Source organism: Streptomyces sp. NPDC002896 (genome assembly GCF_040295225.1).
Taxonomy (GTDB): Bacteria; Actinomycetota; Actinomycetes; order Streptomycetales; family Streptomycetaceae; genus Streptomyces.
Genome location: NZ_JBEOVA010000025.1, coordinates 1 through 55968, shown reverse-complemented (window position 1 = coordinate 55968; position 55968 = coordinate 1). Strand labels below are relative to the sequence as shown.

The following is a 55968-nucleotide window of genomic DNA, read 5'->3' as shown; positions in this document are numbered from 1 at the left end:
CCTGACCAGCACGCACTGCCTGCTCACATGAAACGGCTGGGGTTCGTCGGGGCAGGGCGCATGGGACTGCCCATGGTGCGCCGGCTCGTCGCGGGCGGGCACGAGGTGCGGGTGCTGGGCCGGTCGCCCGAGCGGCGGCGGGCGCTGTCGGACGAGGGTGCCTTGGTGAGCCGCGGCATCGAGGAGGTTGCCGACGGGGCCGATGCGGTGCTGGTGTGCGTGTACACCGACGAGCAGGTGCGCGAGGTATGCCTGGGCAGTCCCCTGCTCGAGGTACTGCCGAACGGCGCCGTCGTCGTCGTGCACACCACCGGCAGCCCGCGCACCGTAGAGGCGGTCGCTGCCCGCGCCGCGGCAGGCGGCATCCAGGTGGTCGACGCGCCGGTCAGCGGCGGACCGCACGACATCGCGGCCGGACGGCTCAGCGTCTTCGTGGGCGGTGACGAGGACACCGTGGCGCGCCTGCGGCCCGTCCTCGGCCGGTACGCCGACCCGGTGCTGCACGTCGGCCCGCTGGGTGCCGGCCAGCGGGTGAAGCTCGTCAACAACGCGTTGTTCGCAGCCCACCTCGGCCTGCTCTCCGACGCGGCACGGCTCGGGCGGCAGCTGGGTGTTGACGAGGCGATCCTGCTGGACGCGCTGCCGCACGGGAGCGCCGCGAGCCGCGCCCTGACGGGCGTCGCGGCGAGGGGCTCGGTGGCGCGGTTCGCCGAGGCGGTCCGCGAGTTCGTCGACAAGGACGTCGATGTCGTCCGGCAGGTGGCCGCCGAACTCGGCACCGGCCTGGGCGCCTTGGCCCCGGCGATCGGATCCCTCAACAGGGGCGACAGCGGTCCCGCGGACGGAGGCTGATCGCCGTCCGTATCCACTCGGCACTCGGACGGCACCCACCAGACCCCCGCCAGACGGGCACGACAGCGAGACAGCAAGAGAGCAAGACAGCAGAGCAACAAGCCGAAGACGACGAAGACTTCGAGGACAAGGGGACGCCAGCGATGGGACGTGTTGAGGGCAAGGTCGCGTTCGTCACGGGCGCGGCGCGCGGTCAGGGCCGCAGCCACGCCGTACGGCTTGCCGAGGAGGGCGCCGACATCATCGCGGTCGACCTGTGCCGCGACTACGAGACGGTGAACTACCCGATGGCGGGGCCGGACGATCTGAAGGAGACGGTCCGCCTGGTCGAGGAGCAGGGCCGGCGCATCGTCGCACTGCAGGGCGACGTCCGCCGCATCGACGACATGCGCGACGCGGTGGAGCGCGGCGTCGCCGAGCTGGGCGGTCTGGACATCGTGGTGGCGCAGGCCGGCATCGCCCCCACGCACGGTGCGCCCCCGCTGCAGGCGTGGTGTGACGGGATCGACGTCGACCTGATCGGCACGATCAACGCGATCCAGGCCTCCCTGCCCCACCTGCGCGAGGGCGCCTCCGTCATCGCGACCGGCTCCACGGCGGCGCTGATGGACCACGGGATCGTCGAGACGCCGGGGACGAACCCGGGTGGGGCCTCATACGCCTTCGCCAAGCGCGCCCTGTCGGAGTACGTCCACGAACTCGCCCGCAACCTCGCCCCCTTGAAGCAGCGCGCCAACGTCGTGCACCCGACGAACTGCAACACGCCGATGCTGCAGAGCCCGCCGATGTACCAGTCGTTCCGCCCCGACCTCGAGAACCCGACGCGGGAGGACGCCGAGCCCGCGTTCGGGGTGCAGCAGGCGATGCCCATCCCGTACGTCGAACCGATCGACATCAGCAACGCCATCCTGTTCCTCGCGTCGGACGAGGCCCGCTACATCACCGGCGTGCAGCTGCGCGTGGACGCGGGCGGCTATCTCAAGTGGTATGACTGGCGCCGCTGATCCGGACACCGACGCACACCCGACGGCCATCCGACCCCGGCAGGGAGGCAGTACAGCATGAAGGTCCGCGTCGACCCGGAGCGGTGCCAGGGGCACACCCTCTGCGCCATGATCGCCCCGAAGGTCTTCCAGCTCGACGACGTCGACGGGCACTCGAGCCCTGTCAGCGAGGACGTCCCCGCCGACCAGGAGGAACTGGTCGCCGAAGCGGTCCGCTCCTGTCCCGAGCGGGCCATCTCCCTCATCGACGAGCACTGATCGGCGAGCACTCAGGCGAGCACTGATCAGCGAGCACCGACCGGCGGGGCGTCAGCCCGCTCTCCGCCACCCCGACACAGGGAGGACCACACCGTGAGCGCACAGGGCGCCCCGCAAGGCGAGGAGCGCAAGAGGAACCGGTACGACTTCGATCGCCACGCCCCCGGTTACCGGGAGCGGTTCGTGGAGATCACCGAGGAGATGCAGAGCCGCTGTCCGGTGGCGTGGTCGGAGACGCACGACGGCCACTGGGTCGTCAGCGGCAACCGGGAGCTTTTCGAGGTCGCGCGGTCCGCGGAGTACCTCTCCAACGACCACGACGTGAAGGGCGAACGCCGCGGCTACCTGGGCATCAACATCCCCCACTCGAAACGCGGGAAGGGCATGCGCGGCGGGTTCCTCGAGATGGACCCGCCCGAGCAGCGCCACTACCGGCAGGCCCTCAACCCCTACCTCTCCCCCGCCGCCATCCAGCGCTGGATCCCGTTCCTCGACGAGGTGGCACGGGCCTGCATCGACGAGAAGATCGAGCAGGGCAGCATCGACTTCATCGACGACCTGGCGAACGTCGTGCCCGCCGTCTTCACCCTGGCCATGATGGGCATCCCGCTCAGGAAGTGGACGATCTACAACGAGCCCGCGCACGCGGGCGTCTACACCCGGCCCGACTCACCGGAGATGCCCCGGGTCATCGAGATGCACATGGCGATGATGCGCGACCTGGCCGGCCAGTTGGCGGACGTCCGCAAGAACCCCCGGCCCGGCCTGGTGGACGCCCTGGTGCACGCCGAGATCAACGGCCAGACACCACCGGACGACGAACTCCTCGGCGTCCTGGCCCTGCTCATCGGCGGCGGCTTCGACACCACGACGGCGCTCACCGCGCACGCCCTGGAGTGGCTGTCGGAGAACCCCGGCGAGCGGGACCGCCTCAGCCGCGAACGGGACACGATCCTCGACTCGGCGACGGAGGAGTTCCTGCGCTTCTACACCCCGGCCCCCGGGGACGGCCGCACCATCTCCGCCGACTGTGAGCTCGCGGGTACGGAGTTCAAGGAGGGCGACCGGGTGTGGCTGTCGTGGGCGATGGCCAACCGGGACCCCTCGGTGTTCCCCGAACCGCACACGGTCGATCTGGACCGCAAGGGCAACCGGCACAACAGCTTCGGCCTAGGCATCCACCGCTGCATCGGCTCGAACGTGGCCCGTACGGCGTTCAAGCGGATGCTGCTCCAGGTCCTCGACCGCATGCCGGACTACCGGTGCGACCCCGAGGGCACCGTCCACTACGAGACGATCGGCGTCATCCAGGGCATGCGCCAGCTGCCGGCGACGTTCACGCCCGGCAAGCGGCTCGGACCCGGCCTCGACGAGACGTTGGAGAACCTCCAGAAGGTCTGTGACGAGCAGGGGCTCGCCGAGCCCGTCACGGTGCGCACGACGCGGGCCGATATCCCGCGTTGACGGCGATCGCGACTGAGCGCGCCGTCGTTCGCGCGTCGCACGTGGCCGTCCCGGGCGCGGACAGCCACGTGCGCGGCATCCACCACCCGTTGATCCGCGAGAACCGTCTGTGAGGAGATCCTGTGGCCCAGCCCTCGGGGCGTCCCCTGCCTCTGCTGACCGAGGAGAGCGAGTTCTTCTGGACGTCTGGGTCGGATGGCCGTCTGCGCTTCCAGGAGTGCGAGTCCTGCACGTCCCTGATCCATCCGCCGCAACCGGTGTGCCGCCGCTGCCGGGGGCACGACATCCGGGTGCGAGAGGTCTCCGGGTACGGGACGCTCGTCGGCTTCACGGTCAACGAGCGGTTCAGCCTGCCGGGGCTTCCCGCCCCCTATGTGGTGGCGCAGGTCGCGATCGACGAGGACCCGCAGGTCCGGCTGACGACCAACATTGTCGAGTGCGAGCCCGGGCAACTGAGCCTCGGCATGCGGATGGAGGTCGTCTTCGAGCAGGCCGAGGACGTGTGGCTGCCCCTGTTCCGCCCCGCGGCCGACCAGCCGGAGGCCGCCGAACTGCCGCCGGACGAGGTGGAACCGGACGAGTTTCCGCGTCTGGTGCGGCCGCCGGTGCGTACCGGGAAGTTCGAGGAGAAGGCCGCGCTCACCGGCATCGGCGCCTCCGAGCTCGGGCGCCGGCTCATGCGCTCGCCGCTGTCGCTGACGATCGAGGCGTGCGAACGGGCCGTCGCGGACGCCGGCCTGACGCTGGACGACATCGACGGCCTGTCGACCTACCCGGGGGCCGGTGCGTTCGGCGGCTTCGCCGAGGGGGGCGTCACCGCGCTCGAGTCGGCCCTGGGCATCCGGCCGACCTGGTACAACGGCGGCGGTGAGACCTTCGGTCCGGGCGGTTCGCTGATCGCGGCGATGCTGGCGGTGGCGGGCGGTCTGGCCCGGCATGTGCTGTGTTTCCGCACACTGTGGGAGGCCACACACGCTGATCTGTCCCGCCGCGGAAAGCTGCCCCAGGCCATGCCGGGCCGGGTGGACGGGACCCACGCCTGGCGGATGCCCTTCGGCGCCACGTCCGCCGCGCACCTGCTCGCGCAGGGCGCACAGCGCCACTTCCACCGGTACGGCACCACCCGCGAGACCCTCGGCTGGATCGCCCTCAACCAGCGGGCCAACGCGGCCCTGAACCCGGCGGCGATCTACCGCGACCCGCTGAGCATGGACGACTACCTGTCGGCGCGGACGATCACGACACCGTTCGGGCTGTACGACTGCGACGTGCCGTGCGACGGTGCCATCGCCGTCATCGTGTCGGCCGTCGACGCCGCACGGGACCTGGCCAAGCCTCCGGTGCTCGTGGAGGCCGTCGGGACGCAGATCATCGAGCGTCTGGAGTGGGACCAGAGCACCTCGACGCACGAGCCGCAGGTGCTGGGGCAGGCAGCCCACCTGTGGACGCGGACATCGCTGCGGCCCTCCGACGTCGATGTGGCCCTGCTGTACGACGGCTTCACCTTCAACTGCCTCTCGTGGATCGAGGCGCTCGGCTTCTGCGGCATCGGCGAGGCCGGGGACTTCCTCGACGGGGGCAAGAACATCGCCCGCGACGGCGTGCTACCGCTCAACACCCACGGCGGCCAGCTGTCCCACGGGCGCACCCACGGCATGGGCCTGATGCACGAGGCCGTCGTCCAGCTGCGCGGCGAGGGCGGGGCACGGCAGGTGGCCGACGCCCGGGTCGCCGTGGTCAGTTCGGGCGGCCTCACTCCCAGCGGCGTACTTCTCCTCAGGACGGACACGTGACCTACAGCGACACCGAACACGCGGCGGAGGCCGGGGCGGACGATCCGCCGTACGCGCACGGCAGTCCCGTCGTGCCGTGTGTCATCGACGTCGACGGCATTCCCCTGTCGGCGCTGGTGTGCGAGGCGCCGCGGCCCCGCGCCGTGGTGCTCGCTCTGCATGGCGGCGGCACCACGTCGGCGTACTTCGACTGCCCCGGCCGGCCGCGGCTGTCGCTGCTGCGGACGGGCGCGGCGCTCGGGTTCACCGTCGTCGCACTGGACCGCCCGGGGTACGGCGCCTCGGCCGACTACGCCGCGAAGGTCACCGACACCGCGCGCCGTGTGGACCTCGGCCATGCGGCGGTCGAGGGGCTGCTCGCGGGTCGGTCGCGCGGCGCCGGGGTGTTCTTGCTGGCCCACTCGGCGGGGTGTGAGCTGGCGGTGAGGATGGCGTCCGACGAGCGAGGGCGGGAGCTGCTCGGCCTGGCGATCGGCGGATTCGGACGGGAGCTCGACCCGCACGCGAAGAAGGTGCTGGACAGGACCGATGAGGAGGCGGGCAGGGATGCCAGGCCCGCCCGCGGCCGACGCGCCGTGCTCTGGGGGCCGAGCCGGCTCTACGCACCCGACGTGTACCGGGGCAGCGCGATCTCCTCGCCCTCTCCCCCGTACGAGACGGCGGACCGGCCCTGGAAGGACGAGTACCCCGAGCTGGCGGCGCAGGTGCGGATCCCCGTGCACATCAGCCTCGGCGATCACGAGACGGCGTGGCGGGCCGGGCCCGCGGCGCTGGCCGAGATCGCCTCGCTCTTCACCGCATCGCCACGCGTGAGCGTCAACGAGCAGGCGGAGAGCGGCCACAACCTGAGCCTCGGCCACGCGGCCCTGGCCTACCACCTGAAGGTGCTGTCGTTCGTCGAGGAGTGCGTGGTACGGCACGAGCAAGGGAGGACACGATGACGGGCGTTGACGCGGTCGCCGTGCTGCTGGTGCGGGCCGTCCTCGGCATCACCATGATCGTGCACGGTGTGAACCACTGGCGGGGCGGCGGCCGCATCGAGGGCACTGCCCGCTGGTTCTCCGGACTGGGCCTCAAGTTCGGGCGATTGCAGGCATGGATGAGCGTCTTCACCGAAGTAGGCGCCGGTGCGCTGCTCCTGCTCGGCCTGGGCACACCGCTGGCCTGCGCCGCCGTGATCTCGGTGATGCTGGTCGCAGGGCTCCTCGCGCACCGGCGCAACGGCTTCTTCGTCTTCAAGGACGGCTACGAGTACGTCCTCGTGCTCGCGGTTGCGTCCCTGGCACTGGCCATGCTCGGCCCCGGCAGCCTGTCGATCGACGCCGCGAGCGGCATCGAGGTGACCGGCTGGACCGGCGGCGGCATCGCACTGGGTGTCGCCGTGGCCGCGACGGCGGGACTCCTCGCCCTGTTCTGGCGCCCCGAGCTCCCCGCCTCCGCGGACGGAGACGCATGACGCCGACGGCCCGCGCAAGCACACCACGACACGCACCCTTGGACCAGGAGGCCCCATGACGCACGTCGGATTCATCGGCCTGGGCAGCCAGGGCGCCCCCATGGCCCGCCGGATCATCGAGGCGGGCCATCCGGTGACGCTGTGGGCCCGCCGCCCTGCCACCCTCGTACCGTTCGAAGGTACCCCGGCCAAGGTGGCCACCTCACCGGCCGAACTCGCCGCGGCCAGCGACCTCGTGTGCGTGTGCGTCGTCGACGACGCGGACGTGGAGGAGGTCGTCCTGGGCGAGCGGGGCGTCCTCGCCGGGTTGCGCCGCGGCGGTGTCATCGCCGTGCACAGCACCGTCCACCCCGACACCTGCCGGCGGCTCGAGGCACGCGCCGCGGCACAGGACGTCCAGGTGGTGGACGCGCCGGTGAGCGGAGGCGCGCCGGCCGCGGCGGAGGGGCGGCTGCTGGTGATGGTGGGCGGCGAGTCCGGCACCGTGCGGTACTGCCGCCCGGTCTTCGAGAGCTTCGGCGACCCCGTGGTGCACCTCGGCCCGCTGGGGTCCGGGCAGGTCGCCAAGCTCCTCAACAACGTGCTGATGACCGCCAATCTGGCGACCGCCGCCGACACCCTCGCCCTCGGCCGGGAGCTGGGCGTCGATCCGCGGGCTCTCGCCGAAGCCGTCGGGCACGGCAGCGGCGCCAGCTACGCGCTGGGCCGGATCGCCGGGCACGGCGGCTCGCTGCAGGCGATGGCCCCGTACGCCGGTCGGCTGCTGCGCAAGGACGTACGCCTCCTGGCACAGCTCACCGACGCCGCGCATGAAGGCGTTGAAGGCGGTGGCACCGTGCTCGCGGCCGCCGACGCCGCGCTTGAGGAGATGGACCACCCGCGGTGACGCACCCGCGGCGACCGCACCCACCACGCCGCGCGCACGAGGCGTAAGCAGGATTTCCACACTAAAGAAAATTACTTTCAGCGATGCAGGAGGCGGGATGCCTGTCAACGGGAAACTGCTGATCGACGGTCAGCTCCTCGACGCGCCACGGACCTACGAAAGCCTCAACCCGGCCACGGGCGAAGTCCTCGGCCAGGCGCCCGACGCGACACCCGCCGATGCCGAGGCCGCCGTCGCAGCCGCCCGCCGCGCCTTCGACACGACCACATGGGCGACGGACAAGGACTTCCGCATCCGGTGTCTCGACCAGCTGTACCAGGCGCTGATAGACCACCAGGAGGAGCTGCGCGAGCTGACGATCGCCGAGGTCGGCGCGACCCTCGCCCTCACCCACAGCGCGCAGCTCGACGACCCCATCAACATCGTCCGGTACAACGCCGATCTGCTGCGCACGCACCCGTTCACGGTGGACCTCGGCGAGATCGACTCGCGCGGGCAGCGCCACCACCGCTGGGTGGAGAAGGAGCCCGTCGGCGTCGTCGCGGCGATCCTGCCGTACAACTACCCCAACCAGCTGGCGCTGGCGAAGCTCGCCCCTGCGCTCGCCGCCGGCTGCACGGTCGTCCTCAAGGCCGCCCCCGACACCCCGCTGATCACCCTTGCGCTCGGCCAACTCATCGCCGAGCACACCGACATCCCGGCCGGCGTGGTCAACGTGCTGTCCTCGTCGGAGGCCGCGGTCGGCGAGGTGCTGACGACCCACCGCGACGTCGACATGGTCAGTTTCACCGGCTCGACCGCGACCGGCCGCCGCATCATGGCCGCCGCGAGCGAGACGGTGAAGAAGGTCTTCCTCGAACTGGGCGGCAAGTCCGCCATGATCCTCCTGGACGACGCCGACTTCGCCGCCGCCTCCATGCTCGCCGCGTACATGATCTGCACCCACGCGGGCCAGGGATGCGCGCTCACCTCCCGGCTCCTCGTGCCGCGCGAGCACCACGACGCCGTCGTGGAGCAGGTCGCGGGGCACTTCGCGCGCGTCCGCTACGGCGACCCGTCAAACCCAAAGACGTACATGGGCCCCCTGATCAGCGAAAAGCAGCGCGACAAGGTGGACGGCATGGTGCAGCGCGCCGTCGCCGCGGGCGCGAAGCTGGTGACCGGCGGCGAGCGCGTGAACCCCGGCTTCTTCTACACGCCGACCTTGCTGGCCGGGGTAGACCCGGACAGCGAGATCGCCCAGGAGGAGGTGTTCGGCCCGGTCCTCGCCGTCATCCCGTACGAGGACGACGACGACGCGGTACGCATCGCCAACAACTCCATCTACGGCCTGTCGGGCGGCGTACAGAGCCGCGACCAGGAGCGGGCCCTCGCGGTGGCGCGCCGCATCCGCAGCGGGACGTTCAGCATCAACGGCGGCAACTACTTCGCGCCCGACGCGCCGTTCGGCGGCTACCGGCAGTCGGGCATCGGCCGGGAGAGCGGGGTCGCGGGTCTGGAGGAGTTCCTGGAGTCGAAGACGTTCGCGACGGTGGTGGCGTAGGCCCGCATGAAGGGGCGGCCTGCCGAGACATGGTCTCGGCAGGCCGCCCCTTTTCAACGCCGTGATGCCGTCACATCACCAGGCCGCCGTCCACCGGCAGCACCTGTCCGGTGATGAACGAGGCGGCGTCCGACGCGAGGAACACGAACGCTCCGGCCACCTCCTCGGGCCCCGCCCAGCGTCCCAGCGGGATGCGCGCGAGCATGGGGGCGGCGAACTTCTCGTTGGTGCGGATGGTCTCCGTCATGGGGGTGGCGGCCAGCGGTGCGAGCGCGTTGACGAGGATCTGCTTGCGCGCCAGTTCGCGGGCGAGGGACTTCGTCAGGCCGACGATGGCGGCCTTGGCCGCGGAGTAGTTGACCTGGCCGAGTGTGCCGGTGATGCCGGCGGACGAGGTGACGTTGATGATGCGTCCCGTGCCGTCGGTCGGCAGATGGGGCAGGGCGGCCTGCGCACAGTGGAAGGCACCCATGACGTGGATGTCGATGAGGCGCCGGACGTCGTCCTCCTTGAGGTCGGGGAACATGGCCGGCGCCGTCACGCCCGCGTTGTTGACGAGGATGTGCAGGTTCCCGCCGCCCAGCGCCGCCGCCTGTGCCACCGCGTCGTCGGCCGCCGCCCGGTCGCGGACGTCGAGACCGGTGCTGTCCGCCTTGCCCCCGTCGGCGCGGACCTGCTGGGCCGTTGCCGCTGCGGCCGTGGCGTCGATGTCGGTGACCAGCACTGCGGCGCCCGCGCGGGCGAGTGCCTTCGCCACGGCAGCGCCGATCCCGCCGGCCGCTCCCGTGACCAGCGCCGAGCGCCCCGTGAGATCGAACGGGGCGGCGTGGTTCGCCATGACATACCTCCTGGTTGAACTCATCAAAGGCGGGCCCGAACGTGAAGTGCCGCCGCCCGGGACGGCGGCGGCACTGACTGCGCCTTGCTCGGTCATCTCCCGGAGCCGGGGGAGCCCCCCAAGGTCCCCAAGGCGCAGAGCTGTGCGTCTACTTGTTGGCAGCCGCCACGGCCGCCCGCGCACGCGACCGGAACGCCTCCAGCTTCTCGGACGGCTCGATCACACGCTTGCTGAGCGACTGGATGCTGACGTCGTGCCCGGCCGCGGCCCGCCGCAGCGCCCCCACGGTGGCCTGCTCGCGCGGCACGTGGCGGAACGGATCGAAGGAGTACCAGCGCATGGCGTTCTCGTGGGTCATCTTGTTGGTGTCCTCGTCCGGTACCTCGTACCGCTCCAGGACCTCGCCGAGTTCCTCGGGCGCGCCGGGCCACATCGAGTCGCTGTGCGGGTAGTCCGCCTCCCAGCAGATGTTGTCGATGCCGATCTCGTGACGGAGCCTCACGCCGAGCGGGTCGCTGATGAAGCACGTCAGGAAGTGGTCGCGGAACACCTCGCTGGGCAGCTTCCCACCGAAGTCCTGGAGGGTCCACGTCGAGTGCATCTCGAAGGTGCGGTCGACGCGCTCCAGGAAGTACGGGATCCAGCCGGTGCCGCCCTCCGACAGCGCGATCTTCAGGTCGGGGTAGTCCTTCACCGGACGCGACCACAGCAGATCGGCCGCCGCCGAGACGATGTTCATCGGCTGGAGGGTGATCATCACGTCGGGCGGCGAGTCGACGGCGGGGACCGCGATCCGCCCCGAGGATCCGATGTGCACCGAGAGGACGGTGTCCGTGTCGACCAGCGCCCGCCACAGCGGGTTCCAGTACGGGTCGTGGAAGCTCGGGTAGCCCATCGCGGCCGGGTTCTCGGTGAAGGTCAGCGAGTGGCAGCCCTTGGCGGCCACCCGGCGCACCTCCTGGGCGCACAGCTCGGCATCCCAAATGGCGGGCAGCGCCATCGGGATGAACCGGCCGGGATACGCCGCGCACCACTCGTCGATGTGCCAGTCGTTGTACGCCCGCACCAGCGCGAGCGAGAAGTCCCGGTCCTCGGTGGCGAACAGGCGGGCGGCGAAGCCGGGGAAGGACGGGAAGTTCATCGAGGCGAGGATGCCGCCCGCGTTCATGTCCTTGACGCGCTCGTGCACGTCGTAACAGCCAGGCCTGATCTCGTCCAGACCCTGCGGCTCGAGCCCGTACTCCTCCTTGGGCCGCCCGGCGACCGCGTTGAGCGCCGCGTTCGGGATCACCGTGTCCCGGAACCGCCACACGTCGGTGCCGTCGTCCCTGTGGACGAGCTGCGGCGCCTCGCCCTTGTACTTCTGCGGCAGATGGTTCACGAACATGTCGGGCGGCTCGATGATGTGGTCGTCGACGCTGATGAGGATCAGATCGTCCCGTTGCATGTCGGTCCCTTTCAGTCGGACGCGGGCAGCGCCTTGGCCGCCTTGAGGGTCATCGGGACGCCGTCGCAGCTGAGCGTTCCCGATCCGGAGGAGGTGCAGAGCAGCTCGAGCGTCTCGCCGGCGTCCACGTAGCGCTTTCCGATGAGCGTGGCCTCCTCGGGGCCCCCGGGTGGCGGCGCGGGCTTGGCGGAAGGCGCCGGAACCATCGGCCCGCCCCCGCAGGTGATGGCCGGCCGGCGGTCGGCCGGGGCACGGACGACGATCACCCGGGTACTGCACACGGTGCTGGCCAGTTGGAGACCGGGGCGCAGTTCCTGGGCCGGTGACGTCATGGCGTTTTCCTTTCGGACGGGCGCCCACGGGCCCGGCACGGTCCATGGACACCAAGTCACCCTCTCAGTAAAGGGAAACTAGCTTCTCGCTACACGGCAATCAACCATTCGTACCGAACAATCGGCGAACCTTGCACAAGCCGCCGTCTGCAGCGGTTGACGCAGCCTCGCCCCCGTGAAACCCTGAAACGCACCTCTGAAAACATCGTTCTCAATATAGAGAATCCGCGAGCGCCCGCCTTGTCGGCGGGACGTCCGGTGCGTCGTAGGGAAGGACGGAGTCACCCATGTCCACTGACGACCTGATGGAGATCCACCAGCTGCTCGCCCGCTACGCGGTGACCATCACCAAGGGCGACATCGACGGCCTGCTCAAGGTCTTCACCTCCGACGGGACGTACAGCGCGTTCGGCGACACGTATCCCCTCGACGAGTTCCCCGCACTGGTCGCGGCCGCCCCCAAGGGCCTGTTCCTCACCGGCACGGCGGCGATCGAGCTGGACGGCGACACGGCGACGGGCACCCAGCCTCTGTGCTTCGTCGACCACGCCACGCACGACATGCGCATCGGCTACTACAACGACACCTACGTCCGCACCCCGGACGGCTGGCGGCTGCGCACCCGCGCGATGACGTTCATCCGCCGCAGCGGAGCCCACGACTCCGGCCGTCCGCACGCCTTCGAGCGCAACGGCGCATGAAAGTCGGCGAGTTCCGGGCGGCCCTGACGGCCTGGCTCGACGAGAACGACCTGCGTCCCGGCCCCGACCGCTCCCTCGACGCGCAGGTCGAGCAGCTGGCGCGGGTACGCCGCGCGCTGTACGAGGCAGGGTGGATGCGGTACGGCTGGCCCGCCTCGGTCGGCGGCCTCGGCGGTCCTGCCGTCCTGCGTGCCGTACTCGGCGAGGAGGTCGCAACCCGCGGCTTGGCCGAGCCCGGCATCTACTCGATGATCGAGGTCCTGGCCCCGACGATGATCTCGTACGCCCGTCCGGAGCTGGCGGCCGAGATGGTGCCGCTGCTGCTCGGCGGGCGCGAGCAGTGGTGCCAGGGTTTCTCCGAGCCCGGCTCCGGAAGCGACCTGGCCTCGCTTTCGACGCGCGCCGAACAGCGCGGCGGCGACTGGGTGGTGACGGGCCAGAAGGTGTGGACGAGCCTCGCCCAGTACGCCTCGCGCTGCGTCCTGCTCACCCGCACCGCGCCCGGCCATGCCGGGATCACCGCGTTCTTCGTCGACATGGACTCCCCCGGCATCACCGTCCGCCCGCTGCGCACCATGCACGGTGTCGACGAGTTCGCCGAGGTGTTCTTCGACGAGGTGGCCGTGCCCGGTGAACGGATGCTGGGCCGCCCCGGCGACGGCTGGCAGCTGGCGATGGACCTGCTGCCACACGAGCGCTCCACGTGCTTCTGGCACCGTGTCGCTCATCTGTACACGCGACTCGACCGGCTGCTCGAGGAGACGAGCGTGCGGGACGAGGATGCTGTCGGTGCCGCCTACCTGGCGCTGCACACCGTCCGCTGCCGCTCCCACGCGACCCAGCGGCGCCTTGCCGAGGGGGCCAGGCTCGGCCCGGAGACCTCCGTGGACAAGGTGCTCCTGGCCACGGCCGAGCAGCGGCTCTTCGACACCGCACGAGACCTGCTGCCGGGGGTCGTGGAGCTGGCCGGCACACCCTGGCGTACCGAGTTCCTGTACTCGCGCGCGGCCACCATCTACGGCGGCACCGCCGAGATCCAGCGGAACATCATCGCCCGCCGCCTGCTCGACCTGGGGAAGGAGTGACCGCCACGTGACCGTGGACGCCGCCGAACTCGACCTGCTCGCCGAGACCCTCCGCAAGACCATGGCGACGCACACGGGCGGCGCCCTGGACACCGCACTGAGGGAACTGGGCTGGGCCGAGATGCTCACCGAGATGCCCGACGAGACGGTCCCCGTGGTGTTCCGGCTGCTCGGCGAGACAGGAGCCCATGCCCCGCTGCTCAATGACGTGATCCTGCACGCTGCCGGACTCCCCACAGGCACCACCCTCCCGCTGCCGTACGCGGGCGGAACCTGGGTCCTGTGGGATCGGACGGACGGCGCGGACACGTCCGCGGACAGCGAGTCCCTGGACGGCGAACTGCCACTCCGGCCAGTGGCCGACGGGAACTCCGTCCCTCTCGCCGATGGCCGCCGGGCGCTGGGCTGGTGGCTGGCCGGAACCAGCAGGGCCATGCTCTCGCTGGCCCGGTCGCACGCCCTGGACCGCGTCCAGTTCGGGCGTCCCCTCGCCTCCTTCCAGGCCGTACGGCACCGGCTCGCGGAGACCCTAGTCGCCGTGGAGGGCGCCGAGGCGACCCTGCGCGCGGCCGAGGACAACCTTGGCTGCCTGCTGGCGAAGGCGGCGGCCGGCCAGGCGGCCCTGACGGCGGCCCGCCACTGCCAGCAGGTGCTCGGCGGCATCGGCTTCACCGCCGAGCACGACCTGCACCGCCATGTGCGCCGCACCTACGTCCTGGACGGCCTGCTCGGCAGCGCCCGGGAACTGACCCGCGAGGCGGGGGCGCTGCTGCTGCGGGAGGGTTCGGCGCCGCGCCTGACCCAGCTCTGACGGGTGGTGGGTCCGGACGCCCCCTCACCGTCCGGACCCACCCGCTCTCTTCCGCGGCCTACCGCAGCTTCTGCTTCATCTCGTCCAGCTTCGCGAGGATCGGGTAGCCGGTGACGCTCAGGGCGTTGCCGTGGCCGGTCTGGTGGATGTCGAAGACGGACTGGATCGCGGCATGGAAGCCCTGCACGTCCAGGGTTTGGTTGACGGCTCGCTTGGCCTGGCGCAGCCCGAAGGACGGCATCGTCGCGATGCGTTCCGCGAGCGCCCGCGCCTCTTCGTCGAGTCGGTCGCGGGGCACGACCTTGTTGACCATGCCGACGCGTTCGGCCTCATCCGCGGTCAGCGGGCGACCGGTGAACAGGATCTCCTTGGCCTTGCGAGCACCCAACTCCCAGGTGTGGCCGTGGTATTCGACACCGCCGATGCCCATGATGGCCACCGGGTCGGAGAACAGCGCGTCCTCGGCGGCGACGATCAGGTCGCACGGCCAGCACAGCATCAGCCCACCCGAGATACACCGGCCCTGGACGGCGGCGATCGACGGCTTCGGCACGTTCCGCCAGTGCAGGCTGTAGTCCAGATAGCGACGGCTCTCCGCCGAGTAGATCCACTCCAGGGTGATCTCGTCGGGGCCCGGCCAGCGGTCGTTGAGGTCGTGTCCTGCGGAGAAGTGCTTCCCTTCGGCGCGCAGCACGATGACCTTCACCTCGTCGTCCTCGGCGGCCCGGGTCCAGGCAGCGTCGAGTTCGTCGAGGAGTGCGACGTTCTGGGCGTTGGCGACCTCGGGGCGGTTCAGGGTGATGGTCGCGATCCGGTCCTTCGTCTCGTACAGGATGGTCACGGCGGCTCCTCAGCGTCGGGGCAGGCCGAGCACGCGCTCGGCGATGATGGTGCGCTGGATCTCGGACGTGCCGCCGGCGATGGTCCCGGCGAAGCTGCGGGCGTAGCGCTGGAACCAGCTGCCGGAGAAGTCCTCCCAGTGCATGTGGGAGTACGGCGCGGTGGTGGACGGATGGGCGAGCCCGTCGGGCCCGGCGGCCTCCAGCGCCCGTTCCGCGGCCTTCTGCGCGGCCTCCGAGCCGAGCAGTTTCAGTACGGACAGCGCCGGGACGTCGGTGTCGCCGCGGGCGGCGCGGGCCAGGGCGGCGGAGCCCAGCAGGCCCAGCGCCTGCCGGTCCATCACCAGGTTGGCGTACCAGTCCCGGTCGAGCGGGGTCCCCGGGCGGTAGTCGCGGAGCAGTTCGTCCATGCGGTCGGCGAAGCTCAGCCACAGCAGGGTGCGTTCGTGCCCGAGCGAGCCGTTGGCCACCCGCCAGCCCTGATTGAGCGGGCCGACGAGGTTCTCGACGGGGACGCGGACGTCCTCGAAGAACACCTCATTGAAGTCCTTGTCCTCGGGTGCGGTGAGCGAGCCGAACGGACAGCGGGTCAGACCTGGTGTGTCGGTGGGGATGAGCAGGGCGCTGATGCCCTTGTGCTTGGGGGCTTCGGGGTCGGTACGGACGAAGGTGAGCAGCACGTCGGCGTCGTGGGCTCCGGAGGTCCACACCTTCTGCCCGTTGACGATGAAGTGGTCGCCGTCCAGGACCGCGCGGGTGCGCAGGGAGGCGAGGTCGGAGCCGGCACCCGGCTCGCTCATGCCGAGCGCTGCGGTGATCTCCGCGCGGAGGATGGGCACGGCCCAGCGGCGCTTCTGCTCCTCGGTGCCGAAGGACAGCAGCGAGGCGGCGATGATGCCCAGGCCCGCCGGGTTGAAGCTGTGGTAGATGCGGCGCCGGGACAGCTCCTCCAGGTGCACGTACTGCTGCAGGATGGTGGCGCTACGGCCGCCGAACTCGGGCGGATTGCCGGGCAGCAGCCAGCCCTCGTCGAACAGCAGCCGCTGCCAGCGCCGGGCCCAGTCCGGGATGTGCGCGGTGGACCGGGAGCGCTCGGTCGCCTCCGCCTCGGTGGGCAGGTGCTCGGCCAGGAACGCCGCGAACTCGGCCCGGAAGGCCTCGACGTCGTCGTCAAAGGTCAGCCGCATGACTCTCCTACTCCTTGGCGACGATGCTGATAATATCGTTCTCGATGAAAGAAATGATAGTCTCTCCATTCACTGCACCCGGCTACCGTGGATGAATACGTTTCTCTCGTCAACGCAGTACCATCACGACATGACGCAGAAGGCAGATCTCAACGCTGGTCCGCCCCTCGGCGAACCGACCTGGAAGCAGCGTGCCGTCGAGCGTTCCACGAGGACGATGCAGCTGCGTGCCGAGCAGCGGGTGCAGCGCTTCCTGGACTCGGCTCAGGCGATCATGGTGGACAAGGGCACCACGGACTTCACCGTGCAGGAGGTCGTGGACCGCTCCCGCCAGTCGCTGCGCAGCTTCTACCAGCACTTCGACGGCAAGCACGAACTGCTGCTCGCCCTCTTCGAGGACGCCCTGAGCCGGTCGGCCGTACAGATCAGGGCCGCAGTAGATGAAGCGGACACGCCGTTGGCGCGATTGGAGGCCGCCGTACGGCTGCTCTTCGACGGCTCCCGACCCGACCCGGCGATGACACACCCGCTGTTCACCGACTTCGCCCCGCGGTTGCTGCTGACACACCCCGAGGAGGTGAAGGTCGCGCACGCACCCGTCCTCACGGTCCTCACCGAGCTCATGACGGAGGTGGAGGCGGACGGCGGGCTGCGCCCCGGCCTCAAGCCCCGCCGCGCGGCCGCGATGGTGATGCAGACAGCGATGTTCCTGGCCCAGTCCAGCGGACCCCCGGAAAGCTCGGCCTCCCACCCGCTGACCTCCGACGAGGTCTGGGAGTTCTGCTCCGGAGGCGTCACCCGCGACTGAGGCGCATACCGCTCAGCGCCGCGAGCCGATCTCGAGCCGATCTCGAGCCGAGAATCCTATTCTCGGATCCGAAGAACTCTCTTACACTCAGTGCATGTCAGACCTCTGGAGCGATCTTCTCGACTGCCTCGGCCTGCGTGTGCTTCCGTCACCGCCCCCACACCCGGGCACGGGTGGCGCGGACGCGCAGCACCCGAGTCCTCAGTCCGCCGCCCGCTTGGTCTTCGAGGGCCGCAACCAGCAGCTGAGTTACCACCGGCTGTTCGGCGGGCAGTTGCTGGCGCAGTTCGTCCGCGCCGTGTCCCTCGCGTGTCCGGGCAAGGCCGTCAAGTCCCTCCATGTGCTGTTCGCACGGGCCGGCCGTACGGACGAGACCGTCCGGTACGAGGCGGAGTGCCTGCACGAGGGCAGCACGTTCGCCACCTGGTCGGTCGTCGCCCGGCAGCCGTCGGGCGTGGTGGCCACGGCGTCGGTGTCGATGCATGCCGCCGAGGACGGACCCGACCGCCAGACCGTGGCGCCCGTGCCCACCGTCCTGCCCCCGGAACATCAGGTGGAGCTGGATCTGCTGCCCTGGGAGACACGGGTGTCCGCCGACCTCGACGCCCCGGCGGCACAGCCGCCCGAACTGGACCTGTGGATGCGCACCCCGGGGGCCGACCCGCAACTGGCCCCCGCCCTGCTCGCCTACGCCACGGACCTGACCGTCATCGGTACTGCCCTGCGCCCGCTCGACGGGGTCAGCCAGAAGGACGCGGGAACGGCCTTCACCTCGGCCGTCACCTCGCACACCGTGTGGTTCCACCGGCAATTCCGTACCGACGAGTGGCTGCTGCTCCGCCAGCACTCTCCGCTCGTGGCGCACGGCCGCTGCCACGGCCGCGGTGACGTCCTCACCACCGACGGCTCCCTCGTCGCGTCGTACGCACAAGAGGCCCTGCTGCGTTTCCGTCCGGCAGACCAGCCTTCCTCTTAGCCGGGCCGACGAGGCGGGGGCACCCCCCGTGGGTGCCCCCGCAGTCCGGCAGGTCGTCAGGAGCGTTCGGTCAACCTCAGGGCGCGGCCACCTCGATCACCACGGCCGACCCCATCCCGCCGCCCGCGCACATCGACGCGACGCCGATCCCGCCGCCCCGGCGGCGCAGTTCGTGCACGAGCGTGACGAGCATGCGGCCTCCGGTGGCGGCCACCGGGTGGCCGAGGGAGCAGCCGCTGCCGTTGACGTTGACCGTGTCCGGGTCGAGGTCGAGGAGGCGCACGGTCGCGACGCACATGGAGGCGAAGGCTTCGTTGATCTCGTAGAGGTCGACGTCGTCGGTCGAAAGGCCGGCGCGGGCAAGGGCCTTGGGGATCGCCTGCACGGGGGCGAGGCCGGTGTCGGCGGGGTCGACGCCGACGGATGCCCAGCCGCGTACGGTGGCCAGGGCGGGCAGGCCCAGCCGGCTGCTGGCGACGACCAGGGCGGCCGCGCCGTCGTTGCCTCCGCAGGCGTTGCCCGCCGTGATGCTGAAGCCCTCGATCTCTGGGTGGAGGGGCTTGAGCGCGGCCAGCTTCTCCATCGACGTGTCGCGGCGCGGGTGTTCGTCGACCCGGAACAGGCCGTGCGGCGTGTCGACGGGGACGATCTCCGCGTCGAAGCGTCCCTCGTCGATGGCGCGTACGGCGTTGCGGTGCGAGCGCAGCGCCCACGCGTCCATGTCCTCGCGGCTCACGCCCGCCTTGACGGCCGCGTTCCAGCCGACCGTGATCGACATGTCGGCATTGGGGGCGTCCGGCCGGTCGGGGTGCGTGGGCGGCAACCACGGGTCCGTCCAGTCCTCTCCCTCCCGGAAACGCAACCTGGGCGAGGTGGATGCGGAGTTGACGCCGCCCGCGATGACGACCTCGTCCATCCCGGCGCGCACGGAGGCGGCGGCGGTCTGGACCGCGGCCAGCCCGGCGGCGCAGTGCCGGTTGTGGGCCAGCCCCGGTACGGAGGTCAGGCCGGCGGTGATCGCGGCGTGGCGGGCGATGACGCCTCCGCCGTACAGGCCCTCGCCGAGGACGACGTCGTCGACGCGGCTGGGCTCTATGCCCTGGTCGGCGAGGCGGTCGGCTGCGGACCGGACGACGAGATCGGCCAGGTCGTAGGCGGTGGTGTCGCGCAGCGTCCCCTTGACGGCGGTGCCGACGGGGGTGCGCAGGGCGGACACGATGACGGCTTCGGGCGCTTCAGGCATGGGTGGTCTCCAGGGAATCCAGGGTGTCCAGCTCGGCGAGGAGGGCGCGGCGCAGTAGCTTTCCGGTGTCGGTACGCGGCAGTTCGGGGCGGAACACGATGACGTCGGGGGTCTTGGAGGTGCGCAGCCGGGCCTTGGCCCACTGCCGGATCTCGTCCGGATCCCCGTCGCCGACGAGGACCGCGACGATCCGCTGCCCCCACTCCTCGTCCGGCACGCCGACCACCGCCGCCTCCGTGACGCCGGGGTGGGCGAGGAGGACGTCCTCGATCTCGGCGGGGGCGATGTTCTCACCGCCGCGGATGATGGTGTCGTCGGCGCGCCCCTCGATGAACAGGTAGCCCTCCGCGTCCAGGCGTCCCCGGTCGCGGGTGGGGAACCAGCCGTCGGCGTCCAGGGCGCTGCGCCCCCGGTACTCGCCGGATATCTGGTCCCCGCGTACGAACACCAGGCCGGTCTCGCCGGCTTCGCAGGGCGTGCCGTCCTCCGTGCGCACGGCGATCTCGACGCCGGGCAGGGCGCGCCCCACGGACGTGAGCCGGTCGCGTACGGCGGGGTCGTCGGAGGCGACGGCGGCGCGGTGGTCCTCGGGGCCGAGGACGGCGATCGACGAGGCGGTCTCGGTGAGTCCGTATGCGTTGGCGAAGTCGGTCGTCGGGAAGGCGCGCAGCGCCTTTTCGACGACGGTCCTCGGGGTGCGGGCGCCTCCGTAGGCGAGGCTGCGCAGGCTCGGCGTTCCGGCGTCGCCGCCGTCGGGCACTCGGTCGACGATGCGCGCCAGCATGGTCGGCACCAGCATCGCGTGGGTGACGCGCTCCGCGCGCACGGTGGCGAGCCACTCCTCTGCGTCGAACGCCGGCAGGTAGACGACGCGGCGGCCCGTGTAGAGGTTGGACAGCAGGTTCGTCAGCCCGGCGACGTGGTACGGCGGAACGGCCACCAGGGCCGCGTCGCCGTCCGCCGCCGAGCCGAACTCCAGGGTGTTCAGCACATAGGCGAGCAGGTGCTTGTGGCGCAGGAGGGCCGCCTTGGGGGCTGCGGTCGTCCCGCTGGTGTAGAGGATGACGGCGACGGCGTCCTGGTCCCATGGGGCCGCTTCCTGCTCCGCGCCGGGGTCCGACTCCGCCGGGCCGTCCACCAAGTCGTCGAGGTCGTCGGGTCCCAGGACCAGAGCCCCGGGATGCCGCCTCGCGATCTCCTCCAACTGGTCGCTTCCCAGGCGGTAGTTGAGCGGCACGAACGGGACGCCGGCCAGGGCCGCTCCGAACAGCGCCACGGGGTAGGCGAGGTGGTTCACCCCGCGGTAGAGGACGGCGGGCGCATCACGGAAGCGCCCGGCTGCGCGGCGGGCAAGACCCAGGAGTTCGGCGGCTGTCAGCGACCGGCCGTCCCGTGTCACCGCTGCTCGCTCGCCGCCCGAAGCAGCCATCTCGAGAATCATCGTGATATTCATGAGAGTGCTATTCTCATGCTCGAAGAGCGGGACTTTCAAGAGTGGGGAGCATAGATGCAGATCACCGGGAGCTCCGCGATCGTGGTGGGCGGTGCAGGCGGCCTCGGCGAGGCGACCGTGCGCCGGCTGCACGCGGCAGGGGCGAAGGTCGTGGCCGCCGACCTCGCCGACGACAAGGGCAAGGCGCTCGAGCAGGAGCTGGGCATCCGCTACGTACGGACGGATGCCACAAGCGAGGAGAGCGTGCAGGCGGCGATCGCGGAGGCCGAGTCCGCGGGGCCGCTGCGGATCGTGGTGGACGTGCACGGCGGTCCCGCCAGCGGCGGGCGTCTGGTCGGCAAGGACGGCAGCCCGCTCGACCTCGACGGCTTCCGCACGACCATCGAGGTCTATCTCACGGGCGTCTTCAACGTGATGCGCCTGGCCGCCGCCGCGATCGGCCGGCAGGAGCCCCTGGACAGCGGCTCCCGCGGCGTCATCGTCAACACCGCGTCCATCGCCGCGTTCGAGGGCCAGATCGGCCAGATCCCCTACGCCGCCGCCAAGGGAGGTGTGGCGAGCATGACGCTGGTCGCCGCGCGCGACCTGTCGCCGCTCGGCATCCGGGTCGTCGCCGTCGCGCCGGGCACGTTCCTCACCCCGGCCTACGGGCAGGCGGGCGACAAGCTGGAGGCGTACTGGGGGCCGCAGGTCCCGCACCCCCGGCGCATGGGCCGCCCGGCCGAGTACGCCGAACTCGTCCACCACCTCTGCGAGAACGACTACCTCAACGGAGAGGTCATCCGCCTGGACGGAGCCCTCCGCTTCCCGCCCAAGTAACCGCCCCTACATGGAAGTTGTGCGCCCGCAACCGGCAGCCGAGAGAGAGGCAGGGTCAGGGGATGCGATCACAGGGCGGAACGGCGGCCGGGCCTCCGTACCGCGTCGTCCAGTGGGCCACCGGAAACATCGGCAGCCGGACGCTGCGGGCCACGATCCAGCATCCGCAGCTGGAACTGGCCGGGGTGTACGTGCACACCCCGGCCAAAGCGGGCCGCGACGCCGGGGACCTGTGCGGGCTGCCTCCCGTCGGCGTCGCCGCCACCGACGATATCGAGGAGATCCTTGCGCTCGGTGCCGACTGCGTGCTCTACACACCCCGCGAGCTGGACGTCGACGTCCTGTGCCGGCTGCTCGCGTCGGGCACCGACGTGGTGACGACACGGACCGACTTCCACCACCGCGACAGGCTCGATCCGACACTGCGCGAACCGGTCGAATCCGCGTGCCGCAAGGGCGCATCCTCCCTGCACAGCACAGGGAGCAGCCCCGGGTTCATCACCGAAGCCATACCACTGGTGCTCAGCTCTATCCAACGGCGGCTGGACAGCCTGCTGATAGAGGAGTACGCCAACCTGTCCCGGCGCGACTCTCCGGCTCTCCTCTTCGAGGTGATGGGTTTCGGCAGGCCGCCGACGGAGTTCGACGCCGGGCGGGTGCAAGGTCTGGGCGCCAGCTTCGGCCCGTCGCTGCGACTGGTCGCCGACACCCTCGGTATCCGGCTCGACGGGATCGAGGCGAGCGGGGAAGTCGCCTGCGCACGCAGCCATATCCGGATAGCCGCCGGCACCATCGAACCCGGGACCGTCGCCGCGCAGCGGATCACGGTGGCGGGTGTGCGCGACGGCCACCCGGTGCTGCGCTTCCGTGCCAACTGGTACTGCGGCACTGACCTCGACCGCGACTGGGACCTCCGCAGCACCGGCTGGCATGTCACGTTGGACGGGGACGCACCCCTCGACATCGACATACGCTTCCCTGTCCCGCCGGAGAAGCTGGCAGCCGTCTCCCCGTCGTACACGGCCAACCGCGCCGTCAACGCCGTTCCCTACGTCTGCCAGGCCCCTCCGGGCATCCGGACCACGACCGACCTCCCACAGATCGTCGCCGCACTCGGCTGAAAGCCCCGCGGTGAACTCGCCTTCGGAGAGTGGATATGGATGTTGAACACGCGAAGGACATTTCTGCCCGGACGAGGTCCGTCGCGGTGGTGACCCTGTCATGAAGTCCGAGGACCAGTTCCATCTCGGCATCGTCGCGGAGGACTTCGAAGCGACCATGGCCGGCCTGTCGTCCCTGTTCGGGTACGAGTGGGGCGACGAAGTCGGCGGACCGGTCCCGGTCACGCTGCCCACCGGTGACGCCGTCCTCGAGCTCAGGTGCGCGTACTCGGTGACGGCGCCCAGGCTCGAGATCATCCGGAGCATCCCGGGGACCCTCTGGGAGCCGGCGACCGGAACAGGCATCCATCACATCGGCTACTGGTCCGATGACGTGGCCGCGGACTCCGCCGAGCTCGTACGCCACGGTTACGTGACCGAGGCGACGCGGACGGGGCCCGACGGTACCCCGTTCTTCACGTTCCACCGCAGCGCGAACGGGTTTCGCGTCGAGCTGGTGAGCCGGGCTGCGAAGCCGGGGCTGCAGCGGTGCTGGGCCGTCCCGAGAGGCGCCCTCCCGAAAGGCGCGGCGTGATGTCCACTCCGTGCCGGCTGCGATCTGACAGGAGGAATCGATGACGACTGTGGGCATCGCGACCGGCGGCGGTCGCGGCATGGGGCTTGCGTGCGCGCAACGCCTCACCGGCATGGTGGACACGGTGGTGCTCGTGGACCGGGACGAGGCGACCGTGACCGCGGCCGCCAAAGACCTGTCAGCTGCAGGCCGCGGAGCCGCTGTCGAACCCTTCGTCCTCGACATCACCGATGGTGACGGCCTCGCCCGGCTCGCCGCTCACGTCCGCGAGTCGGGCACGCTCCGGGCCGTCGCCCACGCCGCAGGCATCTCCCCGACCATGGCCGACTGGCGCCGGATCTTCACCGTCGACCTCGTCGGGACCGCGATGCTGGCTGAGGCGCTGCGCCCGCTCGCCACCGCCGGGACGGCGATGGTGTGCTTCGCCTCGATGGCGCCGCTGCTCGACCCCACCGAGCCGGACCCCGCTGCGGTCGCCGCCCTTGACGCCCCGCTCGACGAGCAGTTCCTGGACCGCATCCACGATGCCCTCGGTCCGGCCGTCGAGGACACCGGAGTGGCGTACGCGTGGGCCAAGCGCGGCGTACACCGCTTCGTACAGCAGGAGGCGGTACGGCTCGGGCCGTTGGGAGCTCGTGTCTGCTCGGTCTCTCCCGGCGTCATCGACACACCCCAGGGGCGGCAGGAAGCAGAGAGCCACCCGTTCATGGACGTGCTCGTGCAACGGACACCGCTCGGGCGCACGGGACACCCCGAGGAGGTCGCGGCCGTGGTCGCCTTCGCGCTGTCGGACGACGCCGGATTCCTCAACGGCGTCGACCTTCTCGTCGACGGCGGCGTGTGCGCGGCGCTGCACGGGCCGGCCGGTCGGCAGTAACCACACGGCGCAGATCCACCGGCAGGAGAGCAACGAGGCTCGGCGAGGAGGACACATGGCTGCGCGACGAGTGGTGACCGGCCGTGCCGCCGACGGAAAGGGACACGTCGTCAGCGACGGTCCGGCTCCGTGCGTGCTGGCGACAGAAGACGTGCCCGGCTTCCAGACGGTGTACGTATGGGCGACGGATGCGGTGCCTCATGTGCCCAACGCCGGAGCCGACCCGACCAGGCTGGACCAGAAGTTCTTCCCCGGTCCGGAAGGGTCGCGATTCCTGATCAACGTCTTCCCGCTGGGCTTCGGCGCGGCACCCGGCCACGCGGCGGGAGCAGGACCACACGGGGATGTGTTCATGCACGCCACCTCGACGATCGACTACGGGGTCGTACTCAGGGGCGAGGTCACCCTGATCCTCGATTCCGGTGAGGAAGTGACGCTGCGCGCCATGGACACGGTCGTACAGAACGGCACCGTGCACGGATGGCGCAACGCGTCGGCCGAGCCCGCGATCGTCGCGTTCGTGGTCCTGGGCGCCGAGGCGGCCGAGGCGTCGTCACCGCGGGACGAGGTGGAGGGGGCGGCGCGGTGACAACCGAACCGATGACACCGACCCTGCACGCCCATCGCACACCGGACTTACCGGCGATCATCATGGGTTCGAGCGGCGAGGTGGTGACCCACGCGCAACTGGAGGAGCGGTCGGCGCGGTTCGCCCGGGCGCTGCGTTCGCGCGGTCTCGGCGTCGGCGACCACATCGCCATCCTCATGGAGAACAACCGTGCGTATCTGGAGGTCGCGTGGGCGTCGCAACGCTCGGGCCTGCACTACACGGCGCTCAACAGCCACCTCCGCCCGGGCGAGGTGCAGTACGTCCTCGACGACTGCGGCGCGGTCGCGCTCGTGACCAGCGAGGCTATGGCCGACGTCGTGGCCGGCCTGGACCTCTCACGCATACCGGTGCGGGTGGCGGCGACCGGCGAACTCGCGGGATTCGAGCGCTACGAGGACGTGCTGGCCGGGGAATCCGCCGAGCCGCTCGCTGACGAGTGCGAGGGCCGCGAGATGCTGTACTCGTCGGGTACGACCGGCCGGCCCAAGGGCGTGCGCAAGCCGTTGCCGGGCACGGCGTTCGGCGATCCGTCGTCGGCTCCCGCGCAGATCGCGCGTGGTCTCCTGATGCTGGGTGCCGGAGCGGACTCGGTGTATCTGTCGCCCGCCCCGCTGTATCACGGCGCGCCGCTCGTCTTCTCGATGTCGATGCACCGCATCGGCGCGACGGTCGTGGTGATGGAGAGCTTCGACGCCCGCCTTTGTCTCGAGCTCATCGAGCGCCGCCGCGTGACGCACGTGCAGTTCGTGCCGACGATGTTCGTACGGTTGCTCCGCCTCCCCGCGGAGGAGCGCGAGCGCTGGGACCTGTCGAGCCTGCGCAACGTCACGCATGGGGCGGCGCCGTGTCCCGTCGCGGTGAAGCGGCAGATGATCGACTGGTTGGGGCCGATCGTCCACGAGTACTACTCGGGCACCGAGGACGTCGGCAACACACACATCACACCGGAAGAGTGGCTGGCCCATCCGGGTTCGGTCGGCCGCCCGATGCAGGAGTGCCACATCGTCGGCGAGGACGGCGAGAAGCTGCCGGTGGGCGAGGCGGGTGTCGTGTACTTCGCGGGTGGCCGCCCCTTCGAGTACCACAACGATCCCGGCAAGACCGCGTCGATCACCCACCCCAAGGGGTGGCGGACGCTCGGGGACATCGGGTACCTCGACGAGGACGGCTACCTCTACCTCACCGACCGCCAGGCCCACATGATCATTTCCGGCGGGGTGAACATCTATCCGCAGGAGGCCGAGAACGTCCTCACCAGCCATCCCGCGGTGGCCGACGTCGCCGTGATCGGCGTGCCCGACGACGAGATGGGCGAGGCCGTCAAGGCGATCGTGCAGCCCGCCGACCACGCCGGCGCCGGCCCGGACCTCGAGGCGGAGCTGCTCGCCTACTGCCGCGCAGGGCTCGCGACCTACAAGTGCCCGCGGACCGTCGACTTCGTCGACGAACTCCCCCGCGATCCCAACGGCAAGCTGTACAAGCGACTCCTGCGCGAGCGCTACGGAGCAGACGGCATCCAGGTGCCGGAGCATGGCCATAACGGAGCATGACGAGATCCGTACACGCGCCGAGCTGTTCGCCCTCAAGGCTGGGCCCGGTCCGAACCTCAAGGGACGTCATCGTCAGGACCGGGCCTGGGCGCGGCCGCGGGCGGTGATGCCGGCGCGCCTGGCGGCGACGTGGCTCGTGCCCGGCCGCCAGGTCTCGGCCAGCATCCCCTCGATGAGGTGCGCCTCCTGCAACGTCGCCGCGTTGGCCAGGTGCCGGTAGTGCCGAAGCAGCCGGCGGACGCTGTACTGGTCGTTGCCGACGATGTCGGCGGCCAGCCGCCGGGTGAAGGGCAGCAGCTCGTCGTGCGGCACTACGTGGTTGACCAGGCCGAGCCGGAGCGCTTCCGCGGCGGTGAGGAAGTTACCGGTGAGCGACATCTCGACGGCCCGCTGCAGCCCGATCGACCGCGCAAGCAGGACGGTGGCACCCCCGCCCGGCATGACGCCGAGACGGGCGTGGGTGTCCGCGAAGCGGGCTCGTTCCGAGGCCACCAGGAAGGTGCACTGCAGCGCCACCTCCAGCCCGCCGGTGACGGCGACGCCGTTGACGGCGCCGATGACGGGCTTGGCGATTACGGGCAGGAACCGGAAGAGGCCGTCGCCGCCGCGCTCCGGGCCCGCGCCGGGTGCCCGAGGGGCAGCGCTGGGCGGCGCCTCGCCGGACACCTCCTTGAGGTCGACACCGGCGCAGAAGGCGGGGTCCGTCCCGGTGAGGACCACCGCGTCCACTCCTGGGTCGTCCCCGGCGGCGGCGATCGCGTCCCACAGGGCGTGGGTGAGTTTCCGGTTGAGCGCGTTGCGTGCTTCCGGCCGGTTGAGTGTCACTGTCGCGACGCGGTCCTCGATGTCGACCAGGACGACGGGCTCCATCTTCGCCATACGACGCTCCCAGTTTTAGAGAATTCCATTCTCGAACTGCTTAGTATCACACCATGAGAGTTGACGGAACGCTCGGCGGGCTCGCGGACGCCGCGACCCGAGCCCGCATCCTCGAGGACGACGGATATGACGGGTTGTGGGCGGGAGAGCTCAACCAGGATCCGTTCCTCCCGCTGGCCGTGGCCGCCGAGGTGACGGACCGCATCGAGGTGGGCACGTCGATCGCGGTGGCGTTCGCGCGGTCGCCGATGGCGCTCGCCTACACCGCCAACGACCTTCAGCGGCATGCCCGCGGCCGGCTGCTGCTCGGTCTCGGGTCACAGGTGAAGGCGCACATCGTCCGCCGCTTCTCGATGCCCTGGAGTGGGCCCGCCGCGCGGATGCGCGAGTACGTCCTGGCGCTGCGGGCGATCTGGTCGTCCTGGCACGAGGGCACCCCGTTGGACTTCCAGGGCGACTACTACCGGCACACGCTCATGCCACGGGACTTCGTCCCACCCGGCCACGAGTTCGGCCCGCCACGCGTGCTGCTGGCCGGCGTCGGCGAGCTGATGACCCGTGTCGCGGGTGAAGTGGCGGACGGCTTCCTCTGCCACGGCTACACCACCGCGCGCTGGATCCGGGAGCGGAGCCTTCCGGCGCTCCGCGAAGGACGTGCGCGAGCGGGCGCCACCATGGACGGCTTCGAGGTCGTCCACACGCCGTTCATCGCGACGGGCACGGAGCAACAGATCGAGGCCGCCCTGCCGAGATTGCGCGGTCAGATCGCGTTCTACGCGTCCACGCCGGCCTACCGCGGCGTCTTCGAACTACACGGCTGGGACGGCGTCAACGAGGAGCTGACCACGCTGTCGAAGGCGGGGCGATGGGCGGCCATGGCCGGGCTGATCACCGATGAGATGGTCGACGCGTTCGCCGTCGTCGCCGCCCCGGACGACCTGCCCGCCGCCGTGGCGGAACGGTACGGCGGGCTGCTCACCCGTATCTCGTTCACCCCGCCGGCCGGCCTCGACCACGACGTGGCCGCCGATCTGGTCCGGCGGCTGCGCGCCTGCTGCTGAAACCGACCGGCGCAGCCGCATGAGGCTAGTCAGGCCGCAGACTCCGCAGGAACAGTTGCACCGCGCTCCGGGTGTGGCGTTCCTGCTCGGCGGCATCGCGCAGGATGCCGAAGGAGGCGCGGCGTGCAGGTACGACTGACACCATCCCGAGGAAGTGCTCGGCGAGCATCTCAGGGTCGTCGGCGACGATCGCGCCTGCGGCCGCATGCCGGTTCAGCAAGTCGACCACGAGCTGCTTGCGTGGCCAGGCCCCGGCGCCGTACACCCGACGGGCGATCTCGGGAAAGCGCGCAGCGTGGGCGACGGCGAGCTGCCCGAGCTTGATCATCGACGGGTCGAGCGACCGGCGCACGGCGGCGTTGCCGATAGCGGTCAACGCCCCTTCAAGGTCGTCCGGGTCCGGTGGGGGCGGTTCCTGCACGGGCCAGTCGGTGCGCTGGGTCGCCCATGCGAGCACGGCACTGAACACGGCCTCCTTGCCCGGGAAGCGGGCGTAGAGCGAGGCCTTGGTGGTGCCGGCCCCCGCGGCGATGGAGTCCATGGTGGTGCCGTCGTAGCCGTGCTCCAGGAAGAGCCGGAGGGCGCATTCGCGGACGTCCTCGTCCAGCTGCCTGGCCTGCTCGCGAGTGGGCCGGCCGCCGCGGCGAGGCCGGGTGCCGCCCGGGTGCGGGCGGGATCGGGGCGGCGTCGTCATTTTCCGAAGTCTGCCAGAACCGGTCACTGGACCATAACTAGACCTCTCAGTATAGTTTTCAGCGATCCCCAGGAGAGCTGGAGGCGCAATGTCAAGGACGACGAACCAGCGGGATTCCATCGAGGCGTTGGACGCCCGCTTCCAGCAACGGCGAAAGCAGGTGCCCGTGTTGGACCGGCGGGCCGAGGCAGAGGGCATCAAGACGATCCGGGCACGCGAGGACATGATCCCGCTGCTTTTCCCCCACACGACCTACAAGAGCTACCCGGAGTCGCTCATCGCGAAGGGCCGCTGGGCGCAGCTGAACCGCTGGCTCGACTCCCTGTCGACCTACCGGGTCACCGACGTCGACGTGTCCGGGGTCGAGGACATCGACGGCTGGATCGAGCGGCTCGAGTCGGCCGGGCACCTGGTGTCGAGCTCCAGCGGCACGAGCGGCAAGAGTTCGTTCCTGAACAAGACCCGGCGCGACCGCGAGGCCTCGCAGCAGAATCAGATGGCCTGCCTGGCCGAGGCGGGCATCCCGGCGGAGCGCACGTGGCACGTCATCCCCGTGGGACCGGAGACCGGCCTCAGCGCGCACAACGCCTCCCGCGAGATGCTCATCGCCGCCTACGCGCGCCCCGATGCGATCCCCGTGCCCCGCACGCAGGGCCGCAAGGACCACTACCGCTACACGACCCGCCTTGCCGCCATCCGCAAGGCCATGGCGGACGGGACGGCCGAACCGGACGAGATCGCGGAGGTCGAGGCGGCCGGCGCCCGGCGGCAGAGGGAGACCGAGGAACGCCTGCGCCACTTCGCGGAGCACATCCTCAAGCGACGCGGCGAGCGGATCTTCTTCAACTCCATGGTCGCGCCGCTGTTCCGGCTGTCCGAGATCCTGAAGGAGTCGGGCGCGTCGGAAGGCGACATCACCGGAGAGAACGCGCTGATGACCGGCGGCGGCCTGAAGGGCAACACGCTGCCGCCCGACTACCAGACGCAGATCTACCGCATGCTGAACATCACGCCTGCCCGGCACCTGCAGTACTACTCGATGCAGGAACTGAACCTGCGCAACCCCAAGTGCCTCGAGGGGCGTTACCACGTACCCGAGGGGCTCGTCCTTTTCGTGCTCGACAAGGACGGGGAGTCGCCGGCGCCGGAGTCCGACGGTCAGGTCGAGGGCCGCGCCGCGTTCTTCGACCTCACCATCGACGGGCGGTGGGGCGGGACGATCAGCGGAGACAAGATCCTCGTCGATCTCCGCGCCTGCCCGTGCGGCCGACCGGGGCAGACCATCTTCCCCGAGATCACCCGGTACGCCGACCTGCGCGATGACGACAAGATCACCTGCGCCGGCACGATCGACGCCTACGTCCGCGGCTTCGTCGCGGAATGAGCGGAGGATTCATGAGCACGGCAACCACGCACGCGCCCCCGGGTGCGAAGATCCGGGTGCCCCACTTCGTGCGGGGCCGCCTCGTCTGGGGCGAGGACACCGAGTACCTCTCGCGCGACTTCGGCGTTCCGTTCGTCACGCCACGCCTCCAGCTCACCGAACTGTTCGAGCCGCGTACCCAGTTGGGGCCGGCGTTCAACGTGCCGCTGACGGAGATCATCGACTTCCTCGTCGAGACCGCGAAGCATCTGACGCTCGAGAAGAACGCGTACCTCCAGGAGTCGCTCGAGATGACCCTGCAGGTGAGTGCCCTGCCGCGGCGCATCATCGAGAACACCTTCCAGCGGCCGGGGCAGTTCCTGACGAGGGAGGCGCTGGAGTACCGCCTCGAGCGCACCTTCGGCGGCACCGATGTCCTCGACGGCTGGGTGGAGCGCACCGACCCGAACGGCCGCGTCAGCCGGGTCCGTGCCTTCCCGCCACGGCTGGTCCACATGCTCGCCGGAAACTCCCCGAGCGCGGCCATGACGTCGATCGCGGACGCCGCGCTCGTCAAGGCGGTCAACGTGTTCAAGATGCCGTCGGCCGACCCGTTCACCACCGTCGCGGTGCTGCGCACCATGGCGGACATCGAGCCCGACCACCCCGTACTCCGGTCGATGTCGGCCGTCTACTGGCGTGGCGGCGACGCGAAGGTCGAGGGCGTGCTGTACCGCTCCCAGTACTTCGACAAACTGGTCGCCTGGGGCGGGGGCGACGCCATTGCGAACGCCGCGAAGTACGTCGGGCCCGGCTTCCAGCTGATCTCCTTCGACCCGAAGGTGTCGATGTCGGTCATCGGCCGGGAGGCCTTCGCGTCCGAGCAGACCCTGCAGGAAGTGGCCGAGCTGGCAGCCACGGACGCCACCGTCTTCAACCAGGACGCGTGCCTCGCCGCCCGCCACATCTGTGTCGAAGGCGACATCGAGCAGGTCGACCGCTTCTGCGCCCTGCTCTGCGAACGGCTCGGAGTCGACCGGGAGTTCGCGTCGGCGGTGGGGCCGAAGCCCTCGAGCGACATCCGCGAGGCGGTGGACGGCCTGCGCTTCCTGGACCCCGAGTATCGGATCTGGGGCGACTACGACGGCCGTGGCCTCGTCGTGCGCTCGCCGGAGCCGGTCGACTTCCACCCCACGAACAAGACGGTCAACGTCGTGCCTGTCGCCACCATGCCCGACGCCGCCGCCTTCGCCACGGTGGCGACACAGACGGTGGGCGTCTACCCGTCGCATCGCAAGACAGAGCTCCGCGACCACCTCGCCACCGCCGGCGTACAGCGCGTCGTGAAGCTCGGCAGCGCCCTCACCGGCAGCATGGGCTCGCCGCACGACGGCATGTACCCGCTGCACCGGTTCGTCAACTGGGTGGTCGACGACGATGCCTGACGCGGCGCAGGGAGGAGGTATACGGCTGCGTGTGCTCGGCCGGTCCGGTTTGCGCGTCAGCGAACTGTGCCTCGGCACGATGACGTTCGGCACCGAATGGGGTTTCGGCGCGGAGGAAGCGACGTGCCGGGAGATCTACGCCGCCTTCCGCGAGGCGGGCGGCAACTTCGTGGACACCGCCGACGTCTACACCGAGGGCGCGAGCGAGACGATCACCGGGCGCCTGATCGCAGCGGAACGCGACGCCATCGTGGTCGGCACCAAGTACACGCTGCCGACCGACAAGTCCGACCCCAACTCCGGCGGCAACCACCGCAAGAGCCTGCGGCGCAGCGTCGAGACCAGTCTGCGCCGCCTGGGCACGGACTACGTGGACCTGCTGTGGGTGCACGCGTGGGACCAGTGCACGCCGGCGGAGGAGACGCTACGGGCGCTCGACGATCTCGTACGCGCCGGCAAAGTGCTGGCCATCGGCGTGAGCAACACGCCCGCATGGGTGATCGCCCGCTCCGACGCCATCGCCGAGCTGCGCGGCTGGAACTCCTTCTGCGCCCTGCAGCTCGAGTACTCGCTCGCCGCGCGCACCCCCGATCGCGAGCTGCTGCCTATGGCACGCAACCTCGGACTCGCGATCTCCGCGTGGAGCCCGCTCGCGCGCGGTCTCCTGGCCCGAAAGCCGCCGGGGGACGATGCCCAGCGGCTGTCCCCACCCCTGGAACGGGCGCTGAACATCGCCACGGAGATCGCCGCGGAGCTCGGTACGACGCCCGCACAGGTGGCCCTCGCATGGGTCCTGCAGCAGGGCCTCATGCCGGTGATCGGCGCGCGCACCATGACGCAGATCCGCGACAACCTGACCGCGGTGAGCGTCCGGCTCGACGCATCGCAGCTCGAACGCCTCGATGCCGCCACACGCGTCCGTGACGGCTACCCGCACGACTTCCTGCAGAGGTACAGCGCCGCCCTTGCGCCACCTGCGTGAGGTGTTCCTTCGCTCCCTGGTCTCGTTCAGGAAGCGGCTTTGGGCTCGCTGTGGTCGCCGTACTCGCCGTTGTCGGTCCGCGTGACCGTGACGGCGAGCAAGGCCATGTCGTCCTCCGCGCCACCGCTCCCGGTGTGCCGGTGGACGTCGTCGACCACGGCGTTCAACACGGCGTCCGGGCCGGCGAAGCGACGGCCCGCGAGAGCGGCGACCGGGTCGTAGAAGACCCCGACGCGGTCGCGCGCCTCGGTGACCCCGTCCGTGTACAGCAGAAGCGTGGCGCCTTCGGGGAAGGGCACCGCGTCCACCGCCACCCGGTCCGGATCGGCGTCAAGCACCGCCAGGCCGAGCGGCAGCGCCGTCCTGGACGGCTCGGCGGCCCGGACCACGCCGTCCGGCAGGAAAAGAAGCGGCGGGGGGTGACCGCGATTGACCAGTCTGATCTCGTCGCCGGACGGCGCGATCTCGGCCAGCAGGGCGGTGATGAACCCCTCGGTCCGGTCCAGACTGGGCCGGGACTCGAGCTCGCGGGCCAGGGTGCGCTCCAGTCTCCGCCAGACACCGTCCAGCGTGGGTTCGTCCTGAGCGGCCTCGCGGAACGCCCCGAGGACGATGGAGACAGCCTCGACCGCACCCAGGCCCTTCCCCCGCACGTCGCCGATGATGCAGCGCAGACCCTGGCCTGTCCTCTGGGCGGCGTACAGATCTCCGCCGATCTGAGCCTCCTTCAGCGCGGCCTCGTAGCGTACGGCGATCCGGAACGGCCCGATGCGGCTCCGGGGGCGCGGCAGTACCGCGTTCTGCACGACCGTGGCGATCCCGCGCGCCGAGCGCAGCCCCACATCGCGGCGGTACAGCATCCGATTGATCACCACGGCCATGATCGCGACAGCCACGACCGACGCCAGTTCCGTCAACCCGCCCTCCAGCTCCGCATGCCCCAGATAGCCGAAACGGGTCAGCACGGCGGCGTCGACGGCACACGCAGCGATGCCCGTCAGCACGGTCCCCCGCAGCGACATCACGGGGGCCGCGATGATGGGCGCGATCGAGTAGAAGGCGGTCGCGCTGAACTTCGCCGGGGTCAGTACGTCCAGCAGTCCGCCGCCGATCAGCAGGACGAAGGGCAGCAGCCGGGCGCGGCGCACCAGGCCGCGTCCCACGTCGGTGCTGGGCTCACCGGAACTCCCCACGTCCGTGCTCCCGTCGTCAGGGCTGTCGCCTCAGACTTGCCGGGACCCCCCACTCCGGCCAGCCGTGCGCCCCCCGTGAGTGAATTGATTACGCCGCAGCCGCACCCGGTACGAGTAGTGCTCGGGCAGAAAGTGACTGACGGCCAGCTCCACCGGGCGGCCCGACGCGGAGAGGTACAGCCTGTCGATGCGCAGCAGAGGGTGGCCCGGCGGACAACCCAGGTGGGTGGCGGTCTCCGGGGTGGCCAGGGCCACCGTGACGGACTGCTCGGCCTCCGCGATGGGGTCGGGCAGCCGGCTGTCGAGGAGACCGATGACCGTGACCTGGCTGCGCGCCCCCTCCTCGGTCAGTTCGGGCCGGTCGGCGACAAGCTGACCCGAGTCCGGGGGCAGGTGGACGGTCGTCAGGCAGAACGGGGCGTCCTCGTGCAGCCGCAGGAAGGCCAGCGTGTACACCCGGTCGGATTCGAGGCGCAGCCGGCCCGCCGCGTCCAGGTCGACGCGGCGGCGCAGCGGCGACACCAGCTGCATCGTCGTGTCGAGGGACAACGCCATGAGGTCCTCGACCGAGCCGAACTGCCGCAGGTACTGCTCCTCGCGCGGCGTGGCGAACGTGCCGCGCCCCGGGATCCGGTGGACCAGGCCCTCGGCGACGAGGTCCTGGAAGGCGCGGCGCACGGTCTGGCGGCTCAGCCCGCGGGACTCGGCGAGCTCGGCCTCCGTGGGCAGACGCACACCCTCGGGGTACTCGTGGCGCAGGATCGCCTCGCGCAGCTCCCGGGCGAGCCGCACATAGGCACTGTCGCGTCCGCCGGCGCCCTGCACTGTCCGGCTCCCCTTCGTGGTGCGGGCCATGTCCGTCGTCTCACCGTCCTGCCTCGGTCCCGCGAGTTTCTCATGGCCCCAACGGTGCGCCCGTTCAGGCGTCCAGACCGCCGCGGGCGACGAGCTGGCTCACGATCACGTTCCGCTGGATCTCGTTGGTGCCCTCACCGACGATCATCAGCGGGGCGTCACGGAAGTAGCGCTCGACGTCGAACTCGGTGGAGTAGCCGTACCCGCCGTGAATGCGCACCGCGTTCAGCGCGATCTGCATGGCCATCTCGGAGGCGAACAGTTTCGCCATCCCCGCCTCCATGTCGACGCGCCGGCCCGCGTCCGCCTCGCGGGCGGCGTACAGGGTGAGCTGGCGGGCGGCGGTGAGTGACGTCGCCATGTCGGCGAGGTAGTTGCCGATGGACTGGTGCTTCCAGATCGGCTCGCCGAAGGTCTCGCGCTCCTGCGCGTAGCGCAGCGCGTCCTCCAGCGCGGCCCGTCCGACGCCCAGGGCGCGCGAGGCGACCTGCAGCCGACCGGTCTCCAGGCCCTTCATCATCTGGCCGAAGCCCTTGCCCTCCGCGCCGCCGAGCAGCGCGCCGACCGGGACACGGTAGTCGTCGAAGTTCAGCTCGCAGCTCTCCACACCCTTGTAGCCGAGCTTGGGCAGATCACGGGAGACCGTCAGGCCCGGGCCGTGCTCGGCGAGCAGGATGGAGATGCCGCGGTGCTTCGGCTCAGCCTCCGGGTCGGTCTTGCACAGCAGTGCGATCAGCTGGGAGCGGCGCGAGTTGGTGATCCAGGTCTTGGAGCCATTGACGACGTACGCGTCGCCGTCGCGGCGGGCGACCGTCCGCATCGCCTGGAGGTCGGAGCCGCCGCCGGGCTCGGTCAGCGCCATCGTCGCGCGGATCTCGCCGGTCGCCATCCTCGGCAGGTAGCGCTGCTTCTGCTCGTCCGTCCCGAAGTGCAGCAGCAGCTTCGACACGACGGTGTGGCCGCCCATCGCGCCCGCCAGGCTCATCCAGCCGCGCGCCAGCTCCTCGGTGATCAGGACGTAGCACGAGGTGGAGACGGGTGTGCCGCCGTACTCCTCGGGGATGGCCAGGCCGAAGATGCCGAGCTCCTTCATCCGCTCGATGAGGGCCTCGGGATAGGTGTTGGCGTGCTCCAGCTCCCGTACGACGGGACGGACGTCCTTGTCGACGAAGTCGCGTACGGTGCCGACGATCAGCTGCTCGTCGGGGGTGAGGACGTCGAGGGTGCTCACTTCGCCGCTGCTCCTTGCTCGTGGTCTGGTTGCTCGGGATTCGGGGTGTCGATGACGCCTTCCGCACGCAGCCGGTCGATGTCTGCGCGGCTGCGGCCCAGGGCGGCGAGGATTGCCTCCGTGTGCTGGCCGACGGCCGGGACCGGATCCATGCGGGGGCTGACGCCGGTGAGGTCCGCCGGGGGCAGCAGCGCCTGTACGGGCTCCTCGGCGCCGGGAATGCGGATGTCGCGCCAGCGGTCACGTTCGGTGAGCACCGGGTGGTCGAGGAACTCCGGGATCGAGTTGACGCCCGCGTTGGCGATACCCGCCTTGTCCAGCAGAGCCATGGCGTCCTCGCTGCCGAGCTCGGCGAAGCGCGCGGAGACGATCGCGTTCAGCTCCTCTCGGTGGGCGACCCGGTCGGCTCCGGTGGCGAAGCGCGGGTCGTCGGCCAGTCCCGGATCGCCGAGCACCTGCCCGCACAGGGCGATCCACTCCCGCTCGTTCTGGATGGACAGCAGCACGTCCTTGCCGTCCGAGGCGGTGAAGGGGCCGTACGGCGCGATCGTCGCATGCTGCGCACCCACCCGTGGCGGCTGCGTGCCGCCGTAGCGCGTGTAGTACGCGGGCTGGCTCATCCACTCGGCGAGCGCGTCGAAGAGGGACACCTCCACGGCCGGCGCGCGGCCCGTCGTGGCACGCGTGTACAGGGCGGAGAGGATGCCGCTGTAGGCGTACATTCCGGCGGCGATGTCGGCGACCGAGATGCCGACCCGGGCGGGTTCATCGGGGGTGCCGGTGATGGACAGCAGCCCGGTCTGGCACTGCACCAGCAGGTCGTACGCCTTGCGGTCCCGCCACGAGCCGCTGGTGCCGTAGCCGCTGACCGTGCACGGGATGAGGGACGGGTAGCGGGCCTGGAGTGCTTCCGCGCCCAAGCCCATCCGTTCGGCCGCGCCCGGCGCCAGGTTCTGCACGAACACGTCCGCACCCGCGAGGAGTTCGTGCAGGATCTCCCGCCCCTCCTCGGACTTCAGGTCCAGGGTGAGGGATTCCTTCGAGCGGTTGAGCCACACGAAATAGCTGGCCTGGCCGTGTACGGACGTGTCGTAGCGGCGCGCGAAGTCGCCGCCGCCGGTCCGCTCGACCTTGATGACGCGGGCGCCGAGGTCGGCGAGCTGGCGGGTGGCGAAGGGCGCGGCGACGGCCTGTTCCAGGCTGACGACAGTGATGCCCTCCAAGGGCAGGGGCTGGGCGGGGCGGGTCATCGGGTGGCCTCCTGGGGGAGCTCGGCGAGCAGCAGGGCGCGCGCCGACTCCCACGTCGCGTCTTTCAGTACGTCCGGTACGTCGCTTCCGCAGGCGGCGAACTTGTCGGCCAGCTCGGCGTCGGTGGGCGGGCGTTCAGGGGAGCCGGGCGGCTGGGCCAGCGCGGTGTGCAGGACGCTGCCGTCGGAGAGGGTGACGCGGAGGTCGGCCTCGCCGTCCAGCAGTCCCGAGCCGCCCTCGGTGCGCACCACCTGCACGGCGGCCACCAGTCGCTGCGCCTCCGGCCTGCGGACGGCGGCGTCGGTGAACGCGTCGAAGTCGGGATAGTCGTCGAGCAGCGCGGTCGCCACCGCGTACTCCATGCTGAACTTGCCCTCCAGACCGGTGCCGGGCCGGTCGTGGATGAGCGGGTGCACGGTGGCGGCAGGGGTGGTCACCCGCACCTGCGTCACGTCCCGCGCCGTGCACTTCGCGCGGATGTCGCGCAGCGCCGCGATCGGCCGCTGCATCGCGTAGCAGCACGGGAACATCTTGATGGCGAGACCGCCGGGCACGGCCGGACCGCCGCTGTCGATGCTTCCGCCGGCATGTTCGGCGCCGACGAGCTCGAGCCACGCATCCAGGGCGCGCGGGTCGGCCGTGGCGCCGGCCGCTGCGAGCCGTGCCGCCCGCACCCCGGCGTCAGCGGCGAAACCGACCTGCAGCGACTTGCCGTGCGTACCGAACACCGCCTGCACGCCTCCCGCGGCGGGCAGCGCGAGCGCCATTGCCGTCGCCAGCTGCCCCGGCCCGAGGCCGAGGGAGACCCCGGCGGCGACGGCTGCGGCCGGAGCGCCGGCGGTGCAGGTCGCGTGCCAGCCCGCCGCGTAGTGCGACCAGCCCAGCAGCCGCCCGAGCCGGGCCATCACCCCGGCCCCGGCCAGATACGCCCGCGCGTCCCCGCCCGCCGCCAGCACCGCCGGCACCACCACGACGCTGATGTGCGTGGTCGACTCGATGTGCAGATCGTCGAAGTCCAGCACATGCCCGACCGCCGCCCAGCGCGCCGCGTCCGGCAGCGACGCGGCGAGCGCCCGCACCGGATGGTCACGCGCGGCCAACATCACGGCGACCGTGTCCAGCAGGGAACGCCGCGCCAGCACCAGATCCCCGTCGTCCGGGTCATATCCGTGCGCCCACTCGGCGAGCGATTCCGCGATGGCCGCCATGGCTTCCTTCCACGAGCACGTAAGGGTGGTACGCAGGTACGCAAGGGCCGTACGCAGCCGACCGCGCCGATACACCAGCCGCCTCCTGACGCCCTTGCCCCTGAATTTGTACGGCCAAATTACGCACGCGGCAAGAGGCACTCAACCAAGCCTCTCAACTGGGGACTTCAGGCAAGTGGTTGACTGATCGATCGCACCGGCAGATGCTTGGCGTGCTTTTTGTACGACACAAGTCAGGCCCGGTCACCGCCGAACCTGCCGCGCACCACTTCGGAGGCCACCATGGCTGACATGGCCCATGCACACCCTCTCGACGGCGGTGCCGGACTCGCCCGCTACCTCGACGCCTGGAGCCCGGCTCCGGTCACCGTTCGGGACCTGATCGCCGCGGCCCCCGTCGCCGCACTCAGCGCGGTGCTCGACCAGGACACGACAGTCGCCGACGACGGCCAGGAGCTGCCCCCGCTCTGGCACTGGCTGCACTTCCTCGAATGGCCCCCGCAGCGCGAGCTGGGAGCCGACGGGCATCCGGCGCACGGACACTTCCTGCCTCCGATCCCCGACCGCAGGCGGATGTTCGCGGGCGGCCGGGCAGAGTTCACCGCACCTCTGCGCGTCGGGGTGACGGCGACGCGCACCAGCAGCCTCGCCAAGACGGAGGTCAAGCAGGGGAAGACCGGCGAGATGGCGTTTGTGACGGTGCGTCACGAAATCAGCCAGGACGAGCGGGTCTGCGTCGTCGAGGAGCAGGACCTGGTCTACCGCTGCGGTGAGGACGAGCGGCGCCGCGCCGGTGTCGCCCTGGACCTCGCCGACGCGGAGGCGGCGGTCGCGCCGTGGCAGCTATCCCTGCGCCCCACTCCGACACTGCTCTTCCGCTACAGCGCCCTGACCGCGAACGCCCACCGCATCCACTACGACGAACCGTACGCCCGCGACGTGGAGGGATACCCGGGACTCGTCGTCCACGGGCCGCTGCTGGTGACGCTCATGCTGGAACTGGCCCGCCGCCATGCCCCCGAGCGGCAGGTCCGTTCGCTGTCCTATCGACTGCGCAAGCCCGTTTTCGCCGACGAACACTTGCTCGCCCTCGGCGATCCGGCGCCCGGCGGCGACGGTCCGGCGCAGCTGCGTATCGCGACCCGGCGCGACGAGCGGCATGCGACGGCGGAGCTGAGCTTCGCGTAGCCCTTGGACCATGCCGCGCTCGCCCTGCCCCGCCCGGCCGGGGCAGGGCGGGGCGCGGTCGGTTCGCGGTGATTGGCGTGACGGAATCGACATCCGAGTCGCCGTAGGTGTCGCACTGCTCTACAAAAGACTTGCCGGATTCTGATTGACCGTCACGCAACTAGGAGTAACGGCGGGGCGACTGGTGAGAACGCTGCGAAGAACCGCTGCATGAGGAGCGCCATCGGGGCGGCCAGTTACCGGCCTCACCTCGCAGGATGCGTTCGAACCAGTCCGCGGTCAGTTCCGCACATCGAGCGGGTGAACCGACGGCGTGGAGTATCTCCACCTGGGACTCATGGACTTGGGGAATGTACATCTGGTTGTGCACCTCGGTGCCCAGCACCCCCTGCCCGTCGAAGAACGCACCGAATACGCAGGAGATGGAATTGCTTCCAGGCGCCACTCCGAAGACCAGGGCCAGCAGATGCGCGAACCCGGTCTCCTCGGGGAGGAGGATGAGGGTGTCGTCCGGTTCGCAGGGCCAGGTGACGGCCCGCTCGCGCAGCACGGAGACGAATGTGCGCCACGCGCCTTCCATCGTCTCGAATTCGTCCTCATCGGTCTCTCCGACTGAGAACCAGGGCACGTATACGTGGCCGTCCATGGCCTGCACCCTAGCCGGGAGGATTGTCATTCACCGTCCGCGTAACGTCAGTTCAACAGTGCGCTCGTGAACGTCTCGCGATGGGCCACCAGCCACGCCTGCAAGCGGTCCCAACGTCCCCAGCCACCACGCTCCTCCAGCGCCTGGACGTAGACGGGGTCACCATCGGCCACCCGATTGGCGACGAAGGCCCGGCAGGTTTCCGTGGCGCGTTCGATGACGCCGGGCAGCTCGACGCGTTGCTGCACCGAGAGGCCGTAGCTGTCGGCGAGGAGTCGTAGTCGTTCCGGTGCATTCAGCCCGGACGGGTAGGAGACGGTTCGGGCTGCGGGGTCGAGCATGGGCACCCAGTAGCGGGCCGTCATCGCGACGTCCCAGATAGGACGGCCCGGAGCCGCAAGGTCGAAATCGATCAGGGCGGTCGCACGGCCGTCGCGGAAGACGACGTTCTCCGGGCACACATCGTTGTGGCACAACATCGTTCCTCCCTCCGGGTCGGCCAGGTCCCGCGGCCAGCAAGCGGAGGCGTCGACACCGACGGCCGCACTCGCCTCGTGCAGGCGCCGCAGCAGGCTCACCAGTTGGATTAGCCAACCGTAGTGATGCTGTGGCAGGGTGTGACGCGCACGCCCGGCGCCCAGGCGACGTCGGGCACCCTCCCCGGCCAGGTCTTACCGGCCTGCCCGGCCAGCGTCCGGAGGGACGTGTCACGCGGGCCGACGGCTTTGCCCATCGGCACCAGGGCACGAAGACGATTGGCGGCATGGGGCGGTTTTACACGCTCTGGTCCTGTGTAACCCATGGGATCGCTAAGCCATTCAGAGACGCTGTAGCTGCAGCCGCCGTAGCAGAGGCTGTCTCCACACCCCGGCATCGCCGCAGCCCACATCAGCCGCCCACCGCTGGCACGGCGAACGAAATCCGGTGGACAAAGATCGCGCGAGCGGCAGACTGACCCCATGACCGCAACGGATCCCAAAGCTGACCTTCACTTTTACCTGCAGTCCGCACGCGACGCCCTGCTGTGGAAGCTCGAAGGGCTCTCCGAATACGACATTCGCCGCCCGCTGACACCGACCGGCACGAACCTCCTCGGCCTGGTCAAACACGTGACCGGCGTGGAGTTGGGCTACCTCGGCGAGACCTTCGGACGGCCCTCGGGCAAGCTGCTGCCCTGGCTCGGAGACGGAGCTGAGCCCAACGCCGATATGTGGGCCACCGCCGACGAGCCCCGCGAGCACATCGTGGGGCTCTACCGCGAGGCGTGGGCGCACGCGGACGCGACGATCGACGCGCTGGACCTGGACACGATCGGCAAGGTGCCGTGGTGGCCGAGCGACAAAAACGAGGTGACCCTGCACCATGCCGTGGTGCGCGTGATCGCTGATACGCACCGGCACGCCGGGCACGCCGACATCGTGCGGGAATTCATAGACGGTGCCGTGGGGATGAACGAGGGTAACGACAGCATGCCGCGTGGGGACTCGGCGTGGTGGCAGAACTACCGAAGCCGACTGGAGCGTGTAGCCAGGCAGGCATCTGATGAGGCGTAGTTGCGACCGTGACGATTGCGGAGCCCTTGGTTCCTGACGGGCTGTGGATCTGTTCAAGTCCGGGTCGCGTTCGACACCGGGACGTCGAACGACAAGGTCAGTGTCAGCTTGTTGCTCAGGATCGGGCGGGCTTCAGTTCATGGATCAGCTGCACGGCGTCCTGGAGAAGATGCGTCTCGCTGTCGCTCACGGCTGGGTCGGCTGCCCGTTTGTTCCTGGCTTCTGCTCGCCCACGCCGACCGGTGCAGCAGGCCGGCGAGCGCGGCCCCTGCGTCCTCGGCGGTCACCGTGCCCTGCAGGAGTGCCTGCAGCATGGAGGGGCCGTGCAGCCGCTGCATCACCAGGTCGCCTCGCGGCCGCGTGCCATGTGTGGCCGTCGCCGGTTCCCGGAGATGGGGCACCGGATACCCGTGCTGTGCGAGGTAGGCCATGACAGTTGCTTCGGCAGTGGTGTCGCCGCCGTCCAGGTATCGGCGAAGGACCCAGTGGTCATCGATGGCGAAGACGTCCGCGCTGCGGCCGGAGCCGAGTAACTCACCCGTCTGCATGCCTGGACCCTACCCGTCCGTGGGGCGTAGCCGCTGGCCCCTTCACCTGCGCTGCAGGGGTTCACGTCCGGCGGGGTGTCTGCCGTGCGTGGCCGTGGTGGCGGCAGCCGAAGCACATCAGTGGGCCTGCAGCGGAGATGCCGTGGAGATGCTCGTGCAGCCCGGAATGCCTCCGGCCGGGGGCAGCGCGCGCCCGGGCGCCGACGGGTCACTAGCATGTGGATGCACCGCAATCGATCAAGTGGGGAGCATCGTGCGCGAGATCGCCGTGTTCAGTGGCAGTGCTCATCCCGAGCTGGCGGCCGAGATGTGCGCCCACTTGGGAGTTCCTCTGAGCCCGGTGAGGGTCAACCGGTTCGCCAACGACTGCCTCGAGGTGCAGCTGCAGGCCAACTGCCGTGAACGGGACGTCTTTCTGGTCCAGCCGCTGGTCACTCCCGTGCAGGAGAACCTCGTCGAGCTGCTGCTGATGTGCGACGCCGCCCGCGGGGCTTCGGCCGACCGCATCACCGTCGTGATGCCGCACTACGCCTATGCACGCTCCGACAAGAAGGACGCGCCGAGAATCTCGATCGGCGGGCGCCTGGTGGCGGACCTGCTGGTCACATCGGGAGCCAGCCGTGTTCTGGCGCTGACGTTGCACTCGCCACAGGTACACGGATTCTTCTCCGTCCCGGTGGACCACCTGCACGCGCTGCAGGAACTGGCGCAGCACTTCCGGCGCTATGACCTGTCCAACACCACGGTGGTCTCCCCGGACCTGGGCAACGCCAAGGAGGCGGCGGCCTTCGCGCGACTCCTGGGCACGAAGGTTGCCGCCGGAGCCAAGCAGCGCTTCGCCGACGACCGGGTGAGCATCAGCTCCGTCATCGGGGACGTCGCCGGACGCGATGTGATCGTGCTGGACGACGAGATCGCCAAGGGCAGCACCGTCCTCGAGCTCTTGGAGCGTCTACGCGAGCTGGGAGCGCGCACAATCCGGGTCGCCTGCACGCACGGACTGTTTTCGGCGGGAGCCCTGGGCCGCCTGTCCGATCAGCCTGACGTGCTGGAGATCGTGTGCACCAACACCGTGCCCATCCCGATCGAGCACCGCACCGACAAACTTCGGGTTTTGTCGATCGCCCCGGCGCTGGCCGAAGCGGTCCGCCGTATCCACAACGGCGAATCCGTCAGCGCCCTGTTCGACCCGCGCTGAAGCCTCGTACCTTGGCGCCGAGCCCGCACGGTGCCTCGTAGTGGAGGATGCTCCGGCGCGTGTCGCTGCCGGCAAGGCAGCGGGCTGCACGGTTATCGGGATCACGAGCACGCACCAACGCAGCCAGTTGGCGGACGCGGACGCGTGCGTGTCCTCTCTGTCAGAGCTGCGGCGTTTCCTCACCGAGCTGCTGTCCGATGGTGGGCTTTCGTAGGGTGACGCTCATGACGAGTCACGTCCTGTTCGATCGGCTGCACAACTTCCGTGATGTGGGCGGCTATTCGGCCCATGACGGTCACACGGTCCGATGGGGTTTGCTCTATCGGTCTGATTCCCTGGCCAAGCTGGAGGGCGCGGACTGGGATCGTTTCCTCGCGCTGGGGGTACGCACGGTGATCGATCTGCGGTACCCGTGGGAGATCGAGGCGAAGGGACGCGTGCCTCACAGCGACGAGATGGCGTACTTCAACTTCAGCATCGAACACCGCCCCTACGACCAAGCGGAGATCGATCCGGATGTCGACCCTTGGCGCTACCTCGCGGACCGGTACGCCGAGGTCGCCGACGACGGCGCAAAGGAGCTGCGCCATGCGCTGGAGGTCATCGCCTCCGCGGATGGGCCACTGGTCTTCCACTGCGCCTCGGGCAAGGACCGAACCGGGCTCGTCGCCGTCCTCGTACTGTCCCTGCTGGGCGTGTCCGAGGACGACATCGCCGCGGACTTCGCCCTGACCGAGCTGGCCACGGACCGGCTGATCGCCGACTGGCATGCCGCACATCCCGGCCGCACGCTGCGCTGGCCCGGCTACGGCCGAGCCCCGGCCGAGGTCATTCGGTTGTTCATAGCCGACCTTGCCGCCCGCCATGGATCCGTTCACGGATACGCCACCAGTCGCCTCGGCGTCGATGACGAACTGATCGCCAAGCTGCGCGACCGGCTTCTCATGTCGTGAGGGGTAATGACCGTTGCCTCTATGGCGGTGGCGGACGTGGCCGGCGAACGTGGTGCCATGCAGGAGCAACGGTTCGATGTGTGGGCGGCCGGGGATGCCTACGAGCTGTATATCGGCCGGTGGAGCCGTCTGGTCGCCGAGCGGTTCCTTGCGTGGCTCGGGTGCGGGGACGGTTTGCGATGGCTGGACGTGGGTTGTGGCACCGGGGCGTTGACCGCGACGGTGATTGACCGGTGTCGGCCCCGGATGGTGGTGGGTCTGGACCCGTCCGCCGGGTTCCTGGAGTCGGCCCGCACTGCCCTTCCCGCATCAGCTGGCTTCGCTATTGCCGACGGGCAGTCGCTGTCGGTGCGCGACGAAGCGTTCGATGTGGTCGTAAGCGGCCTGGTGCTCAACTTTCTCGCCGCACCGGGTGCTGCCGTGGGGGAGGCGGCCCGGGCGGTGCGGCCGGGCGGGCTGGTGGCTGCGTATGTGTGGGACTACGCCGAGGGCATGGCTTTCCTGGCCCACCTGCGCCGCCTGATCACACAGGACAGGGACGCAGGGCTGCGACCGCTGTTCATCGCGGCCGGCGCGGGCACAGTGAACACCGGCGTCGTCGACCCGCTGGACGAGATCGCCGCGCTCGCCCGCGAGTTCGGGCTGTGGTTCCACGCCGACGGCGCCTACGGCGCGCTCGGCGTCCTCGCCGAAGGAGCCGAACCCCGCGCCGCCGGGAGGGGGATCTGGGCAGACATACGCATGTGAGGGAAGTCCGGGACTGCGTCCATGCTTCATTGCGCACCGGAAGGGCCTTTCCCTCGGCGCGGAGCCTTAGTTGAACCACTCCACTGACTGACCGTGCGGGCCCGTGAAGGCGACCGGCTGTTCGTCCAGTGCCAGGGCAAACACCGCGCGGTCCTGGGGCGTCGGCCGAGGGATCTTCCCTTCTACGGACGGCAGTACGTAGGGTGCCTCGTTCGAGATCCAGTGGCCGGGCAGGCTGCGCATGGTCCTGGTGAAAGCCTCCCGCGCTTCGGCCGGCAGATAGGCCAGGACTGCGCTGTGGAAGACCACCGGCGTGGCACCCTGGGGAACCCGGGAGACCAGCTCGCGGACACTCTGGTTGAGGTCACCGCGCACCAGATGCGCGGGCTCGGCCTGGGCGACGCGCACGGCGTTTCGCAGCCGGTTCAGCCGATGGGTCTGCTCCGGCCAGATCAGGCACTCCAGCCAGTGCACGTCCTCTTCGTCGCGGACATCGAGTGGGTTGAGGTCGATGCCCGCTCGCCACGCAACGGTGGGCAAGCGCTCGGGGAACGGCACGGGGCCGGCCGTTTGGCAGGCGAGGGAGACCGGGCTGTCGGCCGGACCGAGGGGCGGCCGGTCGTCGTAGCGGTACTGGTACCGGTCCGGATACAGGCACAGGCCGGCTGAGGCGCCGACCTCGATCAGTGCGATCGGCTGGGGCAGGGCGGCCAGAAGCGGGAGCAGCGTGGCGCACCGAGCGGGTTCGTTCGTCTGCGTACGGCGTTGCATCATGGTCGCCCGTACGCGGTCCCAATGCGCGAGGGTCCAGGTGCGGAAGTCTTGAGGGTCATCGGTGGGTCCGTCGAGGAACCGCACGGCGGCCAGCAACAGGTTGGGCTGGCGCTTCGGCTCCGGCAGGTGGTCGATACGAGACACCAGCTCCGCATCGTCGGCGATCCGTCCCGCCAGGCGCTCATAGTCGGCGGAATTCCCGCGGGCTTCCCGCGCTGCGAAGCGCCTGTACAGCTCCCGTGTGTCCATCGCCCGCTCCCTCGTCCTCGGCTGTTCCGGTGACTGATTGGCCCATCTGGCCCCATGTACCTGTGGTGCTAACGGGGTTGTCGGTCCGTCATGTTTCCATCTCGCCATGGAGGTACTCGTGTGATGGTTGTAGACCGTGAGCAGGAAATCTTCCCGCAAGAGCAAGAGGGTGTACCACGGCGGTGGATGCTGGCCGCCGCCGCTCTGGCGCCGACGCTGGCCGGCGCGCCGACTCCCGCCCATGCCCTGCCCATGGGGGCGACCAGACCGAAGAGCCGCGCACTGGTCAAGCCGGTGCGGACCGCCCTGTCGGACTGGACCGGTGTGGCCGACGTACTGGGCCGAACCGGCGACATGAAGCGGAACATCATGTACCACACCGGTCTGCCCCGCTCGGATCTGCGGGTGGTGTCCCGCGGCGTCACCGTCAAACCGGAACTGGCCCTGGGTTCGCACGTGTCGTTCGTCCGATACGCCGACGGCAGCACGCTGCTGATGGGCGACACGGTGGTCACTGAGGGCGAACTGCAGACGTTCTGCGATGTCCTGCAGCAACACGGGATCGAGTTGACGGCGATCCACAAGCATCTGCTGTCCCAGACCCCCGACATCTGGTGGCTCCACGTCCACGGACACGGCCACGACCCTGTGCCTCTGGCCCGCGGCCTGCGCGCCGCGTTCGACCGCACCGGCACGCCGCCTCCGCGACCGGCTGCCCGACCGCAGCCGGTCAACCTGGATACCGCAGGCATCGATGCCGCGTTGGGCGTGAAGGGCTCCAGAGACGGCGACATCTACAAGAGCATCTTCGTCCGCCGCGAGACCATCACCGACGGCGACCTGGTACTACCACCGGGACTGGGATCGACCAGCGCACTCAACTTCCAGCCGCTGGGCGGCGGATGGGCCGCTGTCAGCGGCGACTGCGCGATGATCGCCGAAGAGGTCCAGAACGTCCTGGTGGCCCTGCGACGTGCCGGGCTCAAGCTGGTCGAGCTGCACCACCATGGCTTGATGGACGAACCCCGCCTGTTCTTCGTCCACTTCTGGGGTGTCGGTGACGGCGTCCGGCTCGCCCGGGCCCTGCGCCCCGTGGTGGACGCCACCAACGTCGTGCCGGCCGGCTGAGTGGGATCCGTCAGGGCAAGGGCAACACGGACTCCGACCGAGACGACGCCCGGGGCCAAGCCGACTCCGTGAACCGTCCCGGGCACCTGGCGCTCCCGTGGGGCAACCATTCTCATCCCCCTCTCGTCATACTTGCGACGTACTGGGGGACACATGAAGCGCGCCGCGAACAGAAGGCGACTGCCTTTCCTTCTCGCCCTGCCCGGTCTGCTGGCCATCGGCTGCTCAGGCATCGGTGAAGGGCGGGTGTGCACCCTGATCGGCGGGGAGTCAGGAGTCGCCGTGGGCTGGGACCCGGCTGACTTCGCTCACACGACGAAAGCGGGTTCGGACACGGACGCGGGTTCGCTCGTCGCTCGGCTCTGCGTACAGGAGGTCTGCGAGAGCAGGACCGTGGCGAGAAACGACGATGGTCCGGCGCCCTATACGAGCGTGGTGCTCGACGAGGACATAGGAGAGGTGACGGTGCCCGTGCGGTTCACCGTCACCTCGCGGGACGACGGCAAGCGCGTCCTCTTCGACGAGCGTACGGAAGTCGAGCTGCGCAAGTCCCAGCCCAACGGGGAAGGCTGCGCCCCGACACTCTTCCGAGCCACTCTCACGGCCGACCCGGAGCGAGGACTGACCGCCTCTGCCGGGCGGAAACGCACGTGACGGCACTGTCGCGGCGTCGGGCGCCGCAGCACTTCGTGACGTGATCATGTAGCTCCCTTCAGCGCGGAGGCGAAGGCTGGGGGTGCGGCGGTGGGGCGGCTGGTTCGCTGGTCCAGCCGGCGAGCAGGCGCAGGGCCTGCTCGGAGGGGCTGCCGGGTTCCGCGGTGTAGATGCCGAGAGTCTGGTCGGGGTCGCCGGTGACGGCCAGGACTTCGTAGTCATAGGGAGAGTTCACCGATGAGCTCCGCGAGCTGGGGTCGTGGGGGATGCTGGCCGGCGTACAGGTGCAGGGCGGCGACGCTGGTATGGGCGATGCCTTCCCAGTCGTCGTAGAGGGTGCGGGCGGTTTCGTCCAGGACGACGAAACGGGTCATGTTCCGTTCAACCCGAGGCAAGGCGTCGAAGTCGGTGAAGAGAGCACGGGCCAGCCGGTTGGTGGCGAGGATGTCGGTACGGCGTCCGACAACCAGGGCGGGCATGTCGGTCATGCCCTCCAGGATCCGGTACAGGCCGGGGCGTACCCGCTGGGGCGGCAGAAGGCGTGGCAGGCTCCGGGTAGGCCGGGCCAGGGCGAACAGGTGGCTGCGTTCGTCGCCGGTCAGCTGCAGCGCGCGGGCGACGGCGTCGAGCACGGCCTCGGAGACGTTGATCTTTCGGCCGCGCTCCAGCCGTATGTAGTAGTCGACGCTGACCCCGGCGATCTGGGCGACCTCCTCCCGGCGTAGCCCCGGGGCACCCGGCGAACCGGGCGGGCCCGGCCTCGAGGGCCCTTGACCTTCCAGTCGAGCGTGATGCAGGGGGATTGCGTCGCCTGTCGCTGCTCGTGAAGCGGTTTGGCGAAGAACGACTTCAGGGCGCCGGCGCCTGGTCGACTCGCTACGGGCCAGCCGGAGAGGGCACTTGCCTCCCGTTCCTGTCCACTCCGCCGCCGACAACCCGGCCGTCTGACTTGCCCGCTGCGTTTGCGTTCACGGCCGCACAACCGCCGGTCGGTGGTTGTGCGGCCGTGGTCGGTCCGCCGCCTCCCTCCCCTCCGTACCCCCCTTGGCGGCCGGCTGAGGCAGCCGGGACGGCCGAAGCGTGCCGAGAACGGAGGCGGCGGGCGGCTCAGGCGGCCGTTCCCGCCGTTGTGGCGGCGGCCCGGCAGTTGTCCGAGGCTCTGTCCCTGCCGGCGGGAACCTGAGGGAAGCGCGGTGGGGCCCTCAGTCCCTGTCTTCTTCGGCAGGCGCGTTGAGGGGGGCTGACCTTCACCCAGAGGTCGATGCCTAGCGTCGTCGGCATGGATGCCCCGTGTCCGGGCCAGATCGCTGCTGGTCATCCCGGGCTCCTGCTTGGTGTCAATCCGTTGCTGGCGGCGCCAGTTGTAGATCGTCTGGCAGGAGCAGGAGCCGGTAGATATGCCAACCGGTAACAGCGCGCTGCGGGCGCGCGCTTCGTGCGGGTAGCGCACCGAATTGCGGGCCACGGTGGTTAGTACGGACTCGATGCGTCCACGCATTGCCCATGTCTGGCCCGATGCTGGCTACTTCGTACACACGGATTTGCCGATGCCTTGACGATCCGTTCCATGGCCGTTCAACCAGCCGTCCCTGCCGGGGTTGTGTGCCGTCCCTAAGGTCCTTGAGCGTTGCGAAAGAAGGGACTCATGGACACACTCCTCGCAGTCCGGGCTCGCGGGATCACCAAGTGTTTCGGCGACGTCGTCGCACTCGACGGCGTCGATCTGGATGTGGCGCAGGGGCAGATCCACGGCTTGGTCGGACCGAACGGCGCCGGCAAGACGACATTGCTCGGCCTCCTGCTGGGCCTGGCCGTCGCCGACGGCGGCCACCTCGAGATCCTGGGTACGCCGGTCGGGCGCGCGCTCGACGCTCCTGACGGTGTCGCCGGCTTCGTGGACGGGCCCGGGCTCTACCCCTCGCTCACCGCCAGGCAGAACCTCGCCGCGCTGGCCGCTCTCCGCGGCCACGACGCGCGGACAACGGGGATCGACGACGTGCTCGACCAGGTCGGGCTCACCGATGTCGCCGACGACCGGGTCCGCGGCTTCTCCCTCGGCATGCGTCAGCGGCTCGGGCTCGCCGCCGCCCTGCTCACCAAGCCCCGGCTGCTCGTGCTCGACGAACCTTCCAACGGCCTCGACCCGGCCGGCAAAAAACACGTACACGGTGTCCTCACCCGGCTCGCGGCGGACGGAACCAGCGTCGTGCTCTCAAGCCACCGCATGGACGACCTCGAGGCACTGTGCTCCGAGGTCACCATCGTCGCCACCGGACGGGTCGTCTTCTCCGGCCCGTTGAGCAAGCTGGCCGCCGAGAACCGTGAACTCGACTACCGGCTGCTCACCTCCGACCCGCAGGCCGCCCGCCGGGTGGCTGTCGACACGGCCGGGATCCGCGTCGTCGACGACGCCGGGGCACGGCATGACGCGGAGGGGCTCGTCGTGCGCGCGCTGGTGCCCGCCCTCGACGAACTGGTGGTGCGGGTCGTACACGCGGGCATCGCGGTACGCGAGCTCACACCTGTGGTGTCGCCGCTCGAGGCCGCGTTCCTCGCCCTCACCGAGCAGCAGACCGAACAGCAGGAGGCCGGCCGATGACCGCGACCGTCGCCCACGACCACGTTGCCGTCGTCCGCCGCGTCTCGGTGCCGCGCGGCTACCGCTTCGAGCTGGTCAAGCTGGTCTCGCAATGGCGAATCCGTTTGCTGGTCCTCGCCTGCTGGATCGCGCCGGCGCTCTTCGTCGCCGCGGTGAGCCAGCAGAGCACGCTCCCCGTCGACACCCTCTTCGGTCGCTGGATGCACGCCACGGGGTGGGCCGGACCGCTCGTGATGCTCGGTTTCGCGGGCACCTGGGCGCTCCCGCTGCTGACCTCGGTGGTCGCCGGCGACGTGTTCGCCTCCGAGGACCGGCTCGGCACCTGGCGCCACCTGCTCGTGGCGGTCCGGTCGCCTCGACGGATCTTCGCAGCGAAGGCACTGGCCAGCCTCAGCGTCATCCTGCTGCTCGTGGCCGGGCTGGCCTGTTCCAGCGCGGTCGGCGGGGTCGTGGCGGTCGGCAACCAGCCGCTGGTCGGCCTCGACGGCCACTTGCTGGCGCCGGCGGACGCGGCCGGGAAGGTCCTCCTCGCCTGGGTCTCCGTGCTCGCCCCGACCCTGGCCCTCGCCGCGATCGGACTCCTCGGGTCGGTCGCGCTGGGACGGTCCCCGATGGGACTGCTGCTGCCGGCGCTCGTCGCGCTCGCGATGCAGCTCGCCCAGATGCTGCCGCTCCCTGTCGCCGTACGCCTCGCCCTGCCCAGCTACGCCTTCATCGCCTGGAACGGTCTGTTCACCAGCCCGGCACAGGTCGGCCCGCTCCTCATCGGCATCGTTGTCAGCCTGGTGTGGGCCGTGCTCGCGACCGCGCTGGCCTACCTGCTTTTCCTGCGGCGCGACTTCACCAACCTGACCTACGACGGCTCCGGTAGCCGCGCGATCACCACCGGACTCCTGCCGCTGGTCGGACTGGTCGCCCTCACGGTCACGGTCGTCGCCGTGGCGACCCCGTCCGTGGGTTCCGGAATCCAGCAGGACAAGGTGCAGCGGTCGGTCGCCATGGCATTCGCCCACCTCTACCGCTTGCAGACCAAGCAGCTCAACCGCCCCGACGTCACCGAGGCGCAGCTGCGGGCCACGGCGGCGTGTAACAAGGGCGCCGGCCAGCTCGCCGCCGAGGGACCGGGCAACGACTGGCGCTGCGTCGTCTCCTGGCATCTCCCCGGCGTCGAGGCCGCAGGGACGGCCATCTACCAGCTCGACGTCACTGCAGACGGGCGGTTCGTGGCCGATGGCGACGGACCGAAGGAAGTGAACGGCTACTTCCTGGTGCGGACCCCGATCGGGGACGCACCGAACCCGCTCTGGCAATTCGACGGCAACGTCGAACTGCTCGCCACCACCGCGAAGGGATAACTCCATGCAGGTAACACGCCGCCGCAGGCGTGTCGAGAAGGAGCATTCCGGCTTTCTCGGCAGACGCATCGGCCGCCGGATACCCCTGCTGACGACGGGCACCATCGCTGTCGCCCTGGTCGCCGCCGGCACTGCTTTCGCCCAGACGAACCAGTTCGGCACCGACCAGGTCGGCCAGGTCACCGATCAGGGCCAGGTCATCTCCAGCGACCAGTACATCGCCCCGTACGGCGACCGCCTCGTCGTCAACAACGGCAAGATCATGTCGTCCTCGGTCAGCCCGGACGGCACCCACCTCGCCGCCTCGGTCACCGACGGTGGTGCGGCGCTGTCGATCGTGGACCTGAAGAACTGGAAGGTGCAGCAACTCGTCGGCAACGCCGCGTCGTCGAACCCGCGCATCAGCGGCAACGACGTGGGCCAGGAAGGCCCCACGTACTCGCCCGACGGTTCGCAGCTGTGGCTGGGCCAGACCGACGGCTACACCAAGTTCACCGTGAACCCGGACGGCAGCGTCGCCAACCCGACGTCCATCAAGATCCCGGCGGACGGGGCCATGCACGCTCTGGTCGGCGAGGCGGTGTTCTCGCCCGACGGCTCCACCGTGTACTCCGCCGTCAACGGCCAGAACCGCGTGGTCGCCATCAACGCGGCGACCGGGGCCATCCAGCAGAGCTGGGCCGTGGGCAACGCCCCGCGTGACATGGTCAAGGTCGGCAACAAGCTCTACGTCAGTAACGAGGGCGGGCGTCCGGCGAAGCCCGGCGACACCACCATCAACTCGTACGGCACCCAGGTGCCGGCCGACTCGAAGACCGCTGCCACCACCACCGGCACGGTCAGCGTCATCGACCTGGCGAACCCGGATGCTGCCGTCGAGAGCATCGACGTCGGTCTGCACCCGACCGCCCTGTACGCCAAGAACGGGGCGCTGTTCGTCACCAACACCGCCACCAACGACGTTTCGGTCATCGACACCGCCAGCAACAAGGTCGTGCAGACCATCGCCACCCAGCCGTGGCCGGAGGCGTCGGTCGGCTACGAGCCCGACGCGGTGACGCTCACCGACGACGGCCACCTGCTGGTGACGCTCGGCCGCGCCAACGCGGTCGCCGTCTACCGGTACACGACCCCGCAGGAGCCGGTCAGCTACGTCGGCCTGCTCCCCACGGACTACTTCCCCGCGGAGATCGCCACCGTCGGCAACGACGTGCTGGTCTCCAACACCCGTGGCATCGACGCCCGACGCCCCACCAACAGCGCCGGGCACACCACCCACGACACGACGTCGAGCGTGCAGCGGTTCACGCTGCCGGACGACAGCGCCATCAAGTCCGAGACGGCCAAGGTCTTCAAGCAGAACGGCTGGAACGGCGGCTCGGTCACGCTGACCGAGGGCAAGAGCGACGCGAAGCCGGCGCCGGTCCCGCTGCGGCTCGGCGACCCCTCGACGATCAAGCACGTCTTCCTGATCGTCAAGGAGAACCGGACCTACGACCAGGTCCTCGGTGACGTCCCGGAGGGCAACGGCGACCCGTCGCTGGCGCAGTTCGGCGAGAACGTGACGCCGAACCAGCACGCGTTGGCCAAGCAGTTCGGGCTGTACGACAACACGTACGACATCGGCACGAACTCCGCCGAGGGTCACAACTGGCTGATGCAGGCCGACAACCCGGAGTACACCGAGTCCTCGGCGGGTGAGTACGCGCGCAGTTACGACACCGAGGACGACGCTCTCGGCCACCAGCGGACCGGCTTCATCTGGACCGGCGCGCAGGCGGCCGGGAAGTCCGTGCGGGACTTCGGCGAGTTCCAGCAGTTCCTGACCAAGCCGTCGGACGCGAGCTGGCAGAACCTGTACTGCGACTCCAAGAACATGGAGGCGACCGGGCAGGACACCGCCTACACCCTGAACTCGTCCTCTCCGATCCCATCACTCAACGACGTGTCGGTGCACGGCTTCCCGAAGTTCGACACCAGCATCCCGGACATCTATCGGGAGCAGATCTGGAAGCAGGACTTCGAGAAGAACGGGCCGGCGAACCTGAACATGTTCTGGCTCTCCAGCGACCACACCGGTGGTCCGGCGAACGCCGCCGCTCAGGTCGCGGACAACGACCTCGCTACCGGCAAGATCGTTGACGAGATCTCGCACAGCAAGTACTGGAAGGACTCGGCGATATTCGTTGTCGAGGACGACTCCCAGGCCGGCCTCGACCACGTCGACGGCCACCGTGCCCCGATCCAGATCATCAGCCCCTGGGCCCAGCACGGCGTCGTCGACAGCCACTACTACTCCCAGATCACGATGATCCGGACCATCGAGCAGATCCTCGGGATCCACCCGATGAACCAGAAGGACAGCGCGGCCAGCCCGATGCGTGGGGCGTTCACCCAGAACGCGGACTTCACGCCGTTCAAGGCGCTGCCCAACCGGACCTCGCTGACCGACGGTCTGAAGACCCCGCCTGCCTGCGGCGTGGACACGCCGGCGCCGCAGAACCCCAATGCAGCGGCCGTGCCGTCGACGAAGGTGCCGGCGGACAAGCAGGAGGTCGCGGCGAAGTGGGAGACCTGGAAGTCGAAGCAGCGGCTGACCGGACCCAACGCCGTGCCCGACTACGCGAACCCCGCGCAGATGAACCACTTCACGTGGTACCAGACGCACGACTGGAAGAAGCCGTACCCCGGCGAGGACAAGATCTTCGCGCCGGAGGACGTGCCGGGCGCCTACATCCCGTCGTCGGAGTCCGACGGCTGACCTAGGCTGATCGCGTCATGAGGTCCCTGGCCGGCGTCACCGCTGGCCAGGGACCTCTTCTGTCCCCTGTGGGGCAATTACAGGATGTGGACCATCGACGTCTGCCCGAGCGGAGGACCGCCCACCCGAGTGCAAACGCCCCGCCGCAGAACGCGAGCTACCGTAGCTCAGTGCGGTGCTCCGCGGACAAACAGGCAGCCCGATCCTGGCGGGGTGGCCCGACCTCCGGAAATCGGCTGGCGCTTGCCGGCGACGAACGCCCGTCGCTCAGCACGAGGAGAAGGCACGCAGGTCATCATCTCCAGGCGAGCCAAGGACCTCCAGGTAGTGCGGGTTGTACATGATGCCCAGGATGTTCCCGAAGGGGTCGACTACCGAGGCACCGACGAACCCTCGGGTGCAGGGCGTCGCCTGTGGGCGCCTGCGCGGCGTGGAGGTCTCGAGCGAGTCGCGGCGCCGGGCGAGCAGCGCACGGTGCACGCCGTGGATCAGTGCGCCCCGGACAGGTTCACCTGATTCTGGCGAGGATGCCCCGGCGTTCACGCCGGGGAGGAAACGCCTCCTGTGGCTGCGACGCGGAGCGTCGCAGCATCTGTTTTCTGCCGGGCGCGTAGCGCCCGCACGGCTGCCGGCGAGCCGGAGAATGCGAACAACCATCCTGCGGATCACTCATGGTGGTGATCATCGGGTGAACGGCGGTCGTGTGTGCGGGTGTCGTACTACGGTCCGGGTTGTGAAGCTGGTGGTGCAGGTGAAGCTGCTGCCGACGCCCGTGCAGGCGTCGGCGCTGGAGGCGACCCTGCGTGCCTGCAACCGGGCCGCCACCCACGCCTCCGCCGTCGCCTTCGCCCACGACCTCAAAGACCGCAACGGTCTGCAGAAGGCGGTGTACGCGGACCTGAAGGCGGCCTTCGGGCTGTCGGCGCA

At 69.9% G+C, this 55968-nt stretch carries 55 protein-coding genes and 3 pseudogenes (1 of these 58 only partly in view); 36 read left to right on the top strand and 22 right to left on the bottom strand.

The window, feature by feature from the left end:
* The 9 genes from ABT009_RS34390 to ABT009_RS34350 form a co-directional block, all read left to right on the top strand.
* On the top strand, positions 1 to 852 hold the 3' portion of the coding sequence (locus ABT009_RS34390; protein WP_351304074.1) for an NAD(P)-dependent oxidoreductase. Its footprint begins 108 nt before the window's first position; 852 of the gene's 960 nt are visible here — the last part of the coding sequence; its start codon lies off the left edge, out of view; the stop codon is at positions 850 to 852.
* Positions 853 to 995: 143 nt separating this feature from the next.
* Positions 996 to 1856, top strand: a complete 861-nt coding sequence (locus ABT009_RS34385; protein WP_351304071.1) for a mycofactocin-coupled SDR family oxidoreductase — start codon at positions 996 to 998, stop codon at positions 1854 to 1856.
* Positions 1857 to 1913: 57 nt separating this feature from the next.
* A complete protein-coding gene (locus ABT009_RS34380) occupies positions 1914 to 2114 on the top strand; it encodes a ferredoxin (RefSeq protein ID WP_351304069.1) in 201 nt (66 codons plus the stop codon).
* A gap of 93 nt (positions 2115 to 2207) precedes the next feature.
* Entirely contained in the window at positions 2208 to 3578 is a 1371-nt protein-coding gene (locus ABT009_RS34375) for a cytochrome P450 (protein WP_351304066.1), read from the top strand.
* A gap of 122 nt (positions 3579 to 3700) precedes the next feature.
* The gene (locus ABT009_RS34370) at positions 3701 to 5371 is read left to right on the top strand and encodes a thiolase C-terminal domain-containing protein (protein WP_351304064.1); all 1671 of its coding nucleotides are present in this window, start codon (positions 3701 to 3703) and stop codon (positions 5369 to 5371) included.
* Entirely contained in the window at positions 5368 to 6312 is a 945-nt protein-coding gene (locus ABT009_RS34365; protein ID WP_351304061.1) for an alpha/beta hydrolase, read from the top strand. The genes ABT009_RS34370 and ABT009_RS34365 overlap by 4 nt, the downstream gene beginning before the upstream one ends.
* Positions 6309 to 6827, top strand: coding sequence for a DoxX family protein (locus tag ABT009_RS34360; protein ID WP_351304058.1), 519 nt, complete (start codon positions 6309 to 6311; stop codon positions 6825 to 6827). The genes ABT009_RS34365 and ABT009_RS34360 overlap by 4 nt, the downstream gene beginning before the upstream one ends.
* 55 nt (positions 6828 to 6882) lie before the next feature.
* On the top strand, positions 6883 to 7713 hold the full coding sequence (locus tag ABT009_RS34355; protein WP_351304055.1) for an NAD(P)-dependent oxidoreductase: 831 nt from the start codon (positions 6883 to 6885) through the stop codon (positions 7711 to 7713).
* A gap of 97 nt (positions 7714 to 7810) precedes the next feature.
* Positions 7811 to 9256: an aldehyde dehydrogenase family protein gene (locus ABT009_RS34350; RefSeq protein ID WP_351304053.1), complete on the top strand. Its 1446-nt coding sequence runs from the start codon at positions 7811 to 7813 to the stop codon at positions 9254 to 9256.
* Between the two features lie 70 nt (positions 9257 to 9326).
* Here the strand turns inward: ABT009_RS34350 and ABT009_RS34345 are convergent, their stop codons facing one another.
* The 3 genes from ABT009_RS34345 to ABT009_RS34335 form a co-directional block, all read right to left on the bottom strand.
* A complete protein-coding gene (locus ABT009_RS34345; RefSeq protein ID WP_351304050.1) occupies positions 9327 to 10094 on the bottom strand; it encodes an SDR family NAD(P)-dependent oxidoreductase in 768 nt (255 codons plus the stop codon).
* A gap of 148 nt (positions 10095 to 10242) precedes the next feature.
* Entirely contained in the window at positions 10243 to 11541 is a 1299-nt protein-coding gene (locus tag ABT009_RS34340; protein ID WP_351304047.1) for an amidohydrolase family protein, read from the bottom strand.
* Positions 11542 to 11552: 11 nt separating this feature from the next.
* Positions 11553 to 11873 carry a hypothetical protein gene (locus ABT009_RS34335; RefSeq protein WP_351304044.1) on the bottom strand — a complete coding sequence of 107 codons (321 nt, stop codon included), beginning with the start codon at positions 11871 to 11873 and terminating at the stop codon, positions 11553 to 11555.
* Between the two features lie 287 nt (positions 11874 to 12160).
* Here ABT009_RS34335 and ABT009_RS34330 point away from each other — a divergent pair, with 287 nt between their 5' ends.
* Genes ABT009_RS34330 through ABT009_RS34320 form a run of 3 tightly spaced genes read left to right on the top strand, consistent with a single transcriptional unit; the run spans position 12161 to position 14470 of the window.
* Entirely contained in the window at positions 12161 to 12574 is a 414-nt protein-coding gene (locus ABT009_RS34330) for a nuclear transport factor 2 family protein (protein WP_351304041.1), read from the top strand.
* Positions 12571 to 13659 carry an acyl-CoA dehydrogenase family protein gene (locus ABT009_RS34325; RefSeq protein WP_351304038.1) on the top strand — a complete coding sequence of 363 codons (1089 nt, stop codon included), beginning with the start codon at positions 12571 to 12573 and terminating at the stop codon, positions 13657 to 13659. Before ABT009_RS34330 ends, ABT009_RS34325 begins: the two co-directional genes overlap by 4 nt.
* Before the next feature lie 7 nt (positions 13660 to 13666).
* A complete protein-coding gene (locus tag ABT009_RS34320) occupies positions 13667 to 14470 on the top strand; it encodes an acyl-CoA dehydrogenase family protein (RefSeq protein ID WP_351304036.1) in 804 nt (267 codons plus the stop codon).
* A gap of 58 nt (positions 14471 to 14528) precedes the next feature.
* Here ABT009_RS34320 and ABT009_RS34315 read toward each other — a convergent pair whose 3' ends face one another.
* Both ABT009_RS34315 and ABT009_RS34310 read right to left on the bottom strand, forming a co-directional pair.
* Positions 14529 to 15311, bottom strand: coding sequence for an enoyl-CoA hydratase (locus ABT009_RS34315; protein WP_351304033.1), 783 nt, complete (start codon positions 15309 to 15311; stop codon positions 14529 to 14531).
* Positions 15312 to 15320: 9 nt separating this feature from the next.
* Positions 15321 to 16496 carry an acyl-CoA dehydrogenase family protein gene (locus ABT009_RS34310; protein ID WP_351304031.1) on the bottom strand — a complete coding sequence of 392 codons (1176 nt, stop codon included), beginning with the start codon at positions 16494 to 16496 and terminating at the stop codon, positions 15321 to 15323.
* Between the two features lie 130 nt (positions 16497 to 16626).
* Here ABT009_RS34310 and ABT009_RS34305 point away from each other — a divergent pair, with 130 nt between their 5' ends.
* On the top strand, positions 16627 to 17304 hold the full coding sequence (locus ABT009_RS34305) for a TetR/AcrR family transcriptional regulator (protein WP_351304028.1): 678 nt from the start codon (positions 16627 to 16629) through the stop codon (positions 17302 to 17304).
* 94 nt (positions 17305 to 17398) lie between these two features.
* Complete coding sequence (locus tag ABT009_RS34300) at positions 17399 to 18280, top strand: acyl-CoA thioesterase (protein ID WP_351304025.1); 882 nt, start codon at positions 17399 to 17401, stop codon at positions 18278 to 18280.
* Positions 18281 to 18356: 76 nt separating this feature from the next.
* Here the strand turns inward: ABT009_RS34300 and ABT009_RS34295 are convergent, their stop codons facing one another.
* Together ABT009_RS34295 and ABT009_RS34290 are read right to left on the bottom strand one after the other, a co-directional pair.
* Positions 18357 to 19523, bottom strand: a complete 1167-nt coding sequence (locus tag ABT009_RS34295) for a thiolase family protein (protein ID WP_351304022.1) — start codon at positions 19521 to 19523, stop codon at positions 18357 to 18359.
* The gene (locus ABT009_RS34290; protein WP_351304019.1) at positions 19516 to 20976 is read right to left on the bottom strand and encodes a class I adenylate-forming enzyme family protein; all 1461 of its coding nucleotides are present in this window, start codon (positions 20974 to 20976) and stop codon (positions 19516 to 19518) included. The genes ABT009_RS34295 and ABT009_RS34290 overlap by 8 nt, the downstream gene beginning before the upstream one ends.
* 54 nt (positions 20977 to 21030) lie before the next feature.
* Here ABT009_RS34290 and ABT009_RS34285 point away from each other — a divergent pair, with 54 nt between their 5' ends.
* From ABT009_RS34285 to ABT009_RS34260, 6 genes are all read left to right on the top strand, one after another.
* On the top strand, positions 21031 to 21795 hold the full coding sequence (locus tag ABT009_RS34285; protein ID WP_351304017.1) for an SDR family NAD(P)-dependent oxidoreductase: 765 nt from the start codon (positions 21031 to 21033) through the stop codon (positions 21793 to 21795).
* A gap of 62 nt (positions 21796 to 21857) precedes the next feature.
* Positions 21858 to 22916, top strand: a complete 1059-nt coding sequence (locus ABT009_RS34280; RefSeq protein ID WP_351304014.1) for an NAD(P)H-dependent amine dehydrogenase family protein — start codon at positions 21858 to 21860, stop codon at positions 22914 to 22916.
* 100 nt (positions 22917 to 23016) lie between these two features.
* Positions 23017 to 23490: a VOC family protein gene (locus ABT009_RS34275; protein WP_351304012.1), complete on the top strand. Its 474-nt coding sequence runs from the start codon at positions 23017 to 23019 to the stop codon at positions 23488 to 23490.
* A gap of 40 nt (positions 23491 to 23530) precedes the next feature.
* On the top strand, positions 23531 to 24367 hold the full coding sequence (locus ABT009_RS34270; RefSeq protein ID WP_351304009.1) for an SDR family oxidoreductase: 837 nt from the start codon (positions 23531 to 23533) through the stop codon (positions 24365 to 24367).
* Between the two features lie 55 nt (positions 24368 to 24422).
* The gene (locus tag ABT009_RS34265; RefSeq protein WP_351304007.1) at positions 24423 to 24956 is read left to right on the top strand and encodes a cupin domain-containing protein; all 534 of its coding nucleotides are present in this window, start codon (positions 24423 to 24425) and stop codon (positions 24954 to 24956) included.
* Positions 24953 to 26527 (top strand): acyl-CoA synthetase, encoded by a 1575-nt coding sequence (locus tag ABT009_RS34260; protein WP_351304004.1) that lies wholly within the window; start codon positions 24953 to 24955, stop codon positions 26525 to 26527. The genes ABT009_RS34265 and ABT009_RS34260 overlap by 4 nt, the downstream gene beginning before the upstream one ends.
* A gap of 72 nt (positions 26528 to 26599) precedes the next feature.
* Here ABT009_RS34260 and ABT009_RS34255 read toward each other — a convergent pair whose 3' ends face one another.
* Positions 26600 to 27406, bottom strand: coding sequence for an enoyl-CoA hydratase (locus tag ABT009_RS34255; protein WP_351304001.1), 807 nt, complete (start codon positions 27404 to 27406; stop codon positions 26600 to 26602).
* Between the two features lie 53 nt (positions 27407 to 27459).
* Here ABT009_RS34255 and ABT009_RS34250 point away from each other — a divergent pair, with 53 nt between their 5' ends.
* Positions 27460 to 28467, top strand: coding sequence for a TIGR03617 family F420-dependent LLM class oxidoreductase (locus ABT009_RS34250; RefSeq protein WP_351303998.1), 1008 nt, complete (start codon positions 27460 to 27462; stop codon positions 28465 to 28467).
* A 25-nt stretch (positions 28468 to 28492) separates the two neighbouring features.
* Here the strand turns inward: ABT009_RS34250 and ABT009_RS34245 are convergent, their stop codons facing one another.
* Positions 28493 to 29161: a TetR/AcrR family transcriptional regulator gene (locus ABT009_RS34245; RefSeq protein WP_351303995.1), complete on the bottom strand. Its 669-nt coding sequence runs from the start codon at positions 29159 to 29161 to the stop codon at positions 28493 to 28495.
* Between the two features lie 88 nt (positions 29162 to 29249).
* On the opposite strand from ABT009_RS34245, the gene ABT009_RS34240 reads away from it, so the two are divergent.
* Genes ABT009_RS34240 through ABT009_RS34230 form a run of 3 tightly spaced genes read left to right on the top strand, consistent with a single transcriptional unit; the run spans position 29250 to position 32951 of the window.
* A complete protein-coding gene (locus ABT009_RS34240; protein ID WP_351303993.1) occupies positions 29250 to 30545 on the top strand; it encodes a hypothetical protein in 1296 nt (431 codons plus the stop codon).
* A gap of 11 nt (positions 30546 to 30556) precedes the next feature.
* Complete coding sequence (locus ABT009_RS34235) at positions 30557 to 31969, top strand: acyl-CoA reductase (RefSeq protein ID WP_351303990.1); 1413 nt, start codon at positions 30557 to 30559, stop codon at positions 31967 to 31969.
* A gap of 31 nt (positions 31970 to 32000) precedes the next feature.
* Positions 32001 to 32951 (top strand): aldo/keto reductase, encoded by a 951-nt coding sequence (locus tag ABT009_RS34230; RefSeq protein ID WP_351303987.1) that lies wholly within the window; start codon positions 32001 to 32003, stop codon positions 32949 to 32951.
* Between the two features lie 26 nt (positions 32952 to 32977).
* Here ABT009_RS34230 and ABT009_RS34225 read toward each other — a convergent pair whose 3' ends face one another.
* The 5 genes from ABT009_RS34225 to ABT009_RS34205 all read right to left on the bottom strand — a co-directional run bounded on the left by ABT009_RS34225 (position 32978) and on the right by ABT009_RS34205 (position 38688).
* Complete coding sequence (locus ABT009_RS34225) at positions 32978 to 34144, bottom strand: PP2C family protein-serine/threonine phosphatase (protein WP_351303984.1); 1167 nt, start codon at positions 34142 to 34144, stop codon at positions 32978 to 32980.
* Between the two features lie 30 nt (positions 34145 to 34174).
* Positions 34175 to 34999 (bottom strand): GntR family transcriptional regulator, encoded by an 825-nt coding sequence (locus ABT009_RS34220; protein ID WP_351303981.1) that lies wholly within the window; start codon positions 34997 to 34999, stop codon positions 34175 to 34177.
* A gap of 64 nt (positions 35000 to 35063) precedes the next feature.
* Positions 35064 to 36230 carry an acyl-CoA dehydrogenase family protein gene (locus ABT009_RS34215; protein ID WP_351303978.1) on the bottom strand — a complete coding sequence of 389 codons (1167 nt, stop codon included), beginning with the start codon at positions 36228 to 36230 and terminating at the stop codon, positions 35064 to 35066.
* The gene (locus ABT009_RS34210) at positions 36227 to 37480 is read right to left on the bottom strand and encodes a CaiB/BaiF CoA transferase family protein (protein ID WP_351303975.1); all 1254 of its coding nucleotides are present in this window, start codon (positions 37478 to 37480) and stop codon (positions 36227 to 36229) included. Before ABT009_RS34210 ends, ABT009_RS34215 begins: the two co-directional genes overlap by 4 nt.
* Positions 37477 to 38688 carry an MmgE/PrpD family protein gene (locus tag ABT009_RS34205; RefSeq protein WP_351303973.1) on the bottom strand — a complete coding sequence of 404 codons (1212 nt, stop codon included), beginning with the start codon at positions 38686 to 38688 and terminating at the stop codon, positions 37477 to 37479. The genes ABT009_RS34210 and ABT009_RS34205 overlap by 4 nt, the downstream gene beginning before the upstream one ends.
* A gap of 291 nt (positions 38689 to 38979) precedes the next feature.
* Here ABT009_RS34205 and ABT009_RS34200 point away from each other — a divergent pair, with 291 nt between their 5' ends.
* The gene (locus tag ABT009_RS34200) at positions 38980 to 39876 is read left to right on the top strand and encodes an HTD2 family dehydratase (protein WP_351303971.1); all 897 of its coding nucleotides are present in this window, start codon (positions 38980 to 38982) and stop codon (positions 39874 to 39876) included.
* A gap of 160 nt (positions 39877 to 40036) precedes the next feature.
* Here ABT009_RS34200 and ABT009_RS34195 read toward each other — a convergent pair whose 3' ends face one another.
* Both ABT009_RS34195 and ABT009_RS34190 read right to left on the bottom strand, forming a co-directional pair.
* Positions 40037 to 40522 (bottom strand): hypothetical protein, encoded by a 486-nt coding sequence (locus ABT009_RS34195; protein ID WP_351303968.1) that lies wholly within the window; start codon positions 40520 to 40522, stop codon positions 40037 to 40039.
* 47 nt (positions 40523 to 40569) lie between these two features.
* Positions 40570 to 41097 (bottom strand): annotated as a pseudogene (locus tag ABT009_RS34190) (phosphotransferase); the annotation flags it as partial.
* Between the two features lie 384 nt (positions 41098 to 41481).
* Here ABT009_RS34190 and ABT009_RS34185 point away from each other — a divergent pair.
* The gene (locus ABT009_RS34185) at positions 41482 to 42075 is read left to right on the top strand and encodes a DinB family protein (protein ID WP_351303965.1); all 594 of its coding nucleotides are present in this window, start codon (positions 41482 to 41484) and stop codon (positions 42073 to 42075) included.
* Positions 42076 to 42212: 137 nt separating this feature from the next.
* On the opposite strand, the gene ABT009_RS34180 is transcribed toward ABT009_RS34185, so the two are convergent.
* On the bottom strand, positions 42213 to 42623 hold the full coding sequence (locus ABT009_RS34180; RefSeq protein WP_351303963.1) for a BUD32 family EKC/KEOPS complex subunit: 411 nt from the start codon (positions 42621 to 42623) through the stop codon (positions 42213 to 42215).
* A gap of 253 nt (positions 42624 to 42876) precedes the next feature.
* Between ABT009_RS34180 and ABT009_RS34175 the strand changes: the two genes are divergently transcribed.
* The 4 genes from ABT009_RS34175 to ABT009_RS34160 are packed head-to-tail and all read left to right on the top strand — an operon-like array spanning position 42877 to position 45521.
* Complete coding sequence (locus ABT009_RS34175; RefSeq protein WP_351304295.1) at positions 42877 to 43821, top strand: ribose-phosphate diphosphokinase; 945 nt, start codon at positions 42877 to 42879, stop codon at positions 43819 to 43821.
* A 40-nt stretch (positions 43822 to 43861) separates the two neighbouring features.
* Positions 43862 to 44035 (top strand): HAD family hydrolase, encoded by a 174-nt coding sequence (locus ABT009_RS34170; RefSeq protein WP_351303961.1) that lies wholly within the window; start codon positions 43862 to 43864, stop codon positions 44033 to 44035.
* 10 nt (positions 44036 to 44045) lie between these two features.
* Positions 44046 to 44774 carry a tyrosine-protein phosphatase gene (locus ABT009_RS34165; protein ID WP_351303958.1) on the top strand — a complete coding sequence of 243 codons (729 nt, stop codon included), beginning with the start codon at positions 44046 to 44048 and terminating at the stop codon, positions 44772 to 44774.
* A 21-nt stretch (positions 44775 to 44795) separates the two neighbouring features.
* Positions 44796 to 45521, top strand: coding sequence for a class I SAM-dependent methyltransferase (locus ABT009_RS34160; protein WP_351303955.1), 726 nt, complete (start codon positions 44796 to 44798; stop codon positions 45519 to 45521).
* A 66-nt stretch (positions 45522 to 45587) separates the two neighbouring features.
* Here the strand turns inward: ABT009_RS34160 and ABT009_RS34155 are convergent, their stop codons facing one another.
* Positions 45588 to 46544 (bottom strand): DUF2332 domain-containing protein, encoded by a 957-nt coding sequence (locus ABT009_RS34155; RefSeq protein WP_351303952.1) that lies wholly within the window; start codon positions 46542 to 46544, stop codon positions 45588 to 45590.
* Positions 46545 to 46730: 186 nt separating this feature from the next.
* On the opposite strand from ABT009_RS34155, the gene ABT009_RS34150 reads away from it, so the two are divergent.
* Positions 46731 to 47672, top strand: coding sequence for a DUF1259 domain-containing protein (locus tag ABT009_RS34150; protein ID WP_351303950.1), 942 nt, complete (start codon positions 46731 to 46733; stop codon positions 47670 to 47672).
* A gap of 153 nt (positions 47673 to 47825) precedes the next feature.
* Positions 47826 to 48326, top strand: a complete 501-nt coding sequence (locus ABT009_RS34145; protein ID WP_351303947.1) for a hypothetical protein — start codon at positions 47826 to 47828, stop codon at positions 48324 to 48326.
* 58 nt (positions 48327 to 48384) lie between these two features.
* On the opposite strand, the gene ABT009_RS34140 is transcribed toward ABT009_RS34145, so the two are convergent.
* From ABT009_RS34140 to ABT009_RS34130, 3 genes and pseudogenes are all read right to left on the bottom strand, one after another.
* Positions 48385 to 48561: an MmyB family transcriptional regulator gene (locus ABT009_RS34140; RefSeq protein ID WP_351303944.1), complete on the bottom strand. Its 177-nt coding sequence runs from the start codon at positions 48559 to 48561 to the stop codon at positions 48385 to 48387.
* Complete coding sequence (locus ABT009_RS34135; protein ID WP_351304293.1) at positions 48545 to 48958, bottom strand: MmyB family transcriptional regulator; 414 nt, start codon at positions 48956 to 48958, stop codon at positions 48545 to 48547. The genes ABT009_RS34140 and ABT009_RS34135 overlap by 17 nt, the downstream gene beginning before the upstream one ends.
* 3 nt (positions 48959 to 48961) lie before the next feature.
* Positions 48962 to 49261 (bottom strand): annotated as a pseudogene (locus tag ABT009_RS34130) (hypothetical protein); the annotation flags it as partial.
* 710 nt (positions 49262 to 49971) lie between these two features.
* On the opposite strand from ABT009_RS34130, the gene ABT009_RS34125 reads away from it, so the two are divergent.
* Genes ABT009_RS34125 through ABT009_RS34115 form a run of 3 tightly spaced genes read left to right on the top strand, consistent with a single transcriptional unit; the run spans position 49972 to position 55041 of the window.
* The gene (locus tag ABT009_RS34125; RefSeq protein ID WP_351303941.1) at positions 49972 to 50925 is read left to right on the top strand and encodes an ABC transporter ATP-binding protein; all 954 of its coding nucleotides are present in this window, start codon (positions 49972 to 49974) and stop codon (positions 50923 to 50925) included.
* A complete protein-coding gene (locus ABT009_RS34120; RefSeq protein WP_351303938.1) occupies positions 50922 to 52280 on the top strand; it encodes an ABC transporter permease in 1359 nt (452 codons plus the stop codon). Before ABT009_RS34125 ends, ABT009_RS34120 begins: the two co-directional genes overlap by 4 nt.
* A 4-nt stretch (positions 52281 to 52284) precedes the next feature.
* On the top strand, positions 52285 to 55041 hold the full coding sequence (locus tag ABT009_RS34115) for an alkaline phosphatase family protein (RefSeq protein ID WP_351303935.1): 2757 nt from the start codon (positions 52285 to 52287) through the stop codon (positions 55039 to 55041).
* A gap of 267 nt (positions 55042 to 55308) precedes the next feature.
* Here the strand turns inward: ABT009_RS34115 and ABT009_RS34110 are convergent, their stop codons facing one another.
* Positions 55309 to 55521, bottom strand: a complete 213-nt coding sequence (locus ABT009_RS34110) for a hypothetical protein (RefSeq protein ID WP_351303933.1) — start codon at positions 55519 to 55521, stop codon at positions 55309 to 55311.
* 253 nt (positions 55522 to 55774) lie between these two features.
* Between ABT009_RS34110 and ABT009_RS34105 the strand changes: the two are divergent.
* A pseudogene (locus ABT009_RS34105) lies at positions 55775 to 55968 on the top strand (RNA-guided endonuclease TnpB family protein); the annotation flags it as partial.

Coding starts and splice junctions, on each gene's coding strand:
- ABT009_RS34385 (WP_351304071.1), top strand. CDS start 996: ATGGGACGTGTTGAGGGCAAGGTCGCGTTCGTCACGGGCGCGGCGCGC.
- ABT009_RS34380 (WP_351304069.1), top strand. CDS start 1,914: ATGAAGGTCCGCGTCGACCCGGAGCGGTGCCAGGGGCACACCCTCTGC.
- ABT009_RS34360 (WP_351304058.1), top strand. CDS start 6,309: ATGACGGGCGTTGACGCGGTCGCCGTGCTGCTGGTGCGGGCCGTCCTC.
- ABT009_RS34355 (WP_351304055.1), top strand. CDS start 6,883: ATGACGCACGTCGGATTCATCGGCCTGGGCAGCCAGGGCGCCCCCATG.
- ABT009_RS34350 (WP_351304053.1), top strand. CDS start 7,811: ATGCCTGTCAACGGGAAACTGCTGATCGACGGTCAGCTCCTCGACGCG.
- ABT009_RS34345 (WP_351304050.1), bottom strand. CDS start 10,094: ATGGCGAACCACGCCGCCCCGTTCGATCTCACGGGGCGCTCGGCGCTG.
- ABT009_RS34340 (WP_351304047.1), bottom strand. CDS start 11,541: ATGCAACGGGACGATCTGATCCTCATCAGCGTCGACGACCACATCATC.
- ABT009_RS34335 (WP_351304044.1), bottom strand. CDS start 11,873: ATGACGTCACCGGCCCAGGAACTGCGCCCCGGTCTCCAACTGGCCAGC.
- ABT009_RS34330 (WP_351304041.1), top strand. CDS start 12,161: ATGTCCACTGACGACCTGATGGAGATCCACCAGCTGCTCGCCCGCTAC.
- ABT009_RS34325 (WP_351304038.1), top strand. CDS start 12,571: ATGAAAGTCGGCGAGTTCCGGGCGGCCCTGACGGCCTGGCTCGACGAG.
- ABT009_RS34310 (WP_351304031.1), bottom strand. CDS start 16,496: ATGCGGCTGACCTTTGACGACGACGTCGAGGCCTTCCGGGCCGAGTTC.
- ABT009_RS34305 (WP_351304028.1), top strand. CDS start 16,627: ATGACGCAGAAGGCAGATCTCAACGCTGGTCCGCCCCTCGGCGAACCG.
- ABT009_RS34300 (WP_351304025.1), top strand. CDS start 17,399: ATGTCAGACCTCTGGAGCGATCTTCTCGACTGCCTCGGCCTGCGTGTG.
- ABT009_RS34295 (WP_351304022.1), bottom strand. CDS start 19,523: ATGCCTGAAGCGCCCGAAGCCGTCATCGTGTCCGCCCTGCGCACCCCC.
- ABT009_RS34290 (WP_351304019.1), bottom strand. CDS start 20,976: ATGAATATCACGATGATTCTCGAGATGGCTGCTTCGGGCGGCGAGCGA.
- ABT009_RS34285 (WP_351304017.1), top strand. CDS start 21,031: ATGCAGATCACCGGGAGCTCCGCGATCGTGGTGGGCGGTGCAGGCGGC.
- ABT009_RS34280 (WP_351304014.1), top strand. CDS start 21,858: ATGCGATCACAGGGCGGAACGGCGGCCGGGCCTCCGTACCGCGTCGTC.
- ABT009_RS34275 (WP_351304012.1), top strand. CDS start 23,017: ATGAAGTCCGAGGACCAGTTCCATCTCGGCATCGTCGCGGAGGACTTC.
- ABT009_RS34270 (WP_351304009.1), top strand. CDS start 23,531: ATGACGACTGTGGGCATCGCGACCGGCGGCGGTCGCGGCATGGGGCTT.
- ABT009_RS34265 (WP_351304007.1), top strand. CDS start 24,423: ATGGCTGCGCGACGAGTGGTGACCGGCCGTGCCGCCGACGGAAAGGGA.
- ABT009_RS34255 (WP_351304001.1), bottom strand. CDS start 27,406: ATGGCGAAGATGGAGCCCGTCGTCCTGGTCGACATCGAGGACCGCGTC.
- ABT009_RS34250 (WP_351303998.1), top strand. CDS start 27,460: ATGAGAGTTGACGGAACGCTCGGCGGGCTCGCGGACGCCGCGACCCGA.
- ABT009_RS34245 (WP_351303995.1), bottom strand. CDS start 29,161: ATGACGACGCCGCCCCGATCCCGCCCGCACCCGGGCGGCACCCGGCCT.
- ABT009_RS34240 (WP_351303993.1), top strand. CDS start 29,250: ATGTCAAGGACGACGAACCAGCGGGATTCCATCGAGGCGTTGGACGCC.
- ABT009_RS34235 (WP_351303990.1), top strand. CDS start 30,557: ATGAGCACGGCAACCACGCACGCGCCCCCGGGTGCGAAGATCCGGGTG.
- ABT009_RS34220 (WP_351303981.1), bottom strand. CDS start 34,999: ATGGCCCGCACCACGAAGGGGAGCCGGACAGTGCAGGGCGCCGGCGGA.
- ABT009_RS34210 (WP_351303975.1), bottom strand. CDS start 37,480: ATGACCCGCCCCGCCCAGCCCCTGCCCTTGGAGGGCATCACTGTCGTC.
- ABT009_RS34205 (WP_351303973.1), bottom strand. CDS start 38,688: ATGGCGGCCATCGCGGAATCGCTCGCCGAGTGGGCGCACGGATATGAC.
- ABT009_RS34200 (WP_351303971.1), top strand. CDS start 38,980: ATGGCCCATGCACACCCTCTCGACGGCGGTGCCGGACTCGCCCGCTAC.
- ABT009_RS34195 (WP_351303968.1), bottom strand. CDS start 40,522: ATGGACGGCCACGTATACGTGCCCTGGTTCTCAGTCGGAGAGACCGAT.
- ABT009_RS34185 (WP_351303965.1), top strand. CDS start 41,482: ATGACCGCAACGGATCCCAAAGCTGACCTTCACTTTTACCTGCAGTCC.
- ABT009_RS34180 (WP_351303963.1), bottom strand. CDS start 42,623: ATGCAGACGGGTGAGTTACTCGGCTCCGGCCGCAGCGCGGACGTCTTC.
- ABT009_RS34165 (WP_351303958.1), top strand. CDS start 44,046: ATGACGAGTCACGTCCTGTTCGATCGGCTGCACAACTTCCGTGATGTG.
- ABT009_RS34160 (WP_351303955.1), top strand. CDS start 44,796: ATGGCGGTGGCGGACGTGGCCGGCGAACGTGGTGCCATGCAGGAGCAA.
- ABT009_RS34155 (WP_351303952.1), bottom strand. CDS start 46,544: ATGGACACACGGGAGCTGTACAGGCGCTTCGCAGCGCGGGAAGCCCGC.
- ABT009_RS34150 (WP_351303950.1), top strand. CDS start 46,731: ATGCTGGCCGCCGCCGCTCTGGCGCCGACGCTGGCCGGCGCGCCGACT.
- ABT009_RS34145 (WP_351303947.1), top strand. CDS start 47,826: ATGAAGCGCGCCGCGAACAGAAGGCGACTGCCTTTCCTTCTCGCCCTG.
- ABT009_RS34125 (WP_351303941.1), top strand. CDS start 49,972: ATGGACACACTCCTCGCAGTCCGGGCTCGCGGGATCACCAAGTGTTTC.
- ABT009_RS34120 (WP_351303938.1), top strand. CDS start 50,922: ATGACCGCGACCGTCGCCCACGACCACGTTGCCGTCGTCCGCCGCGTC.
- ABT009_RS34115 (WP_351303935.1), top strand. CDS start 52,285: ATGCAGGTAACACGCCGCCGCAGGCGTGTCGAGAAGGAGCATTCCGGC.